General features: G+C 68.4%; 56 protein-coding genes (2 of these 56 running past the window's edge). 20 read left to right on the top strand and 36 right to left on the bottom strand.

Annotated elements, in window-relative coordinates; all coding sequences use genetic code 11:
- Together DOS48_RS23955 and DOS48_RS23950 are read right to left on the bottom strand one after the other, a co-directional pair.
- Positions 1-24 carry the 5' portion of an aldehyde ferredoxin oxidoreductase family protein gene (locus DOS48_RS23955; protein ID WP_127118120.1) on the bottom strand. Its footprint begins 1,653 nt before the window's first position, so only the first 24 of its 1,677 coding nucleotides appear in the window; it begins with the start codon at positions 22-24; the stop codon falls past the left edge of the window.
- Between the two features lie 112 nt (positions 25-136).
- Positions 137-892 carry an SDR family NAD(P)-dependent oxidoreductase gene (locus tag DOS48_RS23950; protein WP_127118119.1) on the bottom strand — a complete coding sequence of 252 codons (756 nt, stop codon included), beginning with the start codon at positions 890-892 and terminating at the stop codon, positions 137-139.
- Between the two features lie 125 nt (positions 893-1,017).
- Between DOS48_RS23950 and DOS48_RS23945 the strand changes: the two genes are divergently transcribed.
- Both DOS48_RS23945 and DOS48_RS23940 read left to right on the top strand, forming a co-directional pair.
- A complete protein-coding gene (locus tag DOS48_RS23945) occupies positions 1,018-2,112 on the top strand; it encodes an amidohydrolase family protein (protein WP_127118118.1) in 1,095 nt (364 codons plus the stop codon).
- Positions 2,113-2,114: 2 nt separating this feature from the next.
- Positions 2,115-2,558 (top strand): metal-sulfur cluster assembly factor, encoded by a 444-nt coding sequence (locus tag DOS48_RS23940; protein WP_127118117.1) that lies wholly within the window; start codon positions 2,115-2,117, stop codon positions 2,556-2,558.
- A gap of 127 nt (positions 2,559-2,685) precedes the next feature.
- Here the strand turns inward: DOS48_RS23940 and DOS48_RS23935 are convergent, their stop codons facing one another.
- From DOS48_RS23935 to DOS48_RS23920, 4 genes are all read right to left on the bottom strand, one after another.
- Positions 2,686-4,680, bottom strand: coding sequence for an AMP-binding protein (locus DOS48_RS23935; RefSeq protein WP_127118116.1), 1,995 nt, complete (start codon positions 4,678-4,680; stop codon positions 2,686-2,688).
- 114 nt (positions 4,681-4,794) lie between these two features.
- Positions 4,795-5,295 (bottom strand): gamma carbonic anhydrase family protein, encoded by a 501-nt coding sequence (locus DOS48_RS23930; protein WP_127118115.1) that lies wholly within the window; start codon positions 5,293-5,295, stop codon positions 4,795-4,797.
- 141 nt (positions 5,296-5,436) lie between these two features.
- Positions 5,437-5,820 (bottom strand): Zn-ribbon domain-containing OB-fold protein, encoded by a 384-nt coding sequence (locus tag DOS48_RS23925; RefSeq protein WP_127118114.1) that lies wholly within the window; start codon positions 5,818-5,820, stop codon positions 5,437-5,439.
- Complete coding sequence (locus DOS48_RS23920) at positions 5,820-6,986, bottom strand: thiolase domain-containing protein (RefSeq protein WP_127118113.1); 1,167 nt, start codon at positions 6,984-6,986, stop codon at positions 5,820-5,822. The genes DOS48_RS23925 and DOS48_RS23920 overlap by 1 nt, the downstream gene beginning before the upstream one ends.
- A gap of 178 nt (positions 6,987-7,164) precedes the next feature.
- On the opposite strand from DOS48_RS23920, the gene DOS48_RS23915 reads away from it, so the two are divergent.
- Together DOS48_RS23915 and DOS48_RS23910 are read left to right on the top strand one after the other, a co-directional pair.
- Positions 7,165-7,566: a universal stress protein gene (locus tag DOS48_RS23915; protein WP_127118112.1), complete on the top strand. Its 402-nt coding sequence runs from the start codon at positions 7,165-7,167 to the stop codon at positions 7,564-7,566.
- Between the two features lie 725 nt (positions 7,567-8,291).
- Entirely contained in the window at positions 8,292-8,468 is a 177-nt protein-coding gene (locus DOS48_RS23910) for a transcriptional regulator (RefSeq protein ID WP_127118111.1), read from the top strand.
- Positions 8,469-8,556: 88 nt separating this feature from the next.
- Here DOS48_RS23910 and DOS48_RS23905 read toward each other — a convergent pair whose 3' ends face one another.
- The 6 genes from DOS48_RS23905 to DOS48_RS23880 form a co-directional block, all read right to left on the bottom strand.
- Entirely contained in the window at positions 8,557-9,330 is a 774-nt protein-coding gene (locus tag DOS48_RS23905) for an ABC transporter permease (protein WP_210755378.1), read from the bottom strand.
- A gap of 19 nt (positions 9,331-9,349) precedes the next feature.
- Positions 9,350-10,246 (bottom strand): ABC transporter permease, encoded by an 897-nt coding sequence (locus DOS48_RS23900; protein WP_127118109.1) that lies wholly within the window; start codon positions 10,244-10,246, stop codon positions 9,350-9,352.
- Positions 10,237-11,364: an ABC transporter ATP-binding protein gene (locus DOS48_RS23895; RefSeq protein WP_127118108.1), complete on the bottom strand. Its 1,128-nt coding sequence runs from the start codon at positions 11,362-11,364 to the stop codon at positions 10,237-10,239. Before DOS48_RS23895 ends, DOS48_RS23900 begins: the two co-directional genes overlap by 10 nt.
- Before the next feature lie 2 nt (positions 11,365-11,366).
- Positions 11,367-12,470 (bottom strand): PotD/PotF family extracellular solute-binding protein, encoded by a 1,104-nt coding sequence (locus DOS48_RS23890; protein WP_127118107.1) that lies wholly within the window; start codon positions 12,468-12,470, stop codon positions 11,367-11,369.
- Between the two features lie 73 nt (positions 12,471-12,543).
- Complete coding sequence (locus tag DOS48_RS23885; protein ID WP_127118106.1) at positions 12,544-12,762, bottom strand: hypothetical protein; 219 nt, start codon at positions 12,760-12,762, stop codon at positions 12,544-12,546.
- Between the two features lie 156 nt (positions 12,763-12,918).
- Entirely contained in the window at positions 12,919-16,011 is a 3,093-nt protein-coding gene (locus DOS48_RS23880; protein WP_127118105.1) for a PAS domain S-box protein, read from the bottom strand.
- A 151-nt stretch (positions 16,012-16,162) separates the two neighbouring features.
- Here DOS48_RS23880 and DOS48_RS23875 point away from each other — a divergent pair, with 151 nt between their 5' ends.
- The 3 genes from DOS48_RS23875 to DOS48_RS23865 are packed head-to-tail and all read left to right on the top strand — an operon-like array spanning position 16,163 to position 19,342.
- A complete protein-coding gene (locus tag DOS48_RS23875) occupies positions 16,163-16,537 on the top strand; it encodes a response regulator transcription factor (protein ID WP_127118104.1) in 375 nt (124 codons plus the stop codon).
- A 1-nt stretch (position 16,538) separates the two neighbouring features.
- Entirely contained in the window at positions 16,539-17,714 is a 1,176-nt protein-coding gene (locus tag DOS48_RS23870) for a poly-gamma-glutamate biosynthesis protein PgsC/CapC (RefSeq protein WP_127118103.1), read from the top strand.
- Entirely contained in the window at positions 17,711-19,342 is a 1,632-nt protein-coding gene (locus DOS48_RS23865) for a Mur ligase family CapB protein (RefSeq protein ID WP_127118102.1), read from the top strand. Before DOS48_RS23870 ends, DOS48_RS23865 begins: the two co-directional genes overlap by 4 nt.
- 222 nt (positions 19,343-19,564) lie before the next feature.
- Here the strand turns inward: DOS48_RS23865 and DOS48_RS23860 are convergent, their stop codons facing one another.
- From DOS48_RS23860 to DOS48_RS23845, 4 genes are all read right to left on the bottom strand, one after another.
- On the bottom strand, positions 19,565-20,035 hold the full coding sequence (locus DOS48_RS23860) for a nucleic acid-binding protein (RefSeq protein ID WP_127118101.1): 471 nt from the start codon (positions 20,033-20,035) through the stop codon (positions 19,565-19,567).
- On the bottom strand, positions 20,032-20,283 hold the full coding sequence (locus DOS48_RS23855; protein WP_127118100.1) for a hypothetical protein: 252 nt from the start codon (positions 20,281-20,283) through the stop codon (positions 20,032-20,034). The genes DOS48_RS23860 and DOS48_RS23855 overlap by 4 nt, the downstream gene beginning before the upstream one ends.
- Before the next feature lie 670 nt (positions 20,284-20,953).
- Entirely contained in the window at positions 20,954-23,419 is a 2,466-nt protein-coding gene (locus DOS48_RS23850) for a cation-translocating P-type ATPase (RefSeq protein WP_127118099.1), read from the bottom strand.
- A 93-nt stretch (positions 23,420-23,512) separates the two neighbouring features.
- Positions 23,513-24,265, bottom strand: coding sequence for a helix-turn-helix domain-containing protein (locus DOS48_RS23845; RefSeq protein ID WP_127118098.1), 753 nt, complete (start codon positions 24,263-24,265; stop codon positions 23,513-23,515).
- Positions 24,266-24,572: 307 nt separating this feature from the next.
- Between DOS48_RS23845 and DOS48_RS23840 the strand changes: the two genes are divergently transcribed.
- Together DOS48_RS23840 and DOS48_RS23835 are read left to right on the top strand one after the other, a co-directional pair.
- A complete protein-coding gene (locus tag DOS48_RS23840) occupies positions 24,573-24,923 on the top strand; it encodes an Htur_1727 family rSAM-partnered candidate RiPP (protein WP_127118097.1) in 351 nt (116 codons plus the stop codon).
- Positions 24,920-26,149: a TIGR04347 family pseudo-SAM/SPASM protein gene (locus tag DOS48_RS23835; protein ID WP_127118096.1), complete on the top strand. Its 1,230-nt coding sequence runs from the start codon at positions 24,920-24,922 to the stop codon at positions 26,147-26,149. The genes DOS48_RS23840 and DOS48_RS23835 overlap by 4 nt, the downstream gene beginning before the upstream one ends.
- A 4-nt stretch (positions 26,150-26,153) precedes the next feature.
- Here the strand turns inward: DOS48_RS23835 and DOS48_RS23830 are convergent, their stop codons facing one another.
- Positions 26,154-26,780, bottom strand: a complete 627-nt coding sequence (locus DOS48_RS23830; protein WP_127118095.1) for a helix-turn-helix domain-containing protein — start codon at positions 26,778-26,780, stop codon at positions 26,154-26,156.
- Positions 26,781-26,898: 118 nt separating this feature from the next.
- Complete coding sequence (locus DOS48_RS23825; protein WP_168654257.1) at positions 26,899-27,939, bottom strand: hypothetical protein; 1,041 nt, start codon at positions 27,937-27,939, stop codon at positions 26,899-26,901.
- A 111-nt stretch (positions 27,940-28,050) separates the two neighbouring features.
- On the opposite strand from DOS48_RS23825, the gene DOS48_RS23820 reads away from it, so the two are divergent.
- Positions 28,051-28,914 carry a geranylgeranylglycerol-phosphate geranylgeranyltransferase gene (locus DOS48_RS23820; RefSeq protein WP_210755377.1) on the top strand — a complete coding sequence of 288 codons (864 nt, stop codon included), beginning with the start codon at positions 28,051-28,053 and terminating at the stop codon, positions 28,912-28,914.
- 90 nt (positions 28,915-29,004) lie between these two features.
- Here the strand turns inward: DOS48_RS23820 and yciH are convergent, their stop codons facing one another.
- The 7 genes from yciH to DOS48_RS23790 all read right to left on the bottom strand — a co-directional run bounded on the left by yciH (position 29,005) and on the right by DOS48_RS23790 (position 35,801).
- Complete coding sequence (gene yciH, locus DOS48_RS23815) at positions 29,005-29,298, bottom strand: stress response translation initiation inhibitor YciH (RefSeq protein WP_004596695.1); 294 nt, start codon at positions 29,296-29,298, stop codon at positions 29,005-29,007.
- A 77-nt stretch (positions 29,299-29,375) separates the two neighbouring features.
- Entirely contained in the window at positions 29,376-31,703 is a 2,328-nt protein-coding gene (locus DOS48_RS23810) for a DUF3488 and DUF4129 domain-containing transglutaminase family protein (protein WP_394353598.1), read from the bottom strand.
- Complete coding sequence (locus DOS48_RS23805) at positions 31,700-32,407, bottom strand: DUF58 domain-containing protein (RefSeq protein ID WP_244629332.1); 708 nt, start codon at positions 32,405-32,407, stop codon at positions 31,700-31,702. Before DOS48_RS23805 ends, DOS48_RS23810 begins: the two co-directional genes overlap by 4 nt.
- The gene (locus DOS48_RS29405) at positions 32,347-32,754 is read right to left on the bottom strand and encodes a hypothetical protein (RefSeq protein WP_244629331.1); all 408 of its coding nucleotides are present in this window, start codon (positions 32,752-32,754) and stop codon (positions 32,347-32,349) included. The genes DOS48_RS23805 and DOS48_RS29405 overlap by 61 nt, the downstream gene beginning before the upstream one ends.
- A 4-nt stretch (positions 32,755-32,758) precedes the next feature.
- Positions 32,759-33,802 (bottom strand): MoxR family ATPase, encoded by a 1,044-nt coding sequence (locus DOS48_RS23800; protein WP_127118092.1) that lies wholly within the window; start codon positions 33,800-33,802, stop codon positions 32,759-32,761.
- A gap of 202 nt (positions 33,803-34,004) precedes the next feature.
- A complete protein-coding gene (locus DOS48_RS23795; RefSeq protein WP_127118091.1) occupies positions 34,005-34,397 on the bottom strand; it encodes a hypothetical protein in 393 nt (130 codons plus the stop codon).
- A gap of 66 nt (positions 34,398-34,463) precedes the next feature.
- Complete coding sequence (locus DOS48_RS23790) at positions 34,464-35,801, bottom strand: dihydroorotase (protein ID WP_127118090.1); 1,338 nt, start codon at positions 35,799-35,801, stop codon at positions 34,464-34,466.
- A 114-nt stretch (positions 35,802-35,915) separates the two neighbouring features.
- Between DOS48_RS23790 and serS the strand changes: the two genes are divergently transcribed.
- Entirely contained in the window at positions 35,916-37,286 is a 1,371-nt protein-coding gene (gene serS / locus DOS48_RS23785; protein ID WP_127118089.1) for a serine--tRNA ligase, read from the top strand.
- Positions 37,287-37,311: 25 nt separating this feature from the next.
- Here serS and DOS48_RS23780 read toward each other — a convergent pair whose 3' ends face one another.
- Both DOS48_RS23780 and endA read right to left on the bottom strand, forming a co-directional pair.
- Entirely contained in the window at positions 37,312-37,914 is a 603-nt protein-coding gene (locus DOS48_RS23780) for a hypothetical protein (RefSeq protein ID WP_127118088.1), read from the bottom strand.
- A 70-nt stretch (positions 37,915-37,984) separates the two neighbouring features.
- Positions 37,985-39,133: a tRNA-intron lyase gene (endA, locus tag DOS48_RS23775; RefSeq protein ID WP_127118087.1), complete on the bottom strand. Its 1,149-nt coding sequence runs from the start codon at positions 39,131-39,133 to the stop codon at positions 37,985-37,987.
- A 96-nt stretch (positions 39,134-39,229) separates the two neighbouring features.
- On the opposite strand from endA, the gene DOS48_RS23770 reads away from it, so the two are divergent.
- Complete coding sequence (locus tag DOS48_RS23770) at positions 39,230-41,518, top strand: AAA family ATPase (RefSeq protein ID WP_127118086.1); 2,289 nt, start codon at positions 39,230-39,232, stop codon at positions 41,516-41,518.
- Between the two features lies 1 nt (position 41,519).
- Positions 41,520-42,476: a rhomboid family intramembrane serine protease gene (locus DOS48_RS23765; RefSeq protein WP_127118085.1), complete on the top strand. Its 957-nt coding sequence runs from the start codon at positions 41,520-41,522 to the stop codon at positions 42,474-42,476.
- Between the two features lies 1 nt (position 42,477).
- Here the strand turns inward: DOS48_RS23765 and DOS48_RS23760 are convergent, their stop codons facing one another.
- Both DOS48_RS23760 and DOS48_RS23755 read right to left on the bottom strand, forming a co-directional pair.
- The gene (locus DOS48_RS23760) at positions 42,478-42,960 is read right to left on the bottom strand and encodes a CopG family ribbon-helix-helix protein (protein WP_244629330.1); all 483 of its coding nucleotides are present in this window, start codon (positions 42,958-42,960) and stop codon (positions 42,478-42,480) included.
- A gap of 25 nt (positions 42,961-42,985) precedes the next feature.
- Positions 42,986-43,354 carry a PadR family transcriptional regulator gene (locus tag DOS48_RS23755; RefSeq protein WP_127118084.1) on the bottom strand — a complete coding sequence of 123 codons (369 nt, stop codon included), beginning with the start codon at positions 43,352-43,354 and terminating at the stop codon, positions 42,986-42,988.
- 259 nt (positions 43,355-43,613) lie between these two features.
- Between DOS48_RS23755 and DOS48_RS29565 the strand changes: the two genes are divergently transcribed.
- Complete coding sequence (locus DOS48_RS29565) at positions 43,614-43,748, top strand: hypothetical protein (protein ID WP_256370854.1); 135 nt, start codon at positions 43,614-43,616, stop codon at positions 43,746-43,748.
- Between the two features lie 30 nt (positions 43,749-43,778).
- Here the strand turns inward: DOS48_RS29565 and lwrS are convergent, their stop codons facing one another.
- A complete protein-coding gene (lwrS, locus tag DOS48_RS23750) occupies positions 43,779-44,165 on the bottom strand; it encodes an LWR-salt protein (protein ID WP_127118083.1) in 387 nt (128 codons plus the stop codon).
- 63 nt (positions 44,166-44,228) lie between these two features.
- On the opposite strand from lwrS, the gene uppS reads away from it, so the two are divergent.
- Positions 44,229-45,257 carry a polyprenyl diphosphate synthase gene (gene uppS / locus DOS48_RS23745; RefSeq protein ID WP_127118082.1) on the top strand — a complete coding sequence of 343 codons (1,029 nt, stop codon included), beginning with the start codon at positions 44,229-44,231 and terminating at the stop codon, positions 45,255-45,257.
- Between the two features lie 50 nt (positions 45,258-45,307).
- On the opposite strand, the gene DOS48_RS23740 is transcribed toward uppS, so the two are convergent.
- A complete protein-coding gene (locus DOS48_RS23740) occupies positions 45,308-45,766 on the bottom strand; it encodes an NOB1 family endonuclease (protein WP_127118081.1) in 459 nt (152 codons plus the stop codon).
- Positions 45,766-46,011, bottom strand: a complete 246-nt coding sequence (locus DOS48_RS23735; protein WP_127118080.1) for a PRC-barrel domain-containing protein — start codon at positions 46,009-46,011, stop codon at positions 45,766-45,768. The genes DOS48_RS23740 and DOS48_RS23735 overlap by 1 nt, the downstream gene beginning before the upstream one ends.
- Positions 46,012-46,216: 205 nt before the next feature.
- Here DOS48_RS23735 and infB point away from each other — a divergent pair, with 205 nt between their 5' ends.
- Entirely contained in the window at positions 46,217-48,010 is a 1,794-nt protein-coding gene (gene infB, locus DOS48_RS23730; RefSeq protein WP_127118079.1) for a translation initiation factor IF-2, read from the top strand.
- A gap of 42 nt (positions 48,011-48,052) precedes the next feature.
- Complete coding sequence (locus DOS48_RS23725; RefSeq protein WP_127118078.1) at positions 48,053-48,232, top strand: hypothetical protein; 180 nt, start codon at positions 48,053-48,055, stop codon at positions 48,230-48,232.
- A 108-nt stretch (positions 48,233-48,340) separates the two neighbouring features.
- On the opposite strand, the gene DOS48_RS23720 is transcribed toward DOS48_RS23725, so the two are convergent.
- Complete coding sequence (locus tag DOS48_RS23720; RefSeq protein WP_127118077.1) at positions 48,341-49,072, bottom strand: TOBE domain-containing protein; 732 nt, start codon at positions 49,070-49,072, stop codon at positions 48,341-48,343.
- Between the two features lie 122 nt (positions 49,073-49,194).
- Between DOS48_RS23720 and DOS48_RS23715 the strand changes: the two genes are divergently transcribed.
- From DOS48_RS23715 to DOS48_RS23705, 3 genes are read left to right on the top strand one after another with little or no spacing between them, the layout of a single operon-like run.
- Positions 49,195-50,184: a substrate-binding domain-containing protein gene (locus DOS48_RS23715; RefSeq protein WP_127118076.1), complete on the top strand. Its 990-nt coding sequence runs from the start codon at positions 49,195-49,197 to the stop codon at positions 50,182-50,184.
- A 2-nt stretch (positions 50,185-50,186) separates the two neighbouring features.
- The gene (locus tag DOS48_RS23710) at positions 50,187-50,936 is read left to right on the top strand and encodes an ABC transporter permease (RefSeq protein WP_127118075.1); all 750 of its coding nucleotides are present in this window, start codon (positions 50,187-50,189) and stop codon (positions 50,934-50,936) included.
- Positions 50,937-50,955: 19 nt separating this feature from the next.
- Entirely contained in the window at positions 50,956-51,711 is a 756-nt protein-coding gene (locus DOS48_RS23705; protein WP_394353597.1) for an amino acid ABC transporter ATP-binding protein, read from the top strand.
- 58 nt (positions 51,712-51,769) lie between these two features.
- Here the strand turns inward: DOS48_RS23705 and DOS48_RS23700 are convergent, their stop codons facing one another.
- The 3 genes in view from DOS48_RS23700 to DOS48_RS23690 are tightly spaced (at most 55 nt apart) and all read right to left on the bottom strand, a layout consistent with a single transcriptional unit that may run on beyond the window.
- The gene (locus DOS48_RS23700) at positions 51,770-52,321 is read right to left on the bottom strand and encodes an HIT domain-containing protein (RefSeq protein WP_127118074.1); all 552 of its coding nucleotides are present in this window, start codon (positions 52,319-52,321) and stop codon (positions 51,770-51,772) included.
- Positions 52,321-53,229 (bottom strand): type II methionyl aminopeptidase, encoded by a 909-nt coding sequence (map, locus tag DOS48_RS23695; protein WP_127118073.1) that lies wholly within the window; start codon positions 53,227-53,229, stop codon positions 52,321-52,323. Before map ends, DOS48_RS23700 begins: the two co-directional genes overlap by 1 nt.
- Before the next feature lie 55 nt (positions 53,230-53,284).
- Positions 53,285-55,408, bottom strand: partial view of a histidine kinase N-terminal 7TM domain-containing protein gene (locus DOS48_RS23690; protein ID WP_127118072.1) — the 3' portion only. 51 nt of this gene lie beyond the right edge of the window; only the last 2,124 of its 2,175 coding nucleotides appear in the window; its start codon lies off the right edge, out of view; the stop codon is at positions 53,285-53,287.

Here is a 55,408-nt window from a genome sequence, read left to right as displayed (position 1 = left end):
GAGAGGTCCCTGCGCGTGAAGCATGTACACGGATGTCGCGGGCACGAAATAATAAGTGTTGCTCACCCAACTCCGGCGCTGCTCACCCAACTCCGGCGCTGCTCACCCAACTCCGGCGTTGCTCACTCCACCCGCATTAGGCGGTGAACCCGCCGTCCATGACGAGGTTGTGCCCCGTGACGAACGACGACTCGTCGCTCGCCAAGAACAGCGCCGCGTCTGCGACCTCCTCGGGTTGGCCCGCGCGCCCCAGCGGCGTCTGTTCGAGGATGCCGCCGGCCGTGTCGCCGTCTTCCATCGTCATCGCCGTCTCGATGAACCCCGGATTGAGGGCGTTGACGCGGATGTTGTGTTCCCCGTGTTCGACGGCCAACTCTCGGGTCAGGTTCGTCACGCCGCCCTTCGACGCGCAGTACAGCGAGGAGTTCGCCAGGCCGCGGATCCCGCCTATCGAGGACATGTTGATGATGCTGCCGCCCGCCTCCTGTTCGCGCATCACCTCGACGGCCGCCTGGCTCCCGAAGAACACGCCCTTTAAATTGATATCCATGAGCCACTCGTAATCCTCCTCGGTGACCTCTCCCAGCGGCTTCTGTCGCTCGACGCCGGCGTTGTTGACCATCACGTCCAGCGAGCCGAACGCGTCGACGGTGGCGTCGACCGCCGCGTGGAGGTCGTCGATCGAACTCACGTCGCAGGTGACGAACTGCGCGTTCCCGCCCTCGCTCTCGATGAGGTCGTGCGTCGGCTCGCCGCCCATCCGCGGGTCCTCGCGGACGTCGGCGACCGTCACGCTCGCCCCCTCGTCGGCGAACCGTCGAGCGATGGCTCGTCCGTTGCCGGAGGAACCGCCGGTGACCAGTGCTGTCTTCCCCTGCAAGCGCTCAGACATAACGACCTACGATGCTACTGCCGGTCAATTAAGTGTTTCTCGGGGCGTTTTCCTCTCAGCGGCGGGTCACGTCACCCCCGCGGACCCAAATGTTTAATAATGACTCTCACAGTCGTTATAGTGAGATGTTAGACAGCGACTCGCTGGTAGTGGACTCCGTGTCACACTGCTTCAATCATACGCCGGAGAACCACAAACACCCGCACGCGCAAGTCTGGGACGACGAGACGTACGAGATGGGGGCGAAGATTCTCCCCGACGGGTATGTGCCGTCCGAGGAGGTCTTCTACCGCGACCACCAGCCCGAAGAGCTCGCTCGGCTCCTCTTTTTGGAGAGTCAGATCGACTACTCGGTGTACCACTCGCTGCCGCTCGACGACTACTTCCACGACGGGTACGTCTCCCGCGAGAAGGGGTTCGAGTTCATGGAGCAGAACCCCGAGCGCGTCTCGATGTACGTCGACGTCAACCCGCTCGAAGACGACGCGGGCGATCAGATCGAGGAGTACGCCGCGAAAGACGGCGTCGAGGGCATCAAGTTCTACCCCGCGCGCTACCAGAACGGCAACGACCTCTCGCTCCAGCTGACCGAAGATGCCGTCTGGCCGCTGCTCCAGCGCGTCGCCGACTCGGAGGTCGACACGCTGGCCATCCACAAGTTCATTCCGTTCGCGACGGCGCCAGTTCGCTACTTCAAGCCGGACGACATCGAGGACGCCGCCAACTCGTTCCCCGACCTCAACTTCGAGATCATCCACGCCGGCTTCTCGTTCGTCGAGGAGACGGTCCTCGCGATGGCGAGCCACGACAACGTCTACGCCAACCTCGAGAACACCGCCTGCCTCGTCAACACCCGCCCGCGGAAGTTCGCGAAGGCGCTCGGCGAGATGCTCTACTGGGCCGGCCCGGACCGCATCGTCTACGCCGGTGGCGCGACGGCGCTGCACCCGCAGCCGCCGATCGAGGGCATCCAGAACTTCGAGATGCCCGAAGACCTCATCGAGGACTACGACTACCCCGAGGTCACACAGGACATGAAAGAGAAGATTCTGGGCAAGAACGCGCTCAAACTCCTTGATAAGGACCCCGAGCAGATTAAAAAAGACATCAAGGGCGACAAGTGGGACCAGCTCCGGCAGGAGCGCGAAGAGAGCGGCGACTACCCCGCCGAGCCGTGGTCGACCTACGAGGCCGACTCGGCGCTCGCGTCCGACGACTGAGCATGTCTGCACACACCGACCCATACGCGCGAACCGACGAGGCGACGCACGTCACCCCGAACACGGAGTTCGACGACGAGCGCAAGATGCGGGTCAAAGCCGAACTCGACGAGGTGCTCGATCCCTGCAGCTGTATGAGCGACCACCCGATCAGCATCCTCGATCTGGGGCTCGTCGAGTCCATCGCCGTCGACGACCGCGACGTGGAGGTAACCCTCCTCCTCACCTCACAGCGCTGCACGTACTTCCTCGACATCAACGACGAGGTGCGCGAGCGCGTCGAAGCGCTCGACGAGTTCGACGCCTGCGAGGTCCACCAGGACACCAGCGGCCAGATCTGGACCAACGACCGGATGTCGACCGAACAGCGGAAGGCCCGGCGGAAGCGCTTCCACGATCAGATGGACGCCGCCGGCGTGACGCCCTACGCCGAGCGCTCGGACTGATCGGCAGCCGACGCGACCGGTCGCCCCCCGTTCTCGCTCTCACCGCGTCCGCCGAGCGACCGCGGACCGCGCCACACCACCTCGCCACTGAGAAAACAGCCTCGCCGCCCGCACGCGCCGCCTCCTCTCAGGACGCCGCTTCGATCTCGTCGAGCGCCTCGGGGTTCTCGATGCTCGACATATCGCCGAGTTCCTCGCCCTGGTAGAGCGACGAGATGGCCCGGCGGATCACCTTACCCGACTGCGTTTTGGGGAAGTCGGAGACGAAGAGAATCTCGCGCGGGCGGAACGGCTTGCCGTGTTCCTCGCCGACGAGCGCCGACAGTTCGCCACGGAGGTCGTCGCTTCCCTCGTAGCCGTCTTCGAGGACGACGTAGGTCACGACCGCGGTGCCGGTCGTGTCGTCGGGGACGCCCACGGCCGCGGCCTGGTTCACGGCGTCGTGTTCGGTGAGGACGCCCTCGATTTCGGCGGGGCCGACCTTCCGGCCCGCGACGTTGAGCGCGTCGTCGGCCCGGCCGTGGAGGAACCAGAACCCGTCTTCGTCCTTCTGGGCCCAGTCGCCGTGGTCCCACAGGTCGTCCCACGTCGACCAGTACTCCTCCAGGTATCGCTCGTCGCCCGACCACAGCGACTTGGTGGTCGAGGGACAGGAGTCGCGCGCGACGAGGAACCCGCGCTCGTTGTCGTCGGCGATCGAACTCCCGGACTCGTCGACGATGTCGATGTTCATCCCGAGGCCCGGCCCCCCGAGCGACGTGGGTTTCAGCGGCTGGGTCGGCATCGGCATGAGGAAGCAGCCGCAGATCTCGGTGCCGCCGGAGATGTTGATGATCGGGGCCTCGCTCCCCCCGACGTGCTCGTAGAACCACTGCCACGACTCGGGGTCCCACGGCTCGCCCGTCGAACCCAGCAGGCGGATCGACGAGAGGTCGTGGCCCTCGACCCACTCGTCGCCGTGTTTGCGGAGCGCCCTGATCGCCGTCGGCGAGATGCCGAACGTCGACAGCGAGTGGCGGTCGATCATCTCCCAGAAGCGGTCCGGCTCGGGGTGGTCGGGCGCGCCCTCGTACATGAACACCGTCCCGCCGAACGTGTGGTTGCCGATGAGCGTCCACGGGCCCATCATCCAGCCGATGTCGGAGACCCAGAAGAAGCGGTCCGAGGGCTTGTGGTCGAACCCGAAGTGGATCTCCTTCGCGCACTGCATCTGCACGCCGGCGTGGGTGTGGACGATCCCCTTCGGTTTCCCGGTCGTCCCCGACGAGTACAGCAGCATCGACTCCTGCGAGGAGGGCAGCGACTTGGTGTCGTACTCGTCGTCGCGCCCTTCGATCGCGTCGTCCCACCACTCGTCGCGCGCGCCCATCGGGACCTCGGCGTCGTCGCCGAGGCGGTCGTAGACCACGGTGTGCTCGACGTGTCCCGCCTCCGCGATGGCGTCGTCGGCCGCCTCTTTGAGCGTGAGCGGCTTGCCTCGGCGGTAGAACCCGTCGCCCGTGAACAACACCGAGCACTCCGAGTCTTCGATGCGCGTGGCCGTGGCCTCGACGCCGAACCCGGAGAATATCGGGACCGCGATGGCGCCGACCTTGAAACAGCCGTACAGGATGGAGATGACCTCCGGGACCATCGGCATATAGAGCCCGACGGTGTCGCCGGTCTCGATGCCGACCGATTCGAGGTAGTTCGCCACCTTGTTCGACTGCCGCGAGAGTTCGTGGTACGTCACCTCCCGCACGTCGCCCGGTTCGCCCTCGAAGAGACACGCGACGCTGTTTCTCTCCTCGGCGTCGGCGGCGGCGTGGCGGTCGACCACGTTGTGCGCGAGGTTGATCTCGCCGCCGGGGTACCAGTCGGAGAACTGCGGCCCGTCGCTGTCGTCGCGGACCGCGTCGTACGGCTCGTAGAAGTCGATGTCGAGGTACTCGGGCATCGTGTCCCAGAACCACTCGACGCCGGATTCCCCGACGCCGTCGACCTCTTCTGTGGTCCGGCGGATGAGTTCGTCGTAGTCGTCGATTCCGTACGCCTGCATGAACTCGTAGACGTTCGTCGACTCCACGAACGCTTGGCTCGGTTCGTGGACGATGGATGGCTCTTCGTGGGTGTCCTCTGTCATGGGTGTGTACCTCAAGGGTGCGACAGCAACAGACATAAAATATCGGGGTCTCCGCGGCGAACTCGCCGGTACGTCGCGGTCGACGGCGGACGTTCTCGCTCTCGATCGCTCCGACTACTCGAAGCCCCCCTCCGCCTTGTACCGACGCCCGAGGTCGACGTAATGCTGGTGGACGCGGTCGATCTCGTCGCGCTGGGCGTCGGTGAGCGGCTTCGTCTCGGCCGGCGCGCCGTACGCGAGGTGGCCCTCCGGAATCGTCTGATCTTGGAGAACCACCGCGCCGGCGGCGACGATACAGTCGGACTCGACCGTCGCGTCCCGAAGGACGCGGCTCCCCATCCCCACGAGCGAGTGGTCCTCGACGGTCGCGTAGTCGACGACGGCGTTGTGGCCGACGGTGACCGCGTCGCCGAGAATCGCGCCGTGGAGCATCGTGAACTCCTGGACGTTCGTCTCCTCGCCGACGACCGTGGCGCCGCCGTCTCCGCGGAGACAGGTGAACGGCCAGAGGCTCGCGCGGTCGCCGACCACGACATCACCGATCAGGTACGACTGGTCCGAGACGAACGCCGACTCGGAGACGGTCGGCGTCATCGCTTCGAGAGTGCGTTGCATACCGACACCATGCGAATCGGGCGGTATAGTGTTATCGGGAGCGACGATTTACGAGTTCCGGCGTCGCGGGACCGACCGCGTTCGCGCGCAGCGCGCGGCGTTCGACCCACGGGTCGCGCACAGATCACCGCTCGACGCCGGTCACCGCTCGGACGCCAGCCGAACGCCGACGTGACGGCCGCCGTCCGGCGAGGACGCGACCGTCGGCGCCACCGCGCTCCCCACTTCGAGCCGGTCCGGTTCGTCGACGAACCGGCCGGTCAGACGGACCGGCCCGAAGTCGGCGATGACGACCACGGGCGTCTGCCCGCTGAAGGAGGGGCTCGGGACGGCGATTTCGGTGAACGTGACGACCGTTCCCGTGTCGGGCAGCGGCTCCGTCGTCAACTCGTCGTCGCCGCAGGTCGGACACACCTCTCGGGGCGGGAGCGACCCGTGACCCGCCGGACACGCGTAGTAGTAGCCGTCGTCGTCGGCGAGCGCGTCGAGCAGGTCGTCGTAGCCGTCTTCTCGCTGCGCCCGCATCACGCGCACACCTCCAGGACGTGGACCGTCGCGCTCGCGACGGTGCCCCCGGCGTTGTGCGCGAGGGCGACCGTGGCGTCCGGGACCGCGGCGCTGTTGACGTGGTCGCCGCGGAGCAGCTTCGTCAGCTCGACGACCTGGCTCACGCCCGTGGCGCCGACCGGGTGGCCCTTCGCCTTCAGGCCGCCGGAGAGGTTGACCGGGAGGTCGCCGTCGGCGGTCGTCTCGCCGGTCGCCGCCGCGTCGATTGCGGCGCCGGGGTCGTACAGTCCCAACCCCTCGAGCGCCAGCACCTCGGCGATCGTGAAGCAGTCGTGGACTTCGAGCAGGTCGATGTCGCCGGGAGCGATGTCGGCCTCGTCGTAGGCGGTCGTCGCCGCGCGGGTCGTCGCCGGGGTCCGGGTGAGCGACTCGCGCTGCTGTAAGGCCAGCGAGTCGGTCCCCTGTCCGGCGCCGGTGATCTCGACGGGCGCGTGCAGGTCGTGTTCTGCTGCGTATTCCTCGCTGACGAGGACGCACGCGCTCGCCCCGTCCGTGATCGGGCAGGCGTCGTACAGCCCGAGCGGGTCGGCGACGGTCGGCGCTTCGAGCACGTCGGTCGGCGTGATCTCCCGCTGGAACTGGGCGGTCTCGTTGCCGAGGGCGTTGCGGTGGTTCTTCACCGCCACCGCGGCCAACTCCGCCCGCGTCCCGCCGAACTCCGCGAAGTACGCCCGCGCCATGAGCGCGTACGCGCCGGGGAACGTCACGCCGGCGCGGCTCTCGTAGAGGTCGTCCGCCGCCATCGCCAACCCCTCGGTCGCCCGCTCGGTCGTGACGTTGTGCATCCGTTCCATCCCGCCGACGAGGACGACGTCGGCCGCCCCCGACCGGACCGCCTCGACCGCGCTCTTCAGCGCGACGCCGCCCGAGGCACACGCGCTCTCGTACCGCGTCGCCGGGGCGGTCACGCCGGCGGCCGCCGCCATCAGCGGCCCCTGGTGGCCCTGGCGCTCGGTGACCGTGCCGACGAAGTTCCCGTAACAGAGGCGGTCGACGTCCGCCCTCGGGACGCCGGAGTCGTCGATGGCGATGCGGGCCGCCTCCCCGAAGAGGTCGCGGCCGGTTCGCTCGGGTGAGACACCGAACGCTGTCGAACCAGCACCGGCTATGCGGACTGCTTGCATACACCTCGAGTATTCGCGTCCGGAACGTAGGTGTTGCGGTCACGACAGCCGACTCTCGGGCCCGCTCGGCGTCCCCTCGGCGGCCGCCCGCTCGGCGGGCTCTCGACCGGCGACGACCGGCTATTCCCCGCCGGCCGGGGGAACGTATTTATCGACACGCGCTGATCGTTCGCATACGATGTACGAGATACTACTCCCGGTAGACGACAACACCGATCGGGCGGCCGCACAGGCCCGGTACGTCTCGGGGCTCCCCGGCGCGACGGACGACGTCACCGTCACGGTCGCACACGCCTATCGCGACGAGGCGAGCAGCCCCGGCGAAGAGCAATTCGACGAGGAGAGTCCGGGCGTCATCAAAGCGCTGGACATCCTCTCCGAGGCCGGCATCGCGACCGAACAGCGCGAGCTGTACGTGCCGGTTGCGGAGTCGGTCGTCGAGCTGTCGGACGAGCTCGGCGTCGACGAAGTGGTGTTGTGCGGACGAAAGCGCTCGCCGGCCGGGAAGGCGCTCTTCGGGAGCGTGACGCAGTCGGTGGCGCTCGAATCGACGGTGCCGGTAACCATCGTCCCAGCCTGAGCGCGACCGTCGAACCGACCCCGACGGCTCGGCAGCGAGTGACTTCTCACGACACCCTGTCGCGCGAGTCGCGGTGACGACCGCCGCGAGTCGACCGGTACGATCTCGGCCGCGAATGTCTGCGAACGGTTCCGGATGCCGAATTGTATAAAAGTTATAGGATACCTGCAAATCTGATATATTGTACTGGCTCTCCTATGTCTCCGACAGCGGCCTCGTCACCGACCGGCCGCGAAGTCACTATCTCGATCCGGATCTCGTTCACGTTGTATGGTCGAATATTGCCGTCTTAAGGTTTCCTACGGATGCCTTGGGTAGTAAAATCGCTCACGACAAATCGACACGGCGCACGACTGCCCGTATATGAAGAAAAACTTGTTGAATAGCTATTTCTGCCAACTAAAAGGCAGAGAAAGGATTTATCAACGGTTTGTGGCCGTTATTCGGCTATATATCACAGATGAGTACTGCTACTGCTGTCAATAACTGTGGGCCCAACGAATCACTTTTCTACGACTACGTTATCTTATAAGAAGATAAAAGTATTGTATTTCTGGTATAAACGTATCCCGCTTTTGTGATACGCTGACGCCCCTCGCGTCACTCCGCTTCGTCACTCACCGCGAAGCGGCGGCGCTGTGACGGCGTATCGGCGTCCGGTCCCGCACATTTCGGCGCCGCTCGGTAGCCACCTATTTCACCCCCGGTCGTGAAGCGCCGCTATCGTGGTCGACGTAGACTGTCCAGTGTGTGGGGCGACGGCATCCATCGGTGTCCCCCACGACGCGGCGATAACTGCGGTCTCCAGCGAACCGGACGCCGCGCCGAACGCGAACGACGATTCGAAAACCCGCCGGATACGGTGTCCGGACGGCCACGAACTGTACGTCACGTTCGGCTGACGGCTCGGACCTGCGCCGTGAGCGCACGGGCGAGCGCGGGGAGACGGCGAGCCCCGGTCGGCACCGTCAGACGGTCCGGGGGCGGCGGTCAGGTCTCCGCCGCGAAGCGGTCGAGCCCGACCAGCGCGCCGGCAGACACCACCAGCAGCACGACCGCGGCGAGGAGGATCGTCGAGACGACGCTCACGAGCGGGTCGAGGCTCTGTCGAAGCGAGTTCCACGCCTCGACCGGCACGGTCCGCGTGTCCGGCCCGGAGAGGAAAAGCGCCATGACGAACTCCTGGAGGCTGACGATGAAGCCGACCAGCGCCGCCACCGCGAGTCCGGCCCGCAGCTCGGGGACGACGACGGTCCGGAACGCCTCGACCCGAGAGGCTCCGAGGTCGAGGGCCGCCTCGTGGAGCCGCCAGTCGAAGCGGGCGAACGCCGACTGCATCACGGAGAACGTCAGCGGCGTCGCCCACAGCGAGTGGGCCAACACGAGCGCCGCGTAGCTCTGCTGGAGGCCGAACCGCGAGAAGAACGTCAGCAGCGTCACGCCGATGATGACCCCTGGGACGAGCAGCGGCAGCACCGCCAAGCCGACCACGACCGTCCGGAACCGGCCGTCGTACCCCTGCAGCGCGAGCGCCGCGGTCGTTCCGACGACCATCGAGACGAGCGTCGTCCCCGACGCGACGACGAGGCTGTTGAGGAGCGAACGGAGCCACGTGGGCGAGCGGAACAGCTCGCCGATCCACCGCGTCGAGAGCGCGGTCGGGGGGAACGTGACGACGCTGGAGGCGTCGAACGCCGTCGAGACCACGATAGCGAGCGGTAACACGAGAAAGCCGAACAGGGTGGCGACGACGGCGCGGAACAACCACCGCCGGAGTCGGCGCTCAACCAAGCAGCTCACCCCCGCTCCCGAGCCGCCGGAGGCCGAGCAACAGCGTCGTCAGCACGAGCGAGACGGTGACCACGGCGACCGCCGCGGCGGCGGGCCAGTCGAAGTCGGTCAACAGGAGCTGTGAGACGAGGATCGCCGTCGTCTGTTCGCTCCCGGAGCCGAGCAGCAGCGGGGCGGGGTACGCGCCGACCGACCAGGTGAAGCTGATGATGCCCGCGACGGCGATGCCGGGCCGCGCGTGCGGGAGGACGACTTCGCGGAACACGCGCGGCCGGTCGGCGCCGAGGTCGAGCGCGGCCTCGACCTGCCGGTCGTCGAGCGTCGAGAGCACCGCGTACACGGCGAGGACGCCGTACGGGACGACGATATAGAGCTGCGCGATGACCGCCCCGGCGAGGTTGTCGATCAGCAACAGCGGCGAGCCGATCACTCCCAGCTCGGTCAGCGCGTCGTTGAGCACGCCCCGCGGCGAGAACACCAGCACCACGGCGAACAGCTTCACCACGATGGTGGTGAAAAGCGAGAGGACCGCCCCGCCGAGGAGGAGCGCGCGCCAGCCGCCGGCGGCGCGCCACGCCGCGTAGGCGTACAGGACCGAGACGAGGACGGCCAGCGCCGTCACCAGCACGCCGAAGAGCAGCGTGAACCCGAAGATGTCGTGAACGAGCGGCGTCTCGGCGACGTAGCGGTAGCCGTCGAGCGACAGCGACCCCTCGACGAAGGCCCCCTGCGGCGTCCTGGCGGTGAAACTGAGCCGGAGCAGATAGGCCATCGGGACGAGGAACACCGCGGTGTTGAGCGCCGCGAGCGGGAGCAGGAGCGCGACGGTCCGCCAGCGACCGCTCAGCGACGGCGCCCCCAGCGCCGACCGGGCGTCGCTCAGCGACACCGTCCCCCCGTCGCGTCGAAATAGGTCGCGTCGGCCGGCGCGAACTCGACCGTCACGTCGTCACCGGGCGAGAGCCGGACCGCGGCCGCGGCCGACTGCTCGACGAACAGCTCCGCGTCGCCGACCGAGAGGCGGACCCGCACGTCGGAGCCGCGGTGGATCGTCTCGACGACGGTGCCGGTCGCCGCGACGCGCCCGGCGCCGCCGGACCGCGCCGAGACGCCGCCGTCGACGGCTGCAGGGGCCGATCCGGCCGACACCGCGAGCCGTTCCGGCCGGAGCGAGACGGTCACGTCGTCGCCGCGGGCGAGCCCCTCGCCGTCGATCGGCGCCTCGAAGGCCAGCCCCATCGGCGTCGAGAGGCGCGGGCAATCGCCCGCGCGTTCGACGGTGGCGGCGACGAAGTTCGTCGTTCCCAGGAAGGACTCGACGAACCGGTCTGCCGGGTCGTCGTACACGCGTTCGGGCACGTCGACCTGCACGAGCCGCCCCTCGTTCATGACGGCCATGCGGTCGGCGAGCGTGAACGCCTCGTCTTGGTCGTGGGTGACGTAGACCATCGTCGTCCCGACTCGGTCGTGGATGCGTTTTAATTCGAGCTGCATCGTCTCTCGGAGCTTTCGGTCGAGGTTCGACAGCGGCTCGTCGAGCAACAGCAGCTCGGGGTCGACGGCCAGCGAGCGGGCGAGGGCGACCCGCTGTTTCTGCCCGCCGCTCAGCTCCGCCGGCCGATCGCTCTCGTGGCCGGTCATCTCGACCAGTTCGAGCATCTCTCGGGCCCGCGCCTCGCGGGTCTCGCGGTCTACGCCGTCCATCTTCGGCCCGAACGCGACGTTTTCGAGGACCGTCTGCTGGGGGAACAGCGCCCAGTCTTGGAACACCATCGAGCAGTCGCGGTCGTACGGCGGGGCATCGGTCACGGTGTCGGTGCCGATGGTGACCCGCCCGCGATCCGGGGTCTCGAACCCCGCGATGGCGCGTAGGACGGTCGATTTCCCCGAGCCGCTCGGCCCGAGCAGACAGAACAGTTCCCCCGACTCGACCGACAGCGAGAGGTCTTCGACGGCGGTCGTGTCGCCGTACGCGACGGCCACCCCGTCGAGTTCGAGCCCCGACATGCTCAGTTGTCTTGGACGAACGTGCGGAACCGCTCGTTCATCTCGCCGGAGAAGTCGGCGACGCCGGCGAAGTTCTGAAACGCCACGCTGTCGAGCTCGTCGTTCGTCGTCGGGAGCTGCGTCGCGGTCTGGTCGGGGTAGGTCGTCTCCTCGTGAGAGAACCCCAGGTTGAACTCCTCGGCGTAGGCGCTCTGCGTGTCCGGGTCGAGCAGGAAGTCGATGAACTCGTGGGCCATGTCGACGTTGTCCGTACCGCGGACGATCTGGTAGTAGTCGACGTATCCCGTCGTCGGCTCCGGGACGGTGACGCCGATCGGGTACTCGTCGGTCGTCTCCGCGCGCTTGAGCCCGTACGCGAAAAAGTAGTGCCCGACATCGGCCAGCCCCTCGCCGAGAGCGGTCCAGAGCTGCTGGGTCCCCTGGTAGAACGTCGACACCGGGAGCCCTTCGATGGTCTCGAAAAGCGCGTCCATGTACCGTCGGTCGTACACCTCGTCGGCCATCGGCTCGTCGTCCTCCAACAGCGCCGCCATCATGAACAGCTTGAGCCAGAAGTCGCTGGGGAGCGCGATCCCCTCGGCCTCGGGAGACTGCACGTCGCTCCAGGACTCGGGCGTCCACGACGCGGCGTCCTCGTTGTAGACGTAGGCGTGGACGCCGTAAGCGACCGGAACGCCGACCTCGGCCATCTGGAACTCGCGGAGCCGCGGTTTGATTCCCTCGGCGTTCGAGAGCCGATCGTAGTCGACCGGCTCCCAGAGGTCGTCCTGCTGCCCGAGATAGTTCGTCCGACCCACGCCGACGGTCACGTCGAAGGGCGGGTCGTCCGCGGGCGACTGCCGGATCTTGGAGAGGATCCCCTGCCAGTTGCCCGTCACCTCAAGCGTGTTGCCCGTCTCGGCCTCGTAACGGGGCTTGATGACCTCGCGAAAGACGGTTTCGTTCGTGCCGCTCCAAGCCGATACCCGGAGCGTTCCGTCGCCGCCGCCCGACTGTCCGACCGCATCGAGACACCCGCTCAGTCCGACCGCAGCGGTCGCGCCACCGGCAGCCAGAAAATCGCGTCGTCGAACGGTCTGAGACCGGTCAGCCTCTGTTTCTCGCATCACCGTTACTACGCGAAGAAGCAACAAAAGCCCTCGGAACGATCGACCCCGGAAGCGCTACTCACACCGTCGCTCACGCGGTCAACGGGGCGTTCTCTGCGGCGGCGTTACACCCTTCGGCGAGGTCTCGAACCTGCTCAATCTCGTTAAATGTGCACTCGTAGGAGGGAATCTCCGTACTGGAGGAGAGCACTCCAAATCCGGCGGAGATGATACACCTATCGACGTTGGCGACCTCCGAAAGCCGCTCTACGGCAGACTGGATATGTCCGTGTTCCCTCCCCGTGTACATCTCAGCCGCCGGGCTGTGGAACGTGAATCGCGTCGACGAGGAGTACGACCCGTCTTTTTTACCTACCGTAGCAGACCGTATCGAGACGACTCACGCTCCGTAACTCGTGACAGCCGTTGCAAGCGGTCGGATTTCGGTGGTCTGAGACGACTCGCCTCACGTCGAAATCTCGAACCGGGCCCCCCCGTCGGACCCGTCCGTGACCGAGATGGTCCATCCGTGGGCGATGATGATCTCTTCGACGACGGCTAACCCGATCCCCGTTCCCCGCAGATTCGTCGTGTACCCGTAATCGAAGATGTGGTCGCGCTTCTCGACCGGAATCCCCGGCCCGTCGTCTTCGACGTAGAATCCACCGTCATCGAGTGGTCCAACCCTGACAGTGACGTTGGGTCCGACGTGGTCGACCGCGTTACGAAAGAGGTTGCTGAATACCTCTTCGAGCCGCGCAACGTCGCCGGTCAGGTCCGGCAGTGGTTCCGTAATCTTGAGCGTGGCTTCATCGTGGACATCGGCCCAGATGCGGCGGGCTAACGCGACAAGATCGACGGGCATGCGGTCGCCGATGGACCGACCCTGCCGAGCCATCGTCAGCAGGTCGTCGATAAGCAGTTCCATCCGGGCGTGGGCCTCTTCGACCCGCTTGAAGTGGTCGGGGTCGCTGGTTTCGAGCGCGATTTCGAAGAACCCTCGGGCAGCGGTGAGCGGTCCCCGCAGGTCGTGTGCGATCACGTCTGCGAACTCGTCTAACTGCTCGTTCTGGCGCTGGAGTTCACGATCACGCTGTCGGAGGCGCTCCTTATCAGCGACGCTGTTGAGTGCGGCCGTCAACGACCCGGCGAGGGTTTCGAGAATGTTGCTGTCTTCCGTGCCGAACGACTGCGTCCCGGCTGACGCGACGGCTAGCACCCCGTGGTCGCCCATGGGGACGATGATCTCAGATCCGATGTCAGTCTCGGGGTTGAAAATGCCATCCTCGCTTTGGACATCGTTGACGACGACCGTCTGCCCGGTGAGGAACGCTCGCCAGAACAGCCCCTCGCCGCGATCGATCGTCGGCGCATCTCCTACCAACTCCACGGCGGCCTCGCTTTGTGCGACCGGAGATAACACGTCTGCCGTCTCGTCGTAGAGCCACACGGCACAGATCGGAAATTCCAACGCGTCTCTGGCCGTCCGAAGAGCAATCTTGCCCACGGTTTCTTGCTCGTCGGCCCCGACGAGGTCCTGCGTCGCTGCTCGCAGCGCGTCGGTCCGTTGGTGTCGCCGTTTCCGGCTCGTGATGTCGGTAACGGCGACGATTGCGCCGGTCGGATCGCCGTCGTCGTCGACCGTCGATTCGAGGTTCAACGACAGCACTCGTTGCGAGCCGTCGGCTCCTCTTTGCGTGGTTTCGTAGTCGCGGATCACCTCGCCGTCCATGACTCGCCCCAGCAACGTCTGGAACTCCGGACGCTGCTCTTTAGGGATGGTATGGATATGCGAGCCGACCGCCCCTGCTGCCGGGATATTGAACAGCTCCGCCGCGCATTGGTTCCACTGGAGAATCGTTGCCTCCTCGTCAAGCTGAACGATGGCCACGGGCGAGGTGTCCAGCACGGTCTCCAGTTCGTCGTTGAGTTCGCGCAGTCGCGACTCACGCTGATCTCGTTGGAGTTCGTAGCCGAGCCACTGAACGAGGAGTTCGACGAGCGACCGCTCGAACTCGGAGAAGCTCCGATCGCGGGCGACCGAATCCGCGAAACAGACCGTCCCGTACAGCTCGCCGTCCACCTGCAGTTTGCCGCCGATGTAGCAGTTGAGGTTGAATCGCTCGTAAGCGGGGTCACCCTCCCACCCGTCCGCCACCGCGTCTTGCACGCCGAGCAGCCCCTCGGTGTCGATGGTTCGGCGACAGTACGCCTGGGACAGCGGCGCGGAGGCCCCTGCCTGTAGCTCGTCGTGTGACCCCACTGACTCGACGATGTGTTGTGTCCCGTCGTCGATCCGTGTTAAAAAGCCGTACGGCAGATCCAAGCGCTCCCGCCCGATGTCCAGCATCGTTTCAATGCGCTCCGAGAGGGTGAGATCGCTGCGCGCCGCGCGAGTGTGGAGATCCTGTAGCGCGCGGTTGTTCGCCATCAGATCCGCTTCAAGCCGGGCGCGATCCGTGACCGTGACCGCAACGCCGAGAACCCCGTCTACCGCCCCTGTCTCGTCGTACGTCGGCTGATACCAGGCGTCGAAGACGAACCCCTCGAAATCGACGGTCCGTCTGACTGCCTCCCCGTTGAGCGCCTGCCGACAGGCGTCGGTGATCACTTCGTAGTCCCCGTACACCTCGAAGATGGACTCTCCGATGAACTGGTTCGGGTCGATCTGAAGGTCGTCGAGCCCGCGCCCCCGCGACTGGAGGAACGTCCCCTCGTCGTCGAGTTCGAACAAGATTATCGGCGCGTTATCCGTCAGGGCCGCCAGCTCGTCGCGCTGGCCGATGAGTTCAGTTTCGAGCCGCTTCATGTCGGTGATGTCTCGGTTGAACCCGACGACCGACTGCAACTCCCCTGTCTCGTTGAAAATGGGGAGTCCCTCGGTCCAGACCCACCGGCTGTACGCTTCGCTCTCGTTGACTCGGTACTCCAATTCGACACGAGAACCGTTGCTCAGCTGTTCCATTGCGGTCTGGACGGTCTCGCGATCCTCCGGGTGGACTGCCTCCATGAAATCCATGGAATTGGATTTGATCGCCGTCGTCGACCGTCCGAACAGCTCCTCGTACGCGTCGTTGATGAACAGACACTCGTCCCAGTCCGGCGAAAACAGCCACAACACCGCCGGGTTCACTTCGGTCAGCAGCGAGAGCACCTGTCGCTGCTCGTTCGCCTCGTTGCGGGCCTGTTCGCGCTCGGTCACGTCGCGCATGATCGCGAGCGCTCGGTCGTCGCCGCCGAGCGTCGTGCGCTGCAGCGACACCTCGGTGGTCCTGAGTTCGCCGTCGGCGCGCTCAATCGGCCACTCGAACTCTTGGGCGCCCGCCGAGGCCGTCTCGATGATCCGGAGGGCCGCCTGTTCGACCTCCGCGGGAGTTCCGGCACTGAATTGGGCAACCGAGCGTCCCTCAAGCGTTTCGACTGGGTATCCGGTTATCTCCGCCGCAGCGGGGTTCGCCGTGACGACAACTCCGTTTTCGGGATCATACACAAAAATCGCGTCCGAGACAGACTCAAAGAGTTGTTCGTAGAACCGCACTTGACCATCCTGAGACGCCATACCAGTCACCCGACGGCTAGCTATATATTGGTTTGCTACCGTGACATCTCAACCACGCGCGAGTGAATACGGACAGATTGGACCGGCACACAGTCCGTGAGGCTGTCTCATATGGGAAACACTCAACTCCGTGCCGCTGTCTCATCTGACAATGGCACCGTACATTCTCGCGGCAGACGACGACGAGTACGTCCGAGTGCTGATCGAAACCAAACTCGGGTCAGCGTACGATCTCAAGACGGTCGCCGACGGCGACGAGGTGTGGGAGCTGTTGACCGACCCGGACCATCCGCGGCCAGACCTATGTATCCTCGACGTGATGATGCCGGAACTCGACGGGTTCGCGACGCTCGAACGACTCCGAGGCCACGCGGAACTGGCCGACATCCCGGTGATGATGCTCACGTCTCGGGGACGAGAAGACGACGTAATGCGTGCGCTGGACGCCGGTGCGAACGACTTCGTCACGAAGCCGTTCTCGCCGAGCGAACTCGCTGCACGGGTCGAAAAACTGTTGGAATCGTAAGATGTGGGTCGCTACGACGCTAGCTGCGCTGGGATTTCTGTTGATTGCAGTGATAACGCAGTTCTACGGCTACCGACTCGGCGGCACGATCACCGTGCCGATACTGACCGTTTACACGCTCAAAAACGTCGTCATGCTTCCCGTCTTCGTCGGGAGCACGCTCTTGGCGTTTCTGGGATTAGGATATTTAAAACGGCGGACGCTGATATACGGGCGCGACGAACTGACAGCGGCTGTCATCATCGGGATACTGATTCCGGTAGCGATCGCCGTCGGCGTCTTCGGTCGAGGCGGTTCGCTGCTCGAGACCCGGACCGCCGTCTTCGTCGGCTCGATTCTCCCCGGACTGGCGGCGTACAACCTCCACCAACTCAAACCAGAGTACCGCCGTCCCGACTTGCTGGGAACTGTCGGCCTCTTCGCCGGACTACTGGGGCTCGGATGGCTGCTCGTGACGCCGGCCACGGCAAACGCGTTTGGAACGCTGACGCCGCCGATACTGTTCAGCTCGACCGCAGACATTGCCGTTTATAAAAACGCCGTCGCGGTCGTCGAGCCGGAGGCGGTCATCGTGCCACGAGTTATGGCGGTCGGGTTGTTGACGGGTGGGCTGTTCCTCGCGGAAGCGCTGCGCTCGTGGTTCGACGTTCGTCTCGGCGTGATTACGGCGACGCTGTTGGCTATCTTCGTGTTCGTCAACGTCTGGTTTTTCGCCCTCTACCTCTTCGTCTTTCTCGTCGCGGGCGTGTTAATGGAGATTATCAATCGCGTGACGCTCCGATACGGCCGCGTGCTGCTCGGCGTCGGTACGGCCATCGCACTGGTTGCGACGCTGCCGGTCACGCTGGCGTTGCCCATCGAACAGGGTCTGACCGCGTTCTTTACTGCCATTATGGCCGGCGTTAGTGCCTACAACGCGCACGCGACTGCCCCACGAGAGAGTCGACTCATTCTCCCCCTCCAACTCGCCGTCTTCGTCCCCACGCTCGCCGCACTGCGGCTCATCACCGATCCCGGTCCACAGGGCTTCCCGCAGACGCTTACCGTCCCACTGATGCTCGGTGGTCTCGTCGTCATGGTGGGCTCTCTGCTCTACGCTCGTCGGGTGACGATCCAACAGCCGTCTGAGGCAGACGTGCTCTCGGGGTCGGTGCTCTCGGAGGGTGACGGCACATGAACGAGCACGGCTACGAGGTGTACGGGCGGGGGTTCGGCTGGACGTGGCGGCTTCGAGACGGCCCGGTCGTCCTCGCGACCGGGGGTCGTCACGACGACGACTCACTCGACACGCGCCACGAGATCGATCGGGTTCGGGCGGCGCTCGCCCACCTCGCCGGCGAGGATCTGGCGTTCGCCTCGGTCGAGGTTCGCGATCCACGATTCGTCGTCGGACAGGATCTGGACCCCTCCGGAGCGTCGCGGGAGGAAGACGATTGGGTCTGGCGGCTCGAAACGCCGGACCGCGTGCTGGCTCACAGCGGCCAGCGCTACCCGACCGAGGCGGCCGCTCGGGAGGGTATCGCCCGGTTCGAGGAACTCGGTCGCGGTGCGCTGCCGGTGTACAACGTCGGCTCGGAACACGAGTGGCGGAGCGAGGCCGACACCGTCGAAGTCGGGAAACCGTCGCTCACCGGCTTTATCAAGGAACTAACCCGCGGTCGTCGCCATCGGGAGTTCCTCGAGCAGTTCGATACGCGGATCATCGTCTCCGGTTCGCGGGGGAAATCCTCCACGGTTCGCCGGCTTGACGACGTGTTCAACCGCCGCGGGTACGACACCTTCACGAAAATCACCGGCAACTACCCGGTGATCATCCGGAACGGTCGCGTCCACCCCATCGAACGACAGGGACCACGCACCACCCTCTACGAGAACGTCAACGTCATCCGAGAGTTCGGCCCGCGGATGAGCGAGTTCGATTCGGACGCGGTCGCGATTTTCGAAAACCAGGCCATCTCGGAGTACACGACCCGCATCGTCAACCAACGGTTCATCCAGCCGGACGTCATCCTGATGACGAACGTTCGGCAGGACCACAATGACACGCTTGGGAAGCGTCGGCAAGATATCGCTCGCGCGCTCTCCCGGTCGATTCCGAAGGGGACCCACGTGGTCAACGGCGAGCAACACCCGGCCCTCCACGAGTACATGGAGGCAGAAATCACGGCTCGCGGCGGGACCATCGAACAGGTGCAGATTCCCGAGCGTCATCGGGGGCTGCTCGGAGCTGAAACGGTTCACGCGGTCAACACGACACTCCAGGCCATCGGGAAGGAGCCAGTTCCCGAGTCGGAACTGGATACGTTCATCGACCAGATCCAACCGGAGTGGAAGCGAGTGGTCGGTGGTCGACTGTTCAACGCCGCCGAAGTCAACGACGTCGAGAGTACCGAAATGGTCCGCCGGGCACTGACTGCGGACGACGAGCAGATACTCCCGTTCGTCTACCTCCGACATGATCGGCGCGGGCGGACCGCGTCGTTCGCGGAGTACACCGACCTGCTTGCCGACAGAGACTGCATCGACCACGTCCACGTCGGGGGGACCGGTACTGACGCGTTCGCGCGAAACGTCGAGGTGCCGGCGACGCAGCACTCGCGTCACGACGACGCCAGCGAAGTTCTCGAAGAGCTGCTCGCCGTCGATCAGCCGCTCTTACTGATGGGCAACACCGTCGACGAGTTCATGCGCGATATGGAGGCGGCCATCGACGACCGGCTTCGAGAGTGGCAGGCGGCCGAGCGCGATGCGACCGGAACGCGACGCGAGGATCTCACGACACCTACGCAACCGCCAGATGCATAGCTTGGTCCATCGACGCGTATCGGTTACAGTGGATATGTAAATGGAATCTGTCGAGTAGTGTCGTCCAACACTCCTCGTGGCTGGATCGGTGTCGTTCGGGATGTTTTCACCTCGAACGAATATGTGAATTAAACTGTCGGTCGGAGAAGGGCCTCGGCACTCACGACTCACAATCTATCCATAGTGAATGGTTTAGCGCGGCTATAGCGTCCGTTCGCCCCGCTACTGCTCGTCCAATATCCGGATGCCGCGCTCCACGACTGCTTCGGTCACGAAGAGACTCGTCGCACGCTGGAGTGCTCTCATACGCATTGCTGCCTCGTCTCTGTCGAGCAGTCCGCGGCCGTACCCGAGCGCGATGACGCCGATGGAACCACGTACCTCGATATCTGCGTCAGATGCTGCCTCTCGGGCGGCGAGGTCGTCGGTCAAGAGAACGCTGCCTCGATCTTCGGCGACCGCAATCGCCGCGCGTTCGCCGGCGTCCAGCTCGTCAGTTCCGACTTGGCTCCCATTGGCTTCGACGAGTTCGTACGAGAGGTCGACAAACTCGTCCGGAACGCCACCGGTCTCGACTTCCTTATAAACCGTCTCCGGCACGAGTAGCGTATCAAACGCCGAGAGCAGTTCGAGCGAACCGATTTCGGCGAGGTGAATGAGCGGTCCCGCGTCCGAGACAGCTGCGATCGTCACGCGTTCAGGCCCCAGTCGACATCTTCTTCGACGAGGTCGCGCTCTCGCTCCGCTCGCTTGACTTTCGTCCGACCGACGCCCTCGATGGCTTCCACGCGGTCGAGTTCGTCGTCGAGGTACTGGGCGAGCACGAGGTCCTCCCACAGGTCTTCGAGACCGCGTTCAAGTGCCCGTTCGAACACCTCGGACTCTGGAAGGCCGCGGGCTTCGGCGATTTCTCGAACCCGGTCGGAAATTTCGGCGGCCATACCGTGTGATTGTTCGGCAACGTTCATAAATCCGTGTCTGCCCATCCGATGAGAATCTGACTGGGGCCTATGTCAACCGTGGCCACAACCAGATACCCTTAGAGCCGTCTTTTACCATCAAAAATGGCGGCCTCGGCACTCATAGGGCTCGTCGTCGCCGGGTGCCGAGTCCGGCTCGGAGCGGTGCCATCGTCATCGGCCGGTCGCCCGTACTTCCCCTGCCGATTAAAATGCCCCGGCAGCGCCGCCACGGGCGACACGATGGCTCGGGAGATCCGGCGTCGTCACTCTTTGTATATAAATAGCGACGCGGAGTCGGTCACTCGTCGCCGTGACTCGACCCCGCGTAGGCGTTCCATCGGTCGGTGCCGTTCGGCAGCCGGCCGGTGTCCGTCGGGTCGAACATCCCCGCCGAGCGCGCGACCGCCTCGGCAGCGGTCGGCAGGGCGTCCGTCTGCTCGCGGCCGACCGACCCCGCGTCGGTGGCGGCCGCCGTCTCCGTTTCGATGCTCGTCTCGCGCGTGCTCGGGCCCTCGGGACGTATCGTCGTCTCCGATTCCGAGCGTGGGTCAGCCGTGTACTACGGGTGGCACGTACCCACCGTCGCAGGCATCCTTAATAATTGTTCATGTTTGTTCGAACCTTGCGGGCGACCTCGGATCGCCCGCACCTACTCGAACGACTCGGGTTCGACGCCGGAGAGCCGCATCGCGTTGCCCGTGACGCCGAGGCTCATCCCCATGTCGCCGACGACGACCGCGACGGCGACGCTCACCAGTCCGAGCGGCACCCCCACGGCGAGGAGGAACTTCACGGCGAGACTCGCCCAGACGTTCTGCCGGATGACGCCGTTGGCGGTGTGCGAGAGCGCGTAGAGGTACGGCAGCTTCGCCACGTCGTCGCCCATCAACGCGATGTCGGCGGTCTCTAAGGCGGTGTCCGTCCCGGCGGCGCCCATCGCCACGCCGACCTCGGCGGTCGCCAGCGCGGGCGCGTCGTTGATCCCGTCGCCCACCATCGCCACCTCGCCGTACGCGGCCTGGAGCGACGCGACCGCCTCGACCTTCTCCTCGGGTAAGAGCTCGGCGCGGTACTCGTCGACCCCCGTCTGCTCGGCGATGGCGCGGGCCGTCCCCTCGTTGTCGCCGGTCAGCATCACGACGCGTTCGACGCCCAGTTCCCGGAGGCGCTCGACCGCCCGCTTCGAGTCGCGCCGGACCTCGTCGGCGACGGCGACGGCCCCGGTCAGCTCTGTCGCCGTTCCGACGAGCACCACCGTCTTCCCCTCGCGTTCCAGTGCGCTGAGGGTCCCCGCGGGGAACTCGCCGCCGGCGTCGTCGCGCTCGCGTTCGGCCCCGCCGCCGGCGTCGTCGCGCTCGTCGCCGCCGGTCACGACCCCGCCGTCCGTCTCGGCGCGGGCCCGCGAGAGGTCGAAGCCGAGCTCTTCGAAGAGCGCGGGCTTGCCGGCGTAGTACGTCTCGCCGTCGATCTCGGCGCGAATCCCCTTCCCGGTCAGGCTCTCGAACGCGACCGGCTCAGCGAGCTCACTCACGCCCGCGTCCCCGGCGCGGTCGAGGATCGCGGCGGCGATGGGGTGTTCGCTCCGTTGCTCTAAGGCCGCGGCCCGGCGGAGCAGCGCCGTCTCGTCGGCGTCGCCGAGCGGGAGCAGGTCGGTGACGGTCAGCTCGCCCTTCGTGAGCGTCCCGGTCTTGTCGAGCGCGACGGCGTCGACCTCGCCCATCGCTTCGAGGTGGTTCCCGCCCTTGATCAACACGCCGTTGCGCGCCGCGCTCGTGATCCCGGAGACGACCGACACGGGCGTCGAGATGACGAACGCGCAGGGGCAGGCGATGACCAAAAGCGTGAGCCCGCGGACGAACCACGTCCCCCAGTCGGCGGCGAAGACGAACGGGTAGCCGGCGACGTCGACGGTGATCGGGTCGGCGATGACGAGGGGCGGAATCGCGGCCGTCAGGATCGCCAAGACGACCACGAGCGGGGTGTAGTACCCCGCAAAACGGTCGACGAACCGCTCGGTCTCCGTCTTCTCGGCCTGGGCGCCCTGCACCAGCTCGACGATCCGCGCGAGCGTGGAGTCGCCCGCCGTCGAGGTGACTTCGAGTTCGAGGTAGCCCTCCGTGTTGATCGAGCCGGCGAACGCCTCGTCGCCGGGCGCCTTGTCGACGGGCACGCTCTCGCCCGTGATCGGCGACTCGTCGACCGCGCTCTCGCCCTCGCGGACGATCCCGTCGAGCGGAATCTTCTCGCCCGGCCGAACGATGACGGTCTCGCCGACCGCTACGTCGTCCGCGGGGACGGTCACCTCCTCGCCGTCGACGACTTCGCCGTCTGCTCGGGGCGTCTCCGACGCCCCGCTGTCGCGCCGCACCGTCGCCTCGTCCGGCGACAGCTCCATCAGCTCGCGCAGCGAGTCGCGCGCCCGGTCCATCGCGTAGTCTTCGAGAAGCTCGGCGACGCTGAAGAGGACGGCCAGCGTCGCCGCCTCGACGAAGAAGCCGATACCCGTCGCCGCGACGATAGCCGTCCCCATCAGCAGGTCGATGTCGAGGCTCCGGTTCCGCGCCGAGTAGTAGCCGCTGCGGACGACGGGCACCCCGCTCGCCGCGACGGCGCCGAGGAACAGCGCGCCCGAGAGGAGTATCGGGACGCCGAGCACGCTCCCGACGCGCGGGTTCTGCGCGACGAGGACGAACTCGAAGAGGAGTCCGACCGCCACGAGAACCGCACCCAGCCACGTCTTCTTGGCGCGCGGCGTCGTCCACACTTCGGCGGGCGGTGCGACGGCGACGTCGCCGGCGTCTCCGGCCGCCTCGCCGTCTGCGTCATCGCCGCCCGACGACCGGCCTCCGGTAACCTCGTAGCCGGCGCCCTCGATGGCGGCGACCACGCGCTCCTCGTCGGCGACCGCGGGGTCGTAGGTCACCGTCGCCGTCCCGGCGGTCGGGTTGAGCGCGGCGTCGGTCACGCCGTCGAGCCGCGCGAGCGCGTTGTCGACTTTTCCGGCACACGACGGGCAGTCCATCTCCGGGACGGCGAGGCTGGCGGTCAGCTCTCGGCCGCCCGCCGGGTCCGACCCGCCGCCGGTCTCGCCTCGTCCGTTCGAGCCGTCTGTCATTAGTCGCTCGGAGGGGCCGTATCTCGATAAGCCTTGGTTGGAACTATCCAACTTCCGCGCTCGGCGACGCCGGCCGCCGGCGCCTCGGCCGGTTCACTCCGAGGTCGGCCGGGCGTCGACGACGCGCTCCTCGGCGACGTGGTTCTTCGCGAGCTGCTCTTCGGCCCGCCGGAGCCGGTAGGTGAGCGTCGACCGCGGCACGTCGAGGTGGTCGGCGAGCCCGCCGACGTCGATATCGCGCGGTGACTCGTAGTAGCCGTGTTCGACGGCGGCCCGGAGCGCGGCCGCCTGCTCGGGCGGGAGGTCCGCCTCCGCGGACCCGCCGGACCCGCCAGACGCGCCCGACACGCTCGCCGTCCTGAGCAGTTCGGTCCGGGCGGCGTCGCCGACGGCGTCCCGGAGCGCGTCGAAGAACTCGCCGACGTCACCCTCGCCCGAGTGGATGAGCCGCCACGTGTAGTGGCGCCCCTCGTGGCGCGTCTCGAACAAGACGCTCTCGCCGAGGTGGTCGCGCGCGATGTGGGGGACGGACGCGCAGGCCGGCGTGGGCTCCCAGTCCGTGTACAACACCAGCGCGTCGCCGGTGTGGTCGAGGACGCGGGTGCGCTGGTCCGCCCCGCAGTCGCGCGTCGAGAGGCAGTCGGCGTAGTAGTCGCCGTCGAGGAAGGCGGCCTTGACGGCGTCGAGCGCGGCCGGCGTGCCCGCGGTGTGGTCGACGCGCCAGAGGTGGTCGTCCGTCGCGTGGACCGACAGCGACCGGACCCGCGCGTCGGGGTGGTCGGCGAGCGCGTCGGCCACCCTGTTGCGCCCCGGTTCGTACTCGAGGGCGAAGACGAGTTCGCGCATGGGGAGTCGTAGGGGTTCGGCGGGCATTAACGCGCGGCTTCAGTCACGCCGGGGCTGCGCGCCGGATCTGTGCGCGTGGGTCGGTGGCCGACCGCCGCATCTCGCAATTTGCTATACCAATATATACTTCATACGTCGCGAGGCCAAGGCCCGCGAGGGGTTTAAAAGACAAATTAATGATGTTTTCAGAGAAAAATCGATCCCAACGAACCGAGTTACCGCGTGGACCGTTCGGACTCCCGTCGGCGCATTTCGCGACCGTGGGAACGCGCGAAACCGGATTGTGCGGGTCGCCCGTACTCCGGGTATGGTTGAGCAGACGAATCGAACCGACGCGTCGAACGGGTCGCGGGCCACGGACGGCCGGCGCTTCGAGGTGTTCGTCCGGGAGACGGAGGCCGACCCGCTCCGGCACGTCGGCACCGTGGCTGCACCGACGCCGGACACTGCTCACGAGCGGGCGGACGCGATTTTTGGACACCAGGTCCGCGACGTGTGGGTGTGTCCCGCCGAGGAGACGCACCGGTACTCCGCCGAATCGCTCGCCGCCGACGCGGGCTCGACGGGCGACCGCGCCGACCCGCCCGAGCGCGACGCCGAGACCGAGGCCGTCCCATGTGGCGGGGCGCCGGCCGAGGAGACCGGGGGCGCACGATGATCTCAGTCAGCAAACTCCTCTGTGGCCTCGACGCCGAGAGCGACGGGCTCCGGTACGACGCCGCCGACGGCTCGAAGAAGCCGCAGATCACGGAGGACAAACAGCGGCGCCCGGTCGTCGTCTGGAACACGACGAAGCAGTGTAACCTCTACTGTGAACACTGCTACGCCGCCGCCGACTGCGAGGGCGCCTCGAACGAGCTCTCGACCGCCGAGGCGAAGGGGCTCATCGACGACTTAGCCGAGTTCGGCGCGCCCGTGTTGCTCTTCTCGGGTGGGGAGCCGCTCGTCCGCGACGACCTCACCGAACTCGTCGCGTACGCCGACAACGCGGGTATCCGGCCCGTCCTCTCGACGAACGGGACGCTCCTCACCCGCGAACGGGCCCGCGAGCTGAAGCAAGCGGGCCTCAAATACGCCGGCGTCTCGGTCGACGGCCTCCCCGAACGCAACGACCGGATCCGGGGGGAGGACGGGGCGTTCGATGCCGCGGTCAGGGGTATCGAGGCCTGCCTCGACGTCGGACTCAAGACGGGGCTCCGGTACACGATCACCGAGCACAACGTCGACGACCTGGCGGGCGTCGTCGACCTGCTCGTCGATGTCGGCGTCGACCGCTTCTGTTTCTACCACCTCGACTACGGCGGGCGGGGCGCGGACATCGCCGACGCCGACCTGAGCCCCGAGGCGACGCGGCAGGCCGTCGCCGACCTCTGCGATCTGACCCGCGAGTACCACGAGGCGGGCGAGGAGATAGAGACGCTGCTCGTCGGCAACTACGCCGACGCCGGCCACCTCGTCGAGTACGCCGACCGTGAGATGGGAACCGACCGGGCGCGGGTCATCTACGAGTACCTCGAACGCAACGGCGGCGACCCCACCGGCGAGCGCGTCGCCGACGTCGACCCCGTGGGCAACGTCCACCTCACGCAGTTCTGGCAGGGGTACTCGCTCGGGAACGTCCGGGACCGGTCGTTCGGCGCGATATGGACCGACGAGTCGAACCCGCTGCTCGCGGCGCTCCGCGACCGCGAGGAGCACCTCACGGGGCGCTGTGCCGATTGCGCCTACCAGGGCCTCTGTCGGGGCGGCTCGCGGCTCCGCGCGCTGTCGGCTCACGGCGACCCGTTCGCGCCCGACCCGAAGTGTTACCTCACGGAAGCCGAACGCGACGGCGCGGCCGCGCTGCGTCGAATCGACGGCGCGCCGGCGGCCGACGCGGACTGAGCCGCTAGCGGATCTCCCCGTCAGCCGCTCCGGATAACTCGTCGAACGCGTCGGTGACGAGCGTCGCCTGCGCGTTCCGGAGCCGCTGGGACAGCGCCGACTTGCTGATGTCGAGTTCGGCCGCCAGCTCGCCGAGCCGCACCGTCTCGTCGTCGTCGAAGTAGCCGCGAGCGACCGCCAACTCCAGACCCTCCCGCTGTTTCGGGGTGAGCGCGGAGCGGTCGACCGTCACCCGCTCGGTCGCCTCCGGCCCCTCGCTGACCGCGAGCCGGACCAACCGCACCGTCTCGAAGTCCGCCCTGAGCCCGCCGACCACGTTCCGAACGGTCTCTCGGTCGTCCACGTACGCGGTCACCAGTATCGTCCCGTCCGACACCCGCTCGATGTGCGGGACGCAGTCGAACCGCTGGAACGTCAGGCAGAGACAGTCGTCGTCGACCTCGCCGCGAGCGCGACGCACCCCGTCGCCGTCGGTCGGCTGTACCTCGACGCGACACTCGTCGCCGACGGCGTTGACGGCCACGTCCGTCGCGTTCTGCGTCTCGGAGACGATCGGGCACGCCCAGTCGTCGCTCGGAACGAGCGCGAGGTCGACGCGGAGCCGACGCCCGTCGTCCGCGAGTTCGGCCATGTCCTCGAAAAGCGGGCCGCCGGCTTAGACGCTCGGTGCGTCCTCAGTGTCCGAGAACGCGTCGCGGGAAGTCGTTCTCGACTTCGGTCGTGAGGCGTCCTCGACTTCGGTCGCGGGCTCAGTCTTCCGCTTCGGTCGCCGCCTCCTCAGGCTCGCCGTCGTCCGCCTCCGGGGGCGCGTCGCCCTCCTCGGAGCGGGCCGCGACGAGGGCGCCGCTGGCGACGCTGTACATCGGCTCGTCGGCCGAGCGAACGCTGCTGATGGAGAAGGGGATGTTCGCGTCCGAGAGGTGGTCGGCGAACAGGTCCTCGAAGCCGTTCGGGCTGGAGGTGCCGCCGGTGACGACGACGGGCACGTCGAGCCCCTCCTCGACGTCCTCCTCGTCGACCTCGCGGGTGATGTTCTCGATGACGTAATCGAGGAGGTTCTCGTAGTAGATGGCGAGCGCGCCCTCGACGCCGCCCACGTCGGTGCGGAAGTCGAGCTCGAAGTCGTCCTCCTTGATGCTCGTCACCTTGTCGACGGGGGTCCCCGTCGCCTGCGAGGTCTGCTCGTCGATCCAGTCCCCGCCGCGCGCGATGGAGAACTTCATGACGGGCACCGCGTAGTACGCGAGACAGACGTTCGTCATCCCCGCGCCGAAGCTGATCCCGAGCCCGGTGAAGTTGTTGTCCGCCAGCTCGGAGTAGATGACCGCCATCCCCTCGTTTATCGGCTCGGGGTCGTACCCCATGTCGCCGAGCATCGATTCGAGGGTCTTCTCGTGGTACAGCGTCGTCAGCCCGGAGTCGATGGGGTCCGCGGGGCTGGAGTAGAAGAGCCGTTCGTTGGGGCGGGAGGGTTCGCCGACGACCTGCTCGGTGATGAGTTTGATCATCGGAATCGCCGACGCCTCGTCGCTGGATAAGATGCCGTGCTGCATCGGCCGGCGCGTCTCCTTGTTGAAGATGTTCGCGAAGTTCAACGCGTCGTCGCCGACGACGTACACCTTGTCGTCTTTCCGGATGTGGAGCACTTCGCTGCGGGAGAGCATCTGCTCTGCCATGTCGCTATACTCGATTTCGACGAACGAGTTCCGCTGCTGTACGAACACTGTCTCCGCGCCTTCCTGTCGCCCGGAGAGGATGTTCATCGTCCCAACGTCGAGTCCTTTCGCCATGCCTGACCGTTTCATTGCACACATCATAAACGTTCGTGGCGGCCGCGGCGCACCGACCGGGAGTCGCGGGGGACGGCGACCCGCGACCGACCCTCGCGACCCGCGTCGTTTATGTGCCGCGCCGCGGTGGACGGAGACGACGTGCGCGAGACAGTACGCGGAGTCGTCGACCTAGCACGCGTGGGGAACTGCGTCGCCGCCGCGGCGCTCACGGCGACCGGCGCGTTCGTCGCCGGCGTCGGGAGCGGCGGCGCGCTCGCGGCGATCGCCGCGGTCACCACCGCCTTCGCGGTCGCCGCCGGCAACACGATCAACGACTACTTCGACCGCGAGATCGACGCGATCAACCAGCCCGGTCGCCCGATCCCGCGAGGCGCGATTTCGCCGCGGGGCGCGCTCGCGGTCGCCGCCCTCTGGTTCGCCGCGGCCGTCGCGCTCGCGGCGGCGCTCCCGACGCTGGCGCTCGCCATCGCCGCCGTCAACCTCGTCGCGCTCGTGACCTACACGACGGTTTTTAAGGGAACGCCGGGGCTCGGCAACGCCCTCGTCTCGTACCTCGTCGGGTCGACGTTCCTGTTCGGCGGCGCCGCGGTCGGCCGCCCCGAGGCGGTCGTCGTGTTAGCGCTGCTCGCGGCCCTCTCGACGTTCGCTCGCGAGGTGATCAAAGACGTCGAGGACGTGGTCGGCGACCGCGAGGAGGGGCTCCGGACCCTCCCCGTCGCCATCGGCGAGCGCCGGTCGCTGTGGGTCGCGACCGGATCGCTCGTCGTTGCCGTCGCCGCCAGCCCAGTGCCGTACCTCACGGCGACGTTCGGCGCGGCCTACCTGCTCGTCGTCGCGGTCGCGGACGCGGTGATGGTGTACGCCTGCTACGAGTCGTTCAGCGACCCGACCGCGGCGCAGCGCCGGTTTAAATACGGGACGTTCCTCGCGGCGGTCGCCTTCGTCGTCGGCCGCGCGGTGCTGTTGGTGTAGGTAATTACAGAACAGACGGCGCCGCCGCTTGCGGCGTTGCTCACCGGTTACCGACAGAAAACCGCTCGACGGCGGACGGTCAGGTTCCGGTCACGCGACGTTGAAGCCCTTGTCGCGGAGGAAATCCTCCACGCGACCCGAGTGGTTCCCCTGCAGTTCGATGGCGCCGTCCTCGACGGTGCCACCGCAGGCGAACTTCGACTTGAGATCCGACGAGAGCGAACTCAAGTCGACGTCTTTCGGGTCGAATCCTTCGATGACCGTTACCTCCTTTCCGTACCTGCGCTCGTCGATGCGGATGCTGATCTGCTGGGACTCTTTCGCGACGTCCTCGCAGACGCAGAGTTCCTGGGGCAGTCCGCACGTCGAGCAGACTTCCGACATTACGGTCAGAACTACAGGATGCCTGTATTAAATAGTGTCGGGAGTGGGGGCACGCGGGTCTCCGCGGCCGCGGTCGCTCAGTCGCCGAACAGCCGGCCGACGACCGGCGTCCACGCCAGCGCCAGCCGCCGGACCGTCCGCCGCGCGTCGTCCGCCTCGGCGCGGGTCACCGTCCCGGCGTACGCCGCGCGCTCGTAGGTCTCGCCGACCGACAGCGCCTCCTCGGCGACGCCTCGGAGCGGGAGGGCGTCGAGGTACATCCGGGGCGTCTCGCCGGGGCGCCGCTCGCGGTAGCGCCGCCCGAGCAGGTGTTCGAGGTCGGCGAACGCCTGCTTCGCGTCGTCCGCCGGCTCGCCGCGCCGCCACGGGACCCGCATCCGGACGGCGCGACGCGTGCGCCGGACCACCCCGTACCGCCGCGCCCCCACGACGCCGAGGGTCACGACGAACAGCCAGTACGCGACCGCCTCGCGCGAGGGCGTCGGGAGGCCGCCGTCGCTCGGCTCCGCGCTCCCGGCCGACTCGTTCTGGATGAGCCGCTCCTCCGTGAACCCGCGCTCCGCCAGCGACAGCCCGCTCTGTGTGCCGTTCTCCGTCTCGTTGGCGGTTCGCTCCTCGCTCTCGTTCGCGTCCGCGGTGTCGCCGTCGGCGTCAGCCGGCCGTCCGCCCGTCGCGATGGCCTCCGCCTCGTCGACCGGCGCCGACTCGGGGGTGTCGACGCCCTCCGCGCCGGTCTGTCGCGCCTCGGCGAGGCGGTCGCTCCGGGCCGCGTCGCGCTCGGTCGCCGGGGTCGGGTCGAACTCGACCCAGCCGTGGTCCGGGAAGTACACCTTCACCCACGCGTGCGCGTCCTGCCCTCGAACGACGTATCGGTCCTCGGCGACCCGCTCGCCCTCGGCGTACCCGGTCACGAACTGGGCCGGGATCCCCTGCGTGCGGAGCATCGCGACCATCGTGGTCGCGAAGTACGTACAGTAGCCGGCGTCCATCTCGTAGAGGAACGCGTCGGCCACGTCGCCGTCCGGCTTTTCGACGGTGAGCGAGTAGCCGTTTCGCGCCTGTAAGTACTCCTCGACGGCGACGGCCGCGTCGTAGGGGTTCTCGGCGCCGGCCGCCGTGACGACGGCCTCGGTCCGCCGGGCGACGCGGTCCGGAGTGCTCTCCGGGAGCTGCGTGTACCGCGACTCGATCGCCGGGTCGTACGCCGTGCTGGCGTTCCGAAGCGCCGCCGGCTCGGCGTCGAGGACCCGGCTCTCGACGGTCGTCTCCTCGCCCGGTCGCAGCGCGGCCGCGAGCCGGATCGCCCCGCGGTCGTCGACCTGCGCCGCCGCGTCGCCGGCGCCGCGCACGTCGACGGCCTGCCACGGCGCGGGCAGCGCCGTCGATTCGGTCCGGGCGGTGATCGTGACGTTCACCCGCGTCGCCTCGCCCGGCGGTCCGGAGAGCGGGCCGCCCAGCGACGACCGCTCGCCCGACCGCACCCAGCCGTCGCCGGTGTAGGTGTCGTACGCCGCGACGTGCCAGTCCGACGCGACGGGGCTCTCGATTTCGTACCGAACCTCGGGGGAGAGCCGCGTCGGCCCGACGATCTCCACCTCGTCGCCGGCGCCGAGCGCGGACTCCAGCGTCTGGCCCCGGTCGGCCGCCCACGGCTGTGCCGCGCCCGCCGGCAGGACGGTCACCGTCGCGCTCACGAGGATCATCGCCGCCAGCACGGCGGCGAGCCGGTCGCCGTGGTCCCGGAGGGCGTCGGGCGTCGACAGCGTGGAGAGGCCGGCGGCGAGCGCGGCCCCGACCACCCCGGCCAGCGCGGCCATCCCCCCGGCGTCGCCGGTGCAGACGAGGAACCCGAGGGTCCCGCCCGCGACCGAGACCGCGCCGACGTGACGGCCGCGCCCGGCGAGGTAGCCGACGAGGAACGTCGGGACGGGGGCGACCGCGAGGATCCACACGTCCGCGAGCGCGAGCCGCAGGATCGAGAGCCCGGTCAGAAGCGACACGACGTCGAACGCGACGGCCTCGACCGAGAAGAACGTCCGCCGGCTCGCGGGGACCGCGAAGTAGTAGCCCGCGAGCGTCGCGGCGAAGAGCAGCGCCGTCAGTCGCACCGCGGTGCGCTCGGTGACGGCGCGGGCGAGCGCGATCCCGGCGAGCCCCGCGAGCGCGACGGCCGCGGCGGTTCGCGCCGTCCCGCCGACCACGTCGGTCGCCTCGAAGAACACGCCGAGGTACGCCGCTGTCACCATCGCGACGCCGACGACGGCGGGGGACGCGAGCCCGCGCCAGTCGGCCGCCGGCGCGTCGGACTCGCCGCGACGGCGACCCGTGAGGCCCCCTTCGAGCCGCCGCCTCGCGCCGGCGAGTCGGCCACCGGAGCGTCGCCCGCCCGCCCGCCGGCCGATCACGGCCCGTCCACCTCCGGACGAGTCTGAACCGGTGCCGCCGGAGTCGTCGGGGCGTCGTCGGAACCCGTCGCGCGGAGGTCGGCGACGCTGACGGATCGCCCGCCGGTCCGATACGTCGCGCCGTCGCCGTCGCCGATCACCCGCACGTCCGGGTAGTCGACCGCGACCGGTCCGGGTCCGGTCACCGCGGCCAGTTCGAGGACGGCGCGTCGCCCCCGCGGTCCCGGCTCGGCCGACACGCTCCCCGCGGGCAGCGTCAGTTCGACGGGAACGCCGTCGTCGAGCAGGGCGACGGCGAGGCTGGCGGCCGCCTCGGCGAGCGCGTCGGCGTCCTCGCAGGCGGCGGTCGTCTCGCCCGCGATCGACACCCGCCCGCGACGGGTCTCCGCGGCGAACTCCTTGACCACGATCTCGTCGCGTTTCGCGGTCGTCGGCCAGTGCACGTCGCGGAGCGCGTCGCCGCGCACGTACTCACGCAGGCGGTCGAACTGCCCGCGCTGGCGGCTCACGCCGAGCGCGTCGTCGGCGTACAGTCCCCGGCGGAACCGCGCCGGGACCGGGTGACAGACGGGGTAGGCGGTCACCGTGTCGGCGTCGTCGACGACGACCTCGCGCTCGAACAGGCCGAACACGTCCGTCGCGGTCACCCGCACCGGCCCCAACTCGTGGCTGCCCCGGCGCAGGTACCGGAGCCGGTACGACACTGGGTCGCCGCCGACCGACGCGCGAAGCGGCCGCTGCGAGCCCGCCAGCCCGTCGCTCGTCTCGTCGACGACGGCCGCGACGGACCCGCCGGCGCCCCCGCGACCCCCGGTCGGAGTTCGATCCGGACCTCGTGGCGCTCGCCGACGAACCCGTCCGGGGGCTGGACGCGGTGTACCTCCGGCCTCCCGACCCGCGCCACCTGAACGTAGCCGGCGACGAGCGCGACGAGCCCCGGTAACACCACCGCGTCGAGCGCGCGGCCGCCGGCCGCGAGCGCCAGCAGGCTCCCGATCGCGCAGACCGCGCCGACGACGCGGCCGCGCCGAGTGAGTGTCGCGGTCGCCATCGGCTCACTCCACGGCGACCCGTTCGAGCGCGTCGGCGACGACCTCGGCGCCGTCGCTCCCGCCGGCGTCGACGAGCACGCGGTGCGCGAACACCGTCGGCGCCTCCGTCTGTACGTCGTCCGGGATCACGTACCCGCGCCCGTCGAGCGCGGCGCGGGCCTGCGCGGCTCGCAACAGCGCGAGGCTCCCGCGCGGGCTGACGCCGAGCCGGGCGTTCCGGCGGGTGTGGGCCGCCAGCCGCGCCACGTACTCGCGGAGCGGCTCCGTCGTCTCGATTTGGCCCACCGCGGTCCGGGCGCGCCGGACGTCTCCGATGGACGCCACCGGCTCTACCGCCTCGACGGGGTGGCCGCCCGCCATCCGCCCGATTATCTCGGCCTCCTCCTCGGTGCCGGGATAGCCGAGCCGGATCTTCTTGGTGAAGCGGTCGACCTCCGCCACCGGGAGGTCGTACGTCTGGCCGGGCTCGACGTCGTTTTGCGTCGCGATCACGCAGAACGGGTCCGGCAGCTCGCGAGTCGTCCCGTCCGTCGTCACCTGCCGCTCCTCCATCGCTTCGAGGAGCGAGGACTGCGTCTTCGGCGGCGCCCGGTTGATCTCGTCGCCGAGGACGACGTTCGCGAACACGGGTCCGGGCTGGAACTCGAACTCGTCGGTCCGCTGATTGAACACGTTGACGCCGGTCACGTCGGACGGGAGGAGGTCCGGCGTGAACTGGACGCGTTTAAAAGAGCCGTCGATCGAACGGGCCACCGACTTCGCGAGCGTCGTCTTCCCGACGCCCGGCACGTCCTCCACCAGGAGGTGGCCGCGGGCGAGCAGCGCGACGACGACGTGTTCGACCGCCTCGCGCTTCCCGACGATCACCTCCTCGACGTTGTCGGCGACGCGCTCGGCGAGCTCGGCGACCGCCGCGGGCGCCATCCCCGATTCCTCGTCCGACTCTCCGCCCGGCTCGTCGCCCGCGGGCGTCGTCCCCCCGTCGCCGGCGTCGTCTCGCTCGCCGACCCCGGCGCCGAGCGGCCCGGAGTCGCCCGGATCAGACATGGCGTCGCCCGTCGTCGCGGCCCGCGGTTCGTCGCTCGCGGCCGACGGCTCGGTCCGTGGCCGCCCCGACTCGACTCGGACACGGCCCACCCCCGCGGAGGGCGACCGTGAGATTGGTACTCACTGTCATTGATATGCGTCCAGTTCGGGTGGAACCGGGATATGCGTTCCGCCGAACCCGCGCGCCGCCGGTCGACGCGAGTCAGCGCCGGGTCACGTCGCCCGTCTCTCGGATGTCGAACGCAAGCGACTCCGTCCCGTCGCCCGACGGAACGAAGTGAACGTGCCCGTCGTCGGTCAGTCGGGAGTCGTCCGCGTACGCGCGGTACCGAACGAGGTACCGGCCGGCCTCGACGACGCCGTTCGCCGTCACCTCGCCGTCGAGTTCGACGCCGAGCGACGAGGTGTACGCCCTCGCCGCGGCCGCCGTCTCGCCGTCGCCGAACACGGCGACTTCGACCGTGTAGGCGGTGGCCGTCTGGTTAAAAATCGTCAGGTCGACGCGTCCCGCGTCCGACCGGAGCCGCGAACACCCGGCGAGCGCGCTCGCCGCGGCGCCGCAGACGGTTCCGAGGACGGTTCGTCTGGAGGGCATCGCCTCGACACAACGACGCGGGGGCTCATCCCTCTTGGGGCGTCGGGGCTTCGGCGGCCGGCTCGGTTACGCGGCGTCGCGCTCGCTCGTCGCGAGGTCCCGGACGTTGCGCCCGCCCGCGTCGCCGAACGACTCCGCTCCGGTGACCGGGTCGCGCTCGTAGACGACCGTCCCGCGAACCGTCGTCAGCTCGGGGAACACGCCCAACAGCCCCTCGAACGGGGTCCAGCCGGCGGCGCCGTGGAGCGCGCCCGCCTCGATCTCGCGGGGGTTCGTCAGGTCGACGACGACGAGGTCGGCGTCGGCGCCCGGCTCGATTCGCCCCTTCGCTTCGAGCCCGAAGATCGACGCCGGGTTGGCGGCGACCACGTCGCGCACGCGCTCCAGGGTGAGGTTGCCTTTGCGCACGGCCTCCAACAGGAGCGGGTAGAGCGTCTCGACGCCCGGTACGCCGCTCGGCGCCTCGGTGAGCCCGTGCCGCTTCTCCGCGACCGTGTGGGGCGCGTGGTCGGTGGCGACCACGTCCACGTCGCCGTCGCGGAGTCGCTCGAAGACGCCCGCGCGCCGGGCCTCCGAGCGGAGCGGCGGGTTCATCCGGCCGAAGGTCCCGAGGCGTCTGGAGTCCTCACGCGACAGGAAGAGGTGATGTGGGGTCACCTCGCAGGTCGCGCCGGCCTCGCGCACCGCGTCGATAGCCTCCGGGGTCGACGTGTGTGCGACGTGTACCTGCGCGTCGCTCTCGGCGCCGGCCGCGAGCGCGCGCTCGACTGCCGCGACCTCCGCCTCGGCGGTGCGATAGGCCGACCACGCGTCGGCGTTCGCGGCGGTGCCCGCCCCGCCGAGGTCGCCGTCGAGCGCGTCGGCGTCGAACAGCGTCTCGTCCTCGGCGTGGACCGTGACGGGCACGTCGCGGGCGGCGGCCTCGGCGAGCGCGTCCTCGAAGAGATCTGTGGCGATCCCCATGTCGCCGGTCGAGTCCGCGAGGAACACCTCGCCCAGCGCGAACAGGGGGCGCTCGAAGAGGCTCTCCGGGTCCCAGTCGCCGGTGACGCCGCCGTTTATCCCGTAGTCGACGAGCGACGGGGCGGCGAGGGCGGCCTTCTCGTCGAAGGCGTCGCCGTCGACGGTCGGCGGCGAGGTGTTCGGCTGGTCGACGACGGTCGTGACCCCGCCGGCGGCCGCGCCCCGCGACCCCGAGGTCCACGTCTCCTTGTGGCTCGCGCCCGGCTCGCGGAAGTGGACGTGGACGTCGATGGCACCGGGCAGGAGGTGACGCCCCCGCGCGTCGACGATCCGTTCGCCCGCGGCCGCGTCGAGTCCCTGACCGACCGCGTCGATGGTCTCGCCTCGAACCCGAACGTCGCGGACCCGGCCGTCGGCCAGCTCCGCCCCCGTGATGAGCATGCCACATGCGCTCGCGGCATACTATTTAAACCGTGGTGATCCGCCCGACCGCTCGTGTCACACAGTACCGACGCTCCGATACGGTTTTGGGGCGGCCGGCGGAACTCCCGACAAATGTTGTCTCGACAGTTCGTCCGGGAGAACCCCGAGGTCGTCCGCGAGGCGCTCGCGAACAAGGGCGTCGACGTCGACCTCGACCGGATACTCGACATCGACGAGGAGTGGCGAGACCTGAAACAGCGCGGCGACGACCTCCGGCACGAGCGCAACGAGGTCTCCTCGAAGATCGGCGAACTCAAACAGGCCGGCGAGGAGGAGGCGGCCCAAGAGGCGATCGAGCGCTCACAGGATCTTAAATCGGAGTTACAGACGATCGAAGCGCGCGCCGACGAGCTGGAGGCCGACCTGGAGGCGTCGCTGCTCGAGCTCCCGCAGGTTCCACAGGAGTCGGTGCCGGTCGGCGAAGACGAGTCCGAGAACGTCGAGCGCCGCCGTGAGGGGTTCGACGACCTCCGAGCGCTTCCCGACGAGGTGGCTCCCCACTACGACTTGGGCGAGGACCTCGAAATCCTCGACTTCGAGCGCGGCGCGAAGGTCGCCGGCGCGGGCTTTTACGTCGCCAAGGGCGACGGCGCCCGCCTCGAACACGCGCTGATCCAGTTCATGCTCGACGTCCACCGCGAGCAGGGGTACGAGGACGTGTTCCCGCCGATCCCGGTCAACTCCGCGTCGATGCGCGGGACCGGCCAGCTCCCGAAGTTCACCGAGGACGCGTATCGCGTGGAGGGGACGAACGAGGACGCCTACGACGATGACGACCTGTGGCTGCTCCCGACCGCCGAGGTGCCCGTCACGAACCTCCACCGCGACGAGATCCTGCTCGACGAGGATCTGCCGCTTAAATACCAGGCGTACACGCCGAACTTCCGGCAGGAGGCCGGCGAACACGGCACCGAGACGCGGGGTATCGTCCGCGTCCACCAGTTCAACAAGGTGGAGATGGTGAACTTCGTCCGGCCCGAGGAGAGCGACGAGCGCTTCGAGGGGCTCGTCGATGAGGCCGAGGAAGTGCTGCGTCGGCTCGAGCTCCCCTACCGCATCTTAGAGATGTGTACCGGCGATCTGGGGTTCACGCAGGCGAGAAAGTACGACATCGAGGTGTGGGCGCCGGGCGACGAAATGGAGGAGGGGCCCGACGTGGGCGGGCGCTGGCTCGAAGTCTCCTCGGTCTCGAACTTCGAGGACTTCCAGGCGCGTCGCGCACAGATCCGGTACCGCGAGGAGCACCACGAGTCGGCCGACTACCTCCACACGCTGAACGGCTCCGGGCTCGCAGTCCCTCGCATCGTCGTCGCCATCCTGGAGTACTACCAGAACGACGACGGCACCGTCACCGTCCCCGAGGCGCTCCGGCCGTACATGGGCGGCACCGAGGTCATCGAGGGCCACGACGCGGTCGGCGAGTCGAAACTGGGCGGGGAGTAGGCTCCCTGTTGGCCCACTAGCGACCCTACTGGTTCTCTAACGCGTCGAGGATACAGGCGGCGGCGATCACCGCCTCCTTCGGCACGTCGCTCGCGTCGTCGATGGAGACGGTGTAGGCGTCCCGCATCGAGAACTTGCCCTCGATGTCGCCGACGTGGCCGCCGTCGGCGTCGAATATCTCGTACTTGTTCGGAACGAGGTTCGCCGCGCCGACGAGGTGACGGAGCGCCGAGAGCAGTTTGTTCTTGGATTTGATCGTCGCCAGCGCCGCCCCCGAGTCGGGGTCGCGGATCGTCCAGTTTTCGACGAACAGCGAGTAGTCTTCGTCCAAGACGACGACCTCCTCGCCGGTGCCGGCGTCGATGATGGCGTAGTTGCCGCCGATGTCGACGATGCCGCCCGCCTTCACCGAGAACGCGTCCTCGTCGTCGCCGGTGACGAACGGGAACTCCTCTTTTAATTTGAACAGCTTCTGTTTCCCGCGCAAGACGACGTTGCCGGCGCTGTCGCGGACGGTGTACTTGTTCCGCACCATCGACTGTTTCACCTCGTAGCGGTCGTCGCTGAGGTCGACCGTGGAGATGTCGTAGGCGTCCGACTCGGAGGGGAACACGGAGTCGTCGGGCATGGCCGGCACAAGAATCAGGCGTCGGAAAACGATTCCGCTCTCCCCGACGACGCGCCCGCGCCGGCGTCCGTCAGGGCGTCAACCGCCCGATAGCGAGCCATTCCACGTCGGAATCGCGGGCCGCGGCGTCGCCGCTGTCGCCGCGTTTCACCGCCGTCAACGCGAACACCATCTCCTTGCGGACGCCGCCCGCGAGCCGAACGTCGAGCGAGAGTTCGCGGGGCGAGAACTCGTGGGCCGGCCCCACCACGCGCACGAGGTGTTCGGAGTGTGGCAGGTCCTCCACCGTCTCCACGTCGAGGTAGGTCCGGAAATCGGCGCCGAACTTAAATCCCGTCTTCGGCACGGCGTCGGCCTCGCGGAGCCGTTTATAAACGGTGAGGCGGCGGTCGAACCGCTCGCCCTCCACGTCTCGGCCGCGAGCGACGATCCGGGCGGCGGCGTCGGCGGCGCCTCGGTCGGCGTCCGCATCGCCCACCGACGCCGACAGCGAGAGGACGCCGTCGGCCGCGAGCGACGCGGCCTCGACGAGGGAGAGTTGGATCGCGCCCTCGACGGCCGCGGCCCGGCCGGTGAGCGGCTGGCCGTAGAAGCCGCGCTCGTAGAGCCCGTCGGGGGCGTCCCAGACGACGACGCGGTCGGCGAGGAGGACGCCGTCGAGGGTCGCCGGCGGCTCGTACTCTGTCGCGCCAGCGATCGCCCCCGCCGCCGCTTCGAAGTAGGTGATGTCGGACTCCTCGTCGACGACCGCGAGGGTGCGACCCGCGAGCCCGGCCGCTGGCAGCGACTCGCGCTCGCCGACGACCTGCACGGGATATTTGACGTTGCCCGTGTCCGGCGTCGAGCCGCGCTCGTAGGCGATAAAGTCGACCGCGCCGGGCACGTCGGCGTCGCCGCCGGGCCACGGGTCGCGGGCCGGCGAGAGGTAGAACCCGCGATCCCGCAGGTCGGCGTACACGAGGTACCGCACCGCGAACCGTTCCGTCGCGGCCGCACACGCGACGAAGAAGCGCTCGAAGCCGACCGGGTCGGACTCGCCCTCGTCGAGCGTGACTCCGGAGAGGTCCCCGCGAAAGAGCAGGTGGGCGGCCTCGACCCGCGAGAGCGCGATCTCGTTGCCCTGGAGGGGCCGACCGTAGCCGCTGGAGTCGTGGAACCGCTGGCGGGCGTCGCCGGCGACGTGAACCGCGTCGCCGCGCAGGTGCCCTGTCGGTTGCATACCGAACGACGGGGTCGGGCGGGGTAAGGGGGTTGCGGTCGGCCGTGACGGGTGCGGCCGGGTAAGCGTAAAGAGTCAGTGGCGGGAACGAGAGGTATGAACGACACCGCCGGCCTCCGGCTCACGGTGCGTGCCGCCGAAAAGCGGGACGCGGGGCGCGGCATCGCTCGGCTCTCCGAATCCGCCCGGCAGCGGCTCGGCCTCCTCAGCGGCGACACCGTCGAGATCCGCGGCGAGCGCACCGCGGTCGCGAAGGTGTGGCCCGGCGGCCCGGACGCCGACGCCGACACCATCCTCATCGACGCCGACACCCGCGCGAACGCCGGCGTGAAAGTCGGCGACACGGTTGCCGTCGGCCCGGTCGACGTGGTGGACGCCGACCGGGTCGTCCTCGCCGCGCCCGGCGCGCTCGCCGATGTCGACGTGAGCCGCGAGGTGGTCGAGCGCGCGCTCGGCCGCGACCTCCGGGACCGACCCGTCACCGTAGGCGAAGCGGTCCACGTCGAACGGCTCGGCGGCATTCGGTTCGTCGTCGCCGAGAGCGACCCCGCCGGCACCGTGCGAGTCACGAGCCGGACCGACGTGTCGGTGACCTACCGCGAGGCGAACGACGCCGAGGCGGGCGCGGGGGGCAACGCCGACTCGGGCGTCGGAGGGAGTCGGGCCGGCGGCTCAGGGGGCGGCAGTCCCGCCCGGTCGGGCGACGGATCGGCCGCGAACCGCTCCGGGACCGACCTCCCCGGCAGCGACGCCCGGTCCGCCGGCAGCGGGACTGCGCCCCCGGAAGACCACACCGCGGGCGCGACCTACGAGGACATCGGCGGGCTCGACGAGGAGTTGGAACTGGTCCGCGAGACGATCGAACTCCCCCTCTCGGAGCCCGGCGTGTTCACCCGGCTCGGGATCGACCCGCCGAAGGGAGTCCTGCTCCACGGGCCGCCGGGCACCGGGAAGACGCTCATCGCCCGCGCCGTCGCCAACGAGGTCGACGCCACCTTCATCACCGTCGACGGCCCGGAGATCATGTCGAAATATAAAGGCGAGTCGGAGGAGCGCCTGCGCGAAGTGTTCACCCGCGCCAGCGAGGACGCCCCGGCGATAATCTTCTTCGACGAGATCGATTCGATCGCGGGCAAGCGCGACGACGGCGGCGACGTGGAGAACCGCGTCGTCGGCCAGATGCTCTCGCTGATGGACGGGCTCGACGCCCGCGGCGACGTGATCGTCATCGGCGCGACCAACCGCGTCGACACCCTCGACCCCGCGCTCAGGCGAGGCGGGCGCTTCGACCGCGAGATCGAGGTTGGGGTCCCCGGCGAGTCCGGCCGCCGACAGATTCTCGACGTCCACACGCGCCGGATGCCGCTCGCGGACGACGTGGATCTAGACCGGATCGCCGGCCGAACCCACGGGTTCGTCGGCGCCGACATCGAGGGGCTCACGCAGGAGGCGGCGATGACCGCGCTGCGACGCGCCCGCGAGTCGGACGCCGCGGCCCTCGACGACGTGACCGTCTTGAGGGCGGACTTCGAGGCCGCACACGCGAACGTCGAGCCGAGCGCGATGCGGGAGTACGTCGCCGAGCAGCCGGCGACCGACTTCGACGACGTGGGCGGGCTCCCGGAGGCGAAGGCGAAACTGGAGCGGGCGGTGACGTGGCCGCTGACGTACGGTCCCCTCTTCGAGGCCGCAGACGCCGACCCGCCGACCGGGGTCCTGCTTCACGGCCCGCCCGGAACCGGGAAGACGCTCCTCGCGCGCGCGATCGCGGGCAAAAGCGGCGTCAACTTCATCCAGGTCGCGGGACCGGAACTGCTGGATCGATACGTCGGCGAGTCGGAGAAGGCGGTCCGCGACCTCTTCGACCGCGCCCGGCAGGCGTCGCCCGCGATCGTCTTCTTCGACGAGATAGACGCGATCGCCGCCGACCGCGACGGGGCTGGCGGCGACGGCTCCGGGGTCGGCGAGCGCGTCGTCTCCCAACTGCTCACGGAGTTGGACCGGGCGAGCGACAACCCCAACCTCGTGGTGCTGGCGGCGACGAACCGGCGTGACGCCCTCGATCCCGCGCTCCTCCGACCGGGGCGGCTGGAGACGCACGTCGAGGTCCCCGAACCCGACCGCGACGCACGGCGGAAGATCCTCGACGTACACACCCGCGAAAAGCCCGTCACCGAAGACGTCGACTTGGACCACCTCGCCGACGAGACCGAGGGGTACTCCGGCGCCGAGATCGCGGCGCTGTCCCGCGAGGCGGCCCTCGTCGCCATCGAGCGCGTCGCCGACGAACACGGCGCGGCGGCCAACGACCACGCAGACGAGATCGGGATCACCGCCGACGACTTCGCGACGGCACTGAAAAACATCCGGCCGGCGACCGCCTGAGATGGGGTCGGCAGACGGGCAGCAGCCGACGCCTCGCGACGACGATGACGCCCGCGGCGACGCAGGCGCTCCCACGCTCCGCGGACTCCTCGCCAGCGTTCGCGCGGCCGTCCGATCGCGCCCGCCCACCGACCTCTTCCTGCTCGCGCTCCCGGTGCCGACGCTGCTCGTCGCGGTGAGTCTCATGCCGGGGGCCGAGGCGTGGCAGCTCTCGCTCGCGACGCCGAGCGTCGTCGAGAGCCGGTGGGCGCTGTGGACCGCGTTCGCGTCGAGTTTCGTCCACACCGACCCGGTCCACCTCGCGGACAACGTGGTCAACTACTGGCTCCTCGTCGCGGTCGCGTACCCCCTCACCGTCGTCGCCGGCTGGCGGCGCCGCCTGTTCTGGTTCGTCGCGGCGTTCCTCGTCGTCGTCCCGATCGTCTCGGCGTGGGCGACGCTCGTCGCCATCGGGGGGCTCACCGACGCTCCCACCGCGGGCTTTTCAGACGTGAACAGCGCGCTCCTCGGGTACCTCGTCGTCGTCTGGTTCGCCGCGCTGGCGGCGGAGAGCGACCGGGCCCGGAGCGAGGGCTCCGCGGGCGTCGACCCGCGCTGGGCCATCGTCGCCGCCTTCGCCTCGCTCGCGCTCGCGTACCTCGCCCCGAGCGGCGCGGGCTACTTCCCGCCGCTCCCGGCAGTCGGATCGCTGTTCGCGGTCGGGGCCGTTCTCGCCGCGGCCGGGCTCTACGCGGCCGTCGGGCGCCCGCGCGTGTCCGGACTCGGCTTACCGCCGGAGCGCGAACTCCTGTACGTCACCGGCGCGAGCGTCGCGGCCGCCGGCGTCATCGGGTCGCTCGTGCTCGTCCCGTTCGGCAGCAACGTGTTCGCGCACCTCGCCGGCTACGTCGTCGGCGTCACCGTCCCGTTCGTCGGCGTCCTCGCCGACAGCGCGACCGACGACACGGCGACGGGCTGAGTCAATCGCCGTGGTCGTGTCCGTGACCGCCCGCGGCGTTCGCCGCGCCCTCGTGGGCCGGCGTCTCCCCGTCCTCGCCGAACTCGTCGACCGGCGTCACGCTGTAATCGACGGTGAGCGTGTCCTTCGTGGCGCGGATTTTCCCGACGAACGCGGAGATGTCGTCTAAGCGTCCTTCGAGGACGAAAAGCTCCATGCAGTACCGCGAGCCGACGTGGCTGTGGAAGTTCGACGCCACCAGCCCCTCGTGTTCGTGGCGGAGCCGCATCATCCGCTCTTCGACGCTCGTCGTCTCGTAGTCGAAGAGGACCGTCACCACCGCCATCAGGTCTCGCTCCTCGAGTTTGGCGTCCTCGAACTCTCCGAGGAGGTTTCGAGAGGCCTCGCGGACGACCTCGCTGCGCCCGGTGTAGCCGTGCTCGTCGGCGAACCCGTCGATCCGATCTAACAGCTCTTCCGGCATTGAGACGCTGACGACCGTCATGTATTAACTCAATGCGCCGCAGTTGTTAATCCTTGAGGTCCGGCGCGTCGGTCGGGGGGCGCTCGCCCGCCTCGTCACCGACGGACTCGTGGTCGTTCCGGTCGTCTTCGTCGGCCGGCGCTCCAATCTGCTCCGACAGCCACGCGTAGTGGTCGAGGAGCGCGCCCTCCCCGGCGTCGGTGAGCGCGTAGACGTCGGCGAGCCCCTCGGTCCGCCGGTCGAGGAAGCCGGACTCCACGAGCGAGGTCAGCGTGGCGTAAAACGAGCCCGGGTCGATCCGTTGGTCGTAGTGCGATTCGAGCCGGCTCTTCAGCGACTGCGCCCGCAGTTCGCCGGCGTCGTACAGCAGGGCACACAGGTCGCGGCGGCGACCGCTGTGGAGCCACTTCGTCATACGGTCGCTTCCGGCCGATACCACACGACCGTTTCGGTCGGCGGCGGGGAGCGGCCGCGGCGAGGACGGTCCAGTCGGGCGGACGCTCTCCCGGCGCCGCCGCCGGTAACTCACCGTAATCAAACGAACACCAACCGGTGGCTCTTATTCTCGTAGATATACATTTATAAATAGCCTATATGTGTATGTTTGAAGCAATATTATGTTTATAAGCATCTATTCCCGGAAGTTTTTGTCTTAGTGTGGTGGTCGTTGGCACATGCGCGAAACGGTCGAACGGTTGGTCTGTCGGCACCGATACGAGCGCCGGGCGGTGGTGGTAAACCCCGACGAGGTGGTAGAGCGCTGCCCGAAGTGCGGCAAAGAGCGTATTCGGGGCGTCGCCGGCTCGTAGCCCGGTGCGACCGCGGGCGCCGGACACGCCTCAGGCCTCTCGGACGTGGATCGAGGACCCGAAGTACTTGTGGAGCGCGTCGTCGACGGACTCGGCGTTGAATCGACCGAGGTCGGCGGCGATCGCGGTTTGCAACGCTTCGAGGTACTCGCGGTCGGTGCGGAGCTCTCGGAAGTCGACGGCAGAGACCTCGATGCCGGCGGCGTCTGCGACCCCGAGTCGCGCCGCCGTCTCCCGCCGAAACGACGGTTCGTCGCCGACCGCTCCGCGCCACAGCCGGTCGCGGAATCGGAGCCACCCGTCGGTGCCGGGCTCGCTCGCGGGGAGTTCGACCGTCGTCTCGAAGCGCTCCGGGTCGACGGCGGCGCGCTCGGGCGTGAGCCGGAACTCGACGCGGAACACGTAGGCGGCGTCCATCGTCGCTCAGTCGGGTCGTCGAAGGTAAAAGTACATACCCCTCGGTCGTGTCGCTTCAGCCGTATGTTGTATCGCCTCCGTGATCTGGCCGAACGCGCCTACCGCCGGCATCTCCGCCGAGAGATCGACGACGTGCCGACGCACGTCGCGATCATCCAAGACGGCAACCGGCGATACGCCCGCCAGCGCGGCGACGACGCCCCCGACGGCCACCGGGCCGGCGCCGCCACCACCGAGCGGGTCCTCGACTGGTGTGCGGATCTGGGCGTCGCGGAGCTCACGCTGTACGCCTTCTCCACCGAGAACTTCGAGCGCCCGGACGAGGAACTCGAACCCCTGTTCGACCTGTTGGAGGCCAAACTCCGCGAGTTCGCGGACGCCGACCGCGTCCACGACCAGGGAGTCCGCGTCCGCGCCATCGGCGACGTCGACCGCCTCCCGGAGCGCGTCCGCGACGCCGTCGCGTACGCCGAGCGCCGCACCGCCGCAAACGACCAGTTCACGCTGAACGTCGCGCTGGCGTACGGCGGGCGCACCGAACTGCTCGACGCGGCCACGGCCATCGCCCGCGACGTCGACGCCGGCACCCTCGACCCCGAGGCCGTCGACACCGAGACCGTCGAAGCGCGCCTGTACGACCGGCCGGTCCGGGACGTCGACCTCATCGTGCGGACTGGCGGCGACGAGCGCACCTCGAACTTCCTGCCGTGGCACGCGAACGGGAACGAGGCGGCCGTCTACTTCTGTGCCCCCTACTGGCCCGAGTTCTCGGAGGTGGAGTTCCTCCGCGCGATCCGGACGTACCAGTCTCGCGAAGCGTCGTGGCGTCACGCCAGGGCGGAGCGCGCCGCCGCGCTCGTCCGCGCCATGGCCGAGGTCGAACTCGCCGAGGCGCAGGCGGTCGCGGGGCGACTCCGCAGTCGGCTGTCGGTCGACGCCGACGCGCTCCCCGACGTCGTCTCCGGTGAGCGCGCTCCCGCGGGTGGTCACGGGGACGACCCCGGTAGCGGAGCCGCGTCCGGCGTCGCCGCCGGGGACGCCGCTCCGGGACTCTCCGGCAGTCGAGACGGCGAGTCGGAGTCCGCGGACTAACGCGGGGCCTCTGCGGACTGCAGAAAGAGCGACAGCGCGGGCTCGCCGAACTACGCCGGGTTCTTCCGCGTCAGGTCGCTGCCGCAGATCGGGCAGCGCTCCTTGTTCTCGTCGAAGGTGCGGTTACAGCCGACACACTGGAACCGCCACTCGCGCTCCTCGGAGATGCCGTCGCGAGCGATCGCTTCGACGTCGATGTCGAGCCGTTCGGCGACGTTCTGCATCGCGTAGTCGTCGGTGACGAGGGTCGCTCCGAGTTCGAGCGCGGTCGATATCAGGCGGGTGTCGGTGTCGGACAGCTCCGCGGCGTCGCCCGACCCGCGGGCGGCGCGGCGCACGTTGTCGAGGACCTCCGGCGCCGGGACGTGGATCGTCATCCCGGACCCCTCCATCGCGTCGAAGCGGAGCGCCCCCTCGCCGGTGAGCTCGTCGTGGACTTCGGGCACCGAGACCACGTCGTCGTCGGTGGTGTACTCGTGGATGAACGCCGAGGTGTCGAGGACTTCCATTAGCGGGCGACGACGATATAATCTTTCACCGCCTGCACGTTCGCGACCGGGACCTTCAGCCGGCCCATCTCGTCGACGTCGAAGCCGGCGTGATCGTGACTAAGCTGTTCGTGCGGGCTCACGAGCAGATCCGAGAGTTCGCCGGACTTGAGGTCCATCGTGATGTTGTACAGGTCCCCCAGTTCGGTTCCATCCGCGCTCATCACCGCCTTCCCGGAGAGGTTCTCCGCGAGGATATCGACCATACCCACATCCTCCGGGGCAACGGTCTTAAACTCCACGGGGGGCGTCCGACAGACGACTGCCGGTGAGCGCTCTCCGAGCCCCGCCACCGGGATCGCCTCGCTCCGTGGCCGGGCCGCGGGTCCGATCGCGACGCGCGCGTTTTGAAAGGCTTAACTGATGTCCGGGCTGAACGAAAGACAACCGACCTTTTCGGGGCGATCACTGATGACCGACCACACAAACACGGACACCCTTCGGACGCCGATCGTCGCCGTGCTGGGGCACGTCGATCACGGCAAGACCAGCCTGCTCGACACGATCCGCGGCTCCGCCGTCAGCGAGGGCGAGGCCGGCGCGATCACCCAACACATCGGGGCGACCGACATCCCGCTCGACACCATCTCCGGGATGGCGGGCGAACTCATCGACCCGACCGACTTCGACCTCCCTGGGCTCCTCTTTATCGACACGCCCGGCCACCACTCCTTCTCGACGCTGCGCGCCCGCGGGGGCGCGCTCGCCGACATCGCGGTCCTCGTCGTCGACGTCAACGACGGGTTCCAGCCGCAGACGGAGGAGGCGATAGACATCCTCAGACGCACCGGGACCCCCTTCGTCGTCGCCGCCAACAAAGTCGACACGACGCCGGGGTGGAACCCGCAGGACGGCCAGCCGATCCAGAAGAGCTTAGAGGCCCAATCCGAGCGCGCCGAGTCGATGCTCAACGAGAACCTCTACGAGATCATCGGCCAGCTCTCCGACGCCGGCTTCTCCGCCGACCTGTACTGGCGGGTCCAGGACTTCCAGAAGAACATCGGCGTCGTCCCGCTCTCCGCGATCACGGGAGAGGGCGTCCCCGACCTGCTCACCGTGTTGATGGGGCTCTCACAACGCTTCATGAAAGAGGAGATGGCCATCGACGTCTTCGGGGCGGGCGAGGGGACGGTCCTCGAAGTGAAAGACGAGCGCGGCTTCGGCGCGACCATCGACACGGTCGTCTACGACGGCGTGGTCAGAAACGGCGACCAGATCGTCGTGGGCGGACAAAACGAGCCGATCGTCACGGAGATCCGCGCGCTGTTGCAGCCGCGTCCCTTAGAAGAGATCCGCACCGAGAAGAAGTTCGAGAAGGTGGCGGAGGTGGGCGCCGCGGCCGGCGTGAAAATCGCCGCGCCCGACCTCGACAAGGCGATGGCCGGCGCGCCGGTGCGCGTCGTCCGCGACCACTCGGTCGACCACGTCATCGAGGAGGTGAAAGCCGAACTCGCGGAGATCGAGGTCGAAACCGCCGACAACGGCGTCGTGGTCAAAGCCGACACGCTCGGCTCGCTCGAAGCGATGGCGAACGCGCTCCGCGAGGCCGAGGTTCCCATCCTGCGCGCCGAGGTCGGCGACATCGCCCCCCGCGATATCGCCGTGGCCGAGACCGCAAATCAGGACGAACACAAGGCGATCCTCGGATTCAACGTCGACCTGCTCGCGAACGCCGAGACGGAGCTCGAAAACGCGGACGTGAAGCTGTTCACCGACGAGGTCATCTATCAGCTGATCGATGAGTACGAGACGTACGTCGAGGAGAAACAGCGCGCCCAACAGGAGACGGTCCTCGACAAGGTCGTGCGCCCCTCGCGGTTCCGCATCCTGCCCGACCACACGTTCCGCCAGAACGACCCCGCGGTCGTCGGCGTCGAGATCATCTCCGGGACGCTCCAGAACAACCGGAACGTCGGTTCCTTCGAGGGCAACGAGTTCGAGCGCGCCGGGCAGCTCTCCGGGATTCAAAAGCAGGGCGACGACGTCGACGAGGCCCGCGCCGGCGAGCGCGTGAGCATCGCCATCGACGGGCCGACTGTCGGGCGCGGTATCGAGGAGGGCGACACCCTCTGGACGGAGATTCCGGAAAAGCACGCGAAGATCCTAGAACAGGAACTGCGGGAGGAGATCACGGCCGACGAGCGCGAGGCGCTGTCGGCGTACTTGGAGACCAAGCGGAAGCGGGACCCCTTCTGGGGGAAATAGGTAGCTTATAGGATACTTAAAATCGGGCGTCGAAGTTACGATATGGTCTCCCGCGAAAACAGGGTCATCCTCCTTTTTGCGGCGGTCGGGCTGGTACTGGGTTACGGAGGACGTGTCGTGACGAACCTGAGCGACACCGTCCTGATTGGAGTACTGATTTTCGTCGGCGTCGTAGCACCGCAACTGCTGAACAACTATCTGGATAACAGGGACTCGGACTGACCCAGACCGTTGTGTTGGTTTTGACCACTCCAGCGACCCCTTCTGGGGCAAGTGAGATCCGGGTAACTCCGCCTGACGACCGCTCTTTTGTTCCCACCCGACCACCCGTCAGTTCGATTCGGTTGCGTGGGCGACGACGCGCGTTGCGGTCGCCTTCCACCGGATCGCGACCTCCTCACCCTCGGTAAGCCCCAACCGCGCCGCGCTTTCGGCGGTGATCAGCGCCCGAAAGGTCACCGAATCGACGCCGATCCGGACCGTCGACACCGTCTCGCCGGCGTCGACGCCGACGACGCGGCCCCGGCGCCGGTTCCGCGCGCTCGTCGCGTTCGGGTCGACCTTCTCGTCACCCTTATAAACGGTCACCGCGTCCGCGCCGATCCGAACCTGCACGGCGTCGCCGACCGCGGCGTCGTCGTGGAGCCCCCGCACCCGCCCGACCGGCGTGTCGACGGCCGCCAACTCGCCGTCGACGCTCGTGACCGTCCCGCCGAGCACCGTCTCCGGCACCTGCGCCGACGCGGCCACCACGGCCTGTAAGCGCTCGTACCGGTCGAGCAGGTCGCGTCCGGCCGTCGAGAGCCGGCTCCCGCCGCCCCCCGTCCCGCCGCGCCGTCGCTCGACGAGGGTGCCGAACGCGGACTCCATCGACTCGATCCGCGAGAGGGCGCGGGCGCGGGACCGACCGAGCGCGGACGCGGCGCCCGCGACCGACCCCGCCGCGTCCACCGCGCGCAACAGCGCGGCGTCGCGGCCGTCGAACTCGACGCCGTCCTCGATGAGCGCGGCGCGGCCGCGACCCGCGGCCGCGTCCGGACCGGACTCGGTCGGCTCTCCCATGTCCGGACGATGCGTCCGGGTCGTGTTGGTGTTTTCGCCCGAGGGGCCGCGCCGTCTCCCGTCTCCCGTCGCCGTGCCACCCGACGAAAAGTTATATGTCGCGTCGACCCACCGTTGTATCTATGACGATACATCGACGCGACTTCGTGGCGGCGGTGGGAACCGGGGCGGTCGTGAGCACGGCCGGCTGCTCGTCCACGGAGGGCGGCGACGGCGACCAAAGCGCCGGCAGCGGAAGCGACGAGACCGGCGACGAGGCCGGCGGCGAGAGCACAGACGAGTCGGTCGGCGTCGCGGGCGAGACGCTGACGCTGACGACGACGACGAGCACGTACGACACTGGCCTCCTCGACGCGATCCACACGGACTTCGAGGAGATGTACGGCGTCACCGTCGACGCCGTCGCGCAGGGCACCGGCGCGGCGTTAGAGACCGCCCGCAACGGCGACTCGGACATCGTGATGGTCCACGCCCGCGGGCTCGAAGACGAGTTCATGCGCAGCGGGTACGGCGTCAACCGTCGCGACCTGATGTTCAACGACTTCGTGATCGTCGGGCCCGAGGACGACCCCGCCGGGATTCAGGGGATGAGTTCGGCGACCGACGCGCTGACGGCCATCGCCGACGCGGCGGCGCCGTTCGTCTCGCGCGGCGACAACTCGGGTACCCACACCAAGGAGCTGAACCTCTGGGAGGCGGCCGGCACGGACCCCGGCGGCGACTGGTATCAGGAGACCGGCTCGGGGATGGGCGAGGCGCTGAACATCGCCAACCAGCAGGGTGCGTACACCCTCTCGGACCGCGGCACCTTCATCTCACAGCGCTCGGAGATCGATCTCACGATCCTCGTGCAGGGGCCGATCGAGGACGGTCCGGAGATCCTCGCGAACCCGTACGGCATCATGGCCGTCAACCCCGGCGTCCACGACAACGCCAACTACGACCTCGCGATGGCGTACATCGGCTGGATCACCAGCCCGGCCGTCCAGGAGGCCATCTCGGAGTACACGGCGAACGGCGAACAGCTGTTCTTCCCCGAGGCCGTCTCGGCGGACCCCGACTTCCAGCAGTACGTTCCGGAGGGTTGGAGTAGCGAGAGCGACGACGCGTAGTCGTGCCATTCGAAGCGACCGTCCAGTCGATCCCGGCGCTGCTCGACGCCGCCGCCCGGCCCGCGGCGTCGCTCCTCGGCGTCTCGTTCAGGGACGGCTACGTCGGGAGCATCGTCGCCGTCTCGCTGTACGTGAGCCTGACCGCGGTGGCGCTGAGCACCCTCGTCAGCGTGCCGGCTGCCGTCGCCATCGGACTCGCGGAGTTCCCAGGCAAGGGGTTCGTGAAGTCGGTCGTCAACACCGGAATGGGGTTCCCCAGCGTGGTCGTGGGGCTCGTCGTGCTGTTCGCGGTGTCAAACCAGGGGCCGCTCGGCTCGCTGGAGCTCATCTTCACCCGCGAGGCGATGATCATGTCGCAGTTCGTGCTCGCGACGCCGCCGATCACGGCGATCAGCCTCGCGGCCGTGAGCGGCGTCGACGACGGGGTCCGCGACGCGGCCCGCGTCCTCGGCGGGACGCGCGTCGACGTGGCGCTCGTCGTGATCAAGGAGGCGCGGTACGGGATCGCGACCGCGGTGCTGGCCGGCTTCGGCCGCGCGATCAGCGAGGTCGGCTCGGTGCTGATCGTCGGCGGGAACATCACGAGCGCGGACGGCATCTCGAAGACGCGCACGCTGACGACGGCGATCCAGCTCGAAGCGCGACAGGGGCAGTACGAGACCGCCATGGTGCTCGGCGCCGTCCTCGTCGCGCTCGTGTTGACGGTCAACGCGATCGTCGTCCGCTTCGGCGATCGGGGGGTTGCGGGCTGATGCGCCGGGAGGTGACGCGATGGTGATCCGCGTGAACGACGTGTCGCACGCGTACGGCGACGAGCCCGTGTTCCGCGACCTCTCGATCGACATCGACGCGGGCGAGGTCGTCGCGGTGATCGGCCCGTCCGGGGTCGGCAAGACCACGCTGCTCCGGACGCTCGCGCTCTCGCTCGAACCTGACGCGGGGGCCGTGACGCTCGACGGGACCGACGCGTGGGCGGTCGACGAGGCCGAGCGCCTCGCGCTCCGGCGCCGCGTCGGGATGGTGTTCCAGGAGGCGAGCCTCTTCGGTGGGTCGGTCGCGCGAAACGTCGAGTACGGGCTCCGCGTCCGGCGCTCGTGGGGCGACCGGCTCGCCTCTGTCCTCCGCCTGAACGGCGCCGCCGACGCGGTCGGAGAGTCCCTAGAGGTCGTGGGGCTGGCCGACAAGATCCACCAGCCGGTCGACTCGCTGTCGGGCGGCGAGGCCCAGCGCGTCTCCTTCGCCCGCGCGCTGGCGTACGGTCCGGACGTGTTGCTCTTAGACGAGCCGACCTCCGACCTCGACCCGCGGAACACCGCCGTGATCGAGGAGGCGATAGAGGCGGCCCAAGATCGGGGAATCGGCGTCGTCGTGGCGACGCACGACATGCATCAGGCCGAGCGCGTCGCGGACCGCGTTGCGGTGATGCTCGACGACGGCCTCACGGAAGTCGGCGAGACGGAGCGGATCTTCGAGAACCCCTCGGACGAGCGCACCCGGAAGTTCATCTCGGGCGAGCTGGTGTACTGAGGCACGCTCGGCGGCGACGCCACCCCACCGTCGTTTATAACGAAAGAAAGCGGCCGCCTCAGAGATCGAAGGAGAGTCGCACCGCGTCGCCGGCCGCGGCGTCGCCCGCATCGACCACGTCGTCGCCGGCCGCGAACCCCTCGTGGAGGTGCTCGTAGGTGCGGTCGACCGCCTCCACGATTACTTTGGTGCTGCCTGTGACCGGCATGAAGTTGGTGTCGCCGTTCCACCGCGGGACGACGTGGGTGTGCAGGTGGTCGATCGAGCCGCCGGCCGCGGACGCGCCGAGGTTCTGCCCGGTGTTTACCCCGTCGGGGTCCATATCGCGGCGCAACGCTTCCAGCGTCGCCGACTGCAGTTTCGCGTGATCGAGGAGCGTCGCGTCGTCGAGGTCGGTGGGGTCTTCGCGGTGGTCGTCGGGGATCACCATCGCGTGGCCCGGATTGTACGGCGCGTTGTTCAACAGGACGTAGTTGTGGTCGCTGCGGGCGACGATCCGCGCGTCGCGGGCGTCCTCGCGGTCCGGCAGGACGCAGAACGGACAGCCGTCTATCGGGTCGGCGTCGCGCTCGACCCACTCGATCCGCCACGGCGCGTAGATCTGGTCCATCAGGCGTCGAAGCTGTGGATACCGGCGGTCGTCACCTCGACGCCGTCGTCGGTGACCAGCAGCGTATGTTCCGCCTGACTCACGAGGGCGTCGTCGGCCTCCTTTAAAACGGGGTAGCCTTTCACCGCGTTCGCCTGCTTCAGTCGGCGCAGGGCCATCTCCGCGCGGTCGCCCTCCAGCCACCGCGCCGCGAAGGGCAGATCGTCGAACGCTTCGATCTCGTCGAGCGCCTGTCGAGCGCGGCGGTCGCGGACGCTCGCGGTGCCCTCGCGCTCGAAGATCTCCTCCGTCGTCCCCTCGCCGACCTTGCCGCGGCCGTCGGTGGCGAACGGCTCGATGGCGACCGCCTGTCCGGGCTTCAGTTCGACCGAGCGGTCGACGCCGCGGTTCGGGACCGTCGGCGCCGTGTGCGCGTCGTATCGCTCGACGCCGTGGCCGGAGAGGTTTAACACGGGGGTGTAGCCGTACCCGCGGATCACGTCCTCTATCGCCTGCCCGACGACCCCGACCTCGACGCCCGGTCCGGCCTCGTCGACCGCGGCTTCGAGCGCCATCTCGGCGGCCTCGGCCAACTCGGGCGTCCCCGTGTGATCGACCGTGACCGCGGCGTCCGCGATGTAGCCGTCGACGTGGACGCCGATGTCGAGACACACCATCTCCTCGCCGAACTCGGTGCCGTCGTCGCGGCTCGGCGTGGCGTGTGACGCCTCGGGGTCGACGCTGATGTTGACGGGGAACGCCAGTCCGGCCCCCTCCTCGCGGATGTAATCTTCCGCCCACTCGGCGACTTCGAGGTGGGTTCGCCCCGGCTCGACCATCTCGCGGGCCTCGTTCATCGCGTCGACCAACACCGCACCGGCCTCGCGATAACTCTCGATCGCGTCGTCGTCCAGGGGTCCGTGACTCATGTCTCCGCGTTCGGCGAGCGTCCGCAAAGAGGTTGCGGAGGGGAGTCGCGGGCCGTCACCGGGACGGCGACGCGGTCGCCTCCGCTCCGTTCGGCTCCGTCGGGGTCGCCGCCCCGTCGCCGGCCGGGAGCCACATCGAGACGAGCGTCCCCGTCGGCTCTCGGGTGTGGATGTCCACCCTGCCCCCGGACTCGGCGACGATCCAGTGGACGAGCCACAGGCCGAGCCCGCTCGCGTGTTCGAGGGCGGTCTCGCGGGCCTCCGAGAACACGCTCCGCTCGATCGGCGGAATGCCGGGGCCGTTGTCCGCGACGGCGACGCGATACCCCTCGTCGGCCCGGTCGACGGAGACCTCGACTATCGGCTGGTCCCTGTCGTTGTGGACGACCGCGTTCTCCAACACGTTCCGGATCGCGGACTCTAAGAGCTCGTCGGCGCGCACGACGGCCTCGCCGGGCGTCGACACCGTGACCGTCGACTCCGGGAACGACGACGTGAGCGACTCACAGAGCCGCTCGACCAGCACGGACAGGTCGATCTCGGCGCGGGCGTCGTCGCTGTGGAGGGCCACGTCGATCTCGCGGGCCTGATCGCTGAGGTGCGTCAGCGTCCCCACCTTCCGGTCGATGACGTCGAGGTACTCCTCGCCCTCGTCGTCCACGTGGTCGCGCAGGAGGTCCGCATACCCGGCGATGACGTTCGTGTCGTTTTTTAAATCGTGGCGAAGCACCCGGTTGAGGACCTGTAACCGCTGTTCGTACCGCCGGCTCTCGGTCACGTCGGTGGCGGTTATCACCAGCTCCTCGGTGTCGTCGAACAGACACTCCACCACCGTCTCGAACCGGCGCCAACTCCCGTCGGCGTGGACGATCCGGTGGTCGAGCGTCTCCGGCTCGCCGGTCTCGAAGGCGCGTTCGAACGCGCGCTGGGCTGCCGGACGGTCGTCGGGGTGAACCAGATCGATCACGGGGCGCCCTTCGATCGCCACCGGCGAGTGGCCGAGCAAGCGCTCGATCGACGGACTCACGTAGCGGAGCAGCCCGTCGGTCCCGCAGACGGCGATGACGTTCGGGGACTTCTCGATGAGCGCCCGATAGCGGCGCTGGAGGGTCTCCCGCTCGGTGATGTCGCGGAACAGCAACACGGTTCCGTCGGACTCGGCGACCGCTTCCTCGTCGGACTGCGTCCCGAAGCCGACCCCCGCCCCGGCCGTCGAAATCGGATGGGCGGCGACCGTCAGGAACCAGGAGTCGCTCCCGTCGCCGACGGTCACCCTGAGGTCGTTCTCCATGCCCGATCCGGGGGCGCGGTTCGGCTCGTTCGCGGTCCGGTCGTCGCCCGCCGAGACCAGCTCCGCGATGGCCGGCGCGCGCTCGAACGCCGTTTCGACGTCGCTCCCGACCGCCGCGGAGGGGAACAGCCGGCGGGCGGGCGTGTTCAGATCGACGACGCGGCCGTCGTCGTCGACGACCACGACGCCGTCGGAGAGGTTCGCGAACACCGTTTCGAGCGCGATCGGCGACAGATCGAGGAGCCGATAGCGGAACACGACCCACCCGAGTATCCCGGAGGTGGCCGCGAAGGTGACCGGCGTGTGATCGACGAACCGCGGGCCGAGCAGCCCGGCGATGCCGGCGACGCCGGCCGCCATCGGCGCGACGCCGGCGATCAAAAGCAGCGCGGCCTGCCGGCGGAACAGGCCGTCGTTCGCGAGGGCGGCGTACCCCAGCACGCCGAACGTCCCGAGGTTCACGGCGTACGTGTACGCGATGAACGCGCCGAGCGCCGGCGTCGGCAGGAACTCGACGACCCGGTAGCCGTTCGCGTCGGCGAGCGACGGCGACTGATAAAAGATCGGGTCGGGACCGGCGAGGAGGACGGCGCCGACGACGGTCGCCGGGACGAGACCGAGGACGGCGATCCGGGCTGGTCGGAACCACGCCGTCCAGTCGACGTACGCGAACACGAACGCGGGCCAGGCGACGGTGAGCGCCGCGGCCCCGATCCACACGAAACGATTCCACAGCAGGGAGCCCGCGAGCGTCGCCGCCGACAGCTGCGCCGCGTACGCCAGCGACCAGAGGCCGCTCGCGACCGTGACGGCGACGAAGCTCCACACGAGCCGTCGGTCGCCGCGCGCGCGGTTCCAGACGGCGTACGCGGCGAAGGCAAACGACGC

Source organism: Halorubrum sp. PV6 (assembly GCF_003990725.2).
Taxonomy (GTDB): domain Archaea; phylum Halobacteriota; class Halobacteria; order Halobacteriales; family Haloferacaceae; genus Halorubrum.
This window is presented reverse-complemented; position numbering and strand designations above follow the sequence as displayed.

Bases quoted from the DNA above. Each gene is read 5' to 3' on its own strand.
- DOS48_RS23865 (WP_127118102.1), top strand. From the start codon at position 17,711: ATGAACGAGCACGGCTACGAGGTGTACGGGCGGGGGTTCGGCTGGACG.
- yciH (WP_004596695.1), bottom strand. From the start codon at position 29,298: ATGTCGGAAGTCTGCTCGACGTGCGGACTGCCCCAGGAACTCTGCGTC.
- DOS48_RS23855 (WP_127118100.1), bottom strand. From the start codon at position 20,283: ATGGCCGCCGAAATTTCCGACCGGGTTCGAGAAATCGCCGAAGCCCGC.
- DOS48_RS23935 (WP_127118116.1), bottom strand. From the start codon at position 4,680: ATGACAGAGGACACCCACGAAGAGCCATCCATCGTCCACGAACCGAGC.
- DOS48_RS23835 (WP_127118096.1), top strand. From the start codon at position 24,920: ATGATCTCAGTCAGCAAACTCCTCTGTGGCCTCGACGCCGAGAGCGAC.
- DOS48_RS23720 (WP_127118077.1), bottom strand. From the start codon at position 49,072: ATGGGAGAGCCGACCGAGTCCGGTCCGGACGCGGCCGCGGGTCGCGGC.
- DOS48_RS23940 (WP_127118117.1), top strand. From the start codon at position 2,115: ATGTCTGCACACACCGACCCATACGCGCGAACCGACGAGGCGACGCAC.
- DOS48_RS23705 (WP_394353597.1), top strand. From the start codon at position 50,956: ATGGTGATCCGCGTGAACGACGTGTCGCACGCGTACGGCGACGAGCCC.
- map (WP_127118073.1), bottom strand. From the start codon at position 53,229: ATGAGTCACGGACCCCTGGACGACGACGCGATCGAGAGTTATCGCGAG.
- DOS48_RS23715 (WP_127118076.1), top strand. From the start codon at position 49,195: ATGACGATACATCGACGCGACTTCGTGGCGGCGGTGGGAACCGGGGCG.
- DOS48_RS23820 (WP_210755377.1), top strand. From the start codon at position 28,051: ATGTGCCGCGCCGCGGTGGACGGAGACGACGTGCGCGAGACAGTACGC.
- DOS48_RS23870 (WP_127118103.1), top strand. From the start codon at position 16,539: ATGTGGGTCGCTACGACGCTAGCTGCGCTGGGATTTCTGTTGATTGCA.
- DOS48_RS23755 (WP_127118084.1), bottom strand. From the start codon at position 43,354: ATGACGAAGTGGCTCCACAGCGGTCGCCGCCGCGACCTGTGTGCCCTG.
- DOS48_RS23845 (WP_127118098.1), bottom strand. From the start codon at position 24,265: ATGCGCGAACTCGTCTTCGCCCTCGAGTACGAACCGGGGCGCAACAGG.
- DOS48_RS23800 (WP_127118092.1), bottom strand. From the start codon at position 33,802: ATGTCTGATCCGGGCGACTCCGGGCCGCTCGGCGCCGGGGTCGGCGAG.
- serS (WP_127118089.1), top strand. From the start codon at position 35,916: ATGTTGTCTCGACAGTTCGTCCGGGAGAACCCCGAGGTCGTCCGCGAG.
- DOS48_RS29405 (WP_244629331.1), bottom strand. From the start codon at position 32,754: ATGGCGACCGCGACACTCACTCGGCGCGGCCGCGTCGTCGGCGCGGTC.
- DOS48_RS29565 (WP_256370854.1), top strand. From the start codon at position 43,614: ATGCGCGAAACGGTCGAACGGTTGGTCTGTCGGCACCGATACGAGCGC.
- DOS48_RS23725 (WP_127118078.1), top strand. From the start codon at position 48,053: ATGGTCTCCCGCGAAAACAGGGTCATCCTCCTTTTTGCGGCGGTCGGG.
- DOS48_RS23880 (WP_127118105.1), bottom strand. From the start codon at position 16,011: ATGGCGTCTCAGGATGGTCAAGTGCGGTTCTACGAACAACTCTTTGAG.
- DOS48_RS23735 (WP_127118080.1), bottom strand. From the start codon at position 46,011: ATGGTCGATATCCTCGCGGAGAACCTCTCCGGGAAGGCGGTGATGAGC.
- DOS48_RS23830 (WP_127118095.1), bottom strand. From the start codon at position 26,780: ATGGCCGAACTCGCGGACGACGGGCGTCGGCTCCGCGTCGACCTCGCG.
- DOS48_RS23760 (WP_244629330.1), bottom strand. From the start codon at position 42,960: ATGACGGTCGTCAGCGTCTCAATGCCGGAAGAGCTGTTAGATCGGATC.
- DOS48_RS23740 (WP_127118081.1), bottom strand. From the start codon at position 45,766: ATGGAAGTCCTCGACACCTCGGCGTTCATCCACGAGTACACCACCGAC.
- DOS48_RS23890 (WP_127118107.1), bottom strand. From the start codon at position 12,470: ATGCGAGAAACAGAGGCTGACCGGTCTCAGACCGTTCGACGACGCGAT.
- DOS48_RS23885 (WP_127118106.1), bottom strand. From the start codon at position 12,762: ATGTACACGGGGAGGGAACACGGACATATCCAGTCTGCCGTAGAGCGG.
- infB (WP_127118079.1), top strand. From the start codon at position 46,217: ATGACCGACCACACAAACACGGACACCCTTCGGACGCCGATCGTCGCC.
- DOS48_RS23765 (WP_127118085.1), top strand. From the start codon at position 41,520: ATGGGGTCGGCAGACGGGCAGCAGCCGACGCCTCGCGACGACGATGAC.
- DOS48_RS23920 (WP_127118113.1), bottom strand. From the start codon at position 6,986: ATGCAAGCAGTCCGCATAGCCGGTGCTGGTTCGACAGCGTTCGGTGTC.
- DOS48_RS23850 (WP_127118099.1), bottom strand. From the start codon at position 23,419: ATGACAGACGGCTCGAACGGACGAGGCGAGACCGGCGGCGGGTCGGAC.
- DOS48_RS23895 (WP_127118108.1), bottom strand. From the start codon at position 11,364: ATGTCGGGGCTCGAACTCGACGGGGTGGCCGTCGCGTACGGCGACACG.
- DOS48_RS23930 (WP_127118115.1), bottom strand. From the start codon at position 5,295: ATGCAACGCACTCTCGAAGCGATGACGCCGACCGTCTCCGAGTCGGCG.
- DOS48_RS23945 (WP_127118118.1), top strand. From the start codon at position 1,018: ATGTTAGACAGCGACTCGCTGGTAGTGGACTCCGTGTCACACTGCTTC.
- DOS48_RS23915 (WP_127118112.1), top strand. From the start codon at position 7,165: ATGTACGAGATACTACTCCCGGTAGACGACAACACCGATCGGGCGGCC.
- DOS48_RS23875 (WP_127118104.1), top strand. From the start codon at position 16,163: ATGGCACCGTACATTCTCGCGGCAGACGACGACGAGTACGTCCGAGTG.
- endA (WP_127118087.1), bottom strand. From the start codon at position 39,133: ATGCAACCGACAGGGCACCTGCGCGGCGACGCGGTTCACGTCGCCGGC.
- DOS48_RS23700 (WP_127118074.1), bottom strand. From the start codon at position 52,321: ATGGACCAGATCTACGCGCCGTGGCGGATCGAGTGGGTCGAGCGCGAC.
- DOS48_RS23790 (WP_127118090.1), bottom strand. From the start codon at position 35,801: ATGCTCATCACGGGGGCGGAGCTGGCCGACGGCCGGGTCCGCGACGTT.
- DOS48_RS23950 (WP_127118119.1), bottom strand. From the start codon at position 892: ATGTCTGAGCGCTTGCAGGGGAAGACAGCACTGGTCACCGGCGGTTCC.
- uppS (WP_127118082.1), top strand. From the start codon at position 44,229: ATGTTGTATCGCCTCCGTGATCTGGCCGAACGCGCCTACCGCCGGCAT.
- DOS48_RS23795 (WP_127118091.1), bottom strand. From the start codon at position 34,397: ATGCCCTCCAGACGAACCGTCCTCGGAACCGTCTGCGGCGCCGCGGCG.
- DOS48_RS23840 (WP_127118097.1), top strand. From the start codon at position 24,573: ATGGTTGAGCAGACGAATCGAACCGACGCGTCGAACGGGTCGCGGGCC.
- DOS48_RS23770 (WP_127118086.1), top strand. From the start codon at position 39,230: ATGAACGACACCGCCGGCCTCCGGCTCACGGTGCGTGCCGCCGAAAAG.
- lwrS (WP_127118083.1), bottom strand. From the start codon at position 44,165: ATGGACGCCGCCTACGTGTTCCGCGTCGAGTTCCGGCTCACGCCCGAG.
- DOS48_RS23780 (WP_127118088.1), bottom strand. From the start codon at position 37,914: ATGCCCGACGACTCCGTGTTCCCCTCCGAGTCGGACGCCTACGACATC.
- DOS48_RS23925 (WP_127118114.1), bottom strand. From the start codon at position 5,820: ATGCGGGCGCAGCGAGAAGACGGCTACGACGACCTGCTCGACGCGCTC.
- DOS48_RS23825 (WP_168654257.1), bottom strand. From the start codon at position 27,939: ATGGCGAAAGGACTCGACGTTGGGACGATGAACATCCTCTCCGGGCGA.